This is a genomic window from Flavobacterium ginsenosidimutans (assembly GCF_003254625.1).
Taxonomy (GTDB): Bacteria; Bacteroidota; Bacteroidia; order Flavobacteriales; family Flavobacteriaceae; genus Flavobacterium; species Flavobacterium ginsenosidimutans.
The window spans coordinates 230687-288357 of the sequence record NZ_QJRJ01000078.1 but is presented as its reverse complement, the minus strand read 5'-3'; the positions used below and the strand labels follow the sequence as shown (position 1 = coordinate 288357).

At 33.2% G+C, this 57671-nt stretch carries 38 protein-coding genes (2 of these 38 running past the window's edge); 6 read left to right on the top strand and 32 right to left on the bottom strand.

What is annotated here, in order from left to right; genetic code table 11:
• The 25 genes from DM444_RS14530 to DM444_RS23645 all read right to left on the bottom strand — a co-directional run.
• Positions 1-1456, bottom strand: the 5' portion of a protein-coding gene (locus DM444_RS14530; protein ID WP_111287868.1) for a hypothetical protein. It extends 404 nt beyond the left edge of the window; the window shows 1456 of its 1860 coding nt (coding positions 1-1456); the start codon lies at positions 1454-1456; its stop codon lies off the left edge, out of view.
• Positions 1457-1541: 85 nt separating this feature from the next.
• On the bottom strand, positions 1542-2177 hold the full coding sequence (locus DM444_RS14525; RefSeq protein WP_111287866.1) for a DUF5977 domain-containing protein: 636 nt from the start codon (positions 2175-2177) through the stop codon (positions 1542-1544).
• 4 nt (positions 2178-2181) lie between these two features.
• Entirely contained in the window at positions 2182-3042 is an 861-nt protein-coding gene (locus DM444_RS14520) for a DUF5977 domain-containing protein (protein WP_111287864.1), read from the bottom strand.
• 65 nt (positions 3043-3107) lie between these two features.
• Complete coding sequence (locus tag DM444_RS14515) at positions 3108-3476, bottom strand: tail fiber assembly protein (RefSeq protein ID WP_111287862.1); 369 nt, start codon at positions 3474-3476, stop codon at positions 3108-3110.
• A 24-nt stretch (positions 3477-3500) separates the two neighbouring features.
• The gene (locus tag DM444_RS14510) at positions 3501-4661 is read right to left on the bottom strand and encodes a gp53-like domain-containing protein (RefSeq protein WP_162614978.1); all 1161 of its coding nucleotides are present in this window, start codon (positions 4659-4661) and stop codon (positions 3501-3503) included.
• 87 nt (positions 4662-4748) lie between these two features.
• Complete coding sequence (locus DM444_RS14505) at positions 4749-10577, bottom strand: vWA domain-containing protein (RefSeq protein ID WP_111287858.1); 5829 nt, start codon at positions 10575-10577, stop codon at positions 4749-4751.
• A gap of 14 nt (positions 10578-10591) precedes the next feature.
• Positions 10592-17983 carry a hypothetical protein gene (locus DM444_RS14500; protein WP_111287856.1) on the bottom strand — a complete coding sequence of 2464 codons (7392 nt, stop codon included), beginning with the start codon at positions 17981-17983 and terminating at the stop codon, positions 10592-10594.
• Between the two features lie 433 nt (positions 17984-18416).
• Complete coding sequence (locus DM444_RS14495; protein ID WP_111287854.1) at positions 18417-20147, bottom strand: hypothetical protein; 1731 nt, start codon at positions 20145-20147, stop codon at positions 18417-18419.
• Between the two features lie 517 nt (positions 20148-20664).
• A complete protein-coding gene (locus tag DM444_RS14490; protein ID WP_111287852.1) occupies positions 20665-21159 on the bottom strand; it encodes a hypothetical protein in 495 nt (164 codons plus the stop codon).
• Between the two features lie 15 nt (positions 21160-21174).
• Positions 21175-21711, bottom strand: a complete 537-nt coding sequence (locus tag DM444_RS14485) for a hypothetical protein (RefSeq protein WP_111287850.1) — start codon at positions 21709-21711, stop codon at positions 21175-21177.
• Between the two features lie 135 nt (positions 21712-21846).
• Entirely contained in the window at positions 21847-22401 is a 555-nt protein-coding gene (locus DM444_RS14480; RefSeq protein WP_111287848.1) for an REP-associated tyrosine transposase, read from the bottom strand.
• A gap of 277 nt (positions 22402-22678) precedes the next feature.
• On the bottom strand, positions 22679-23209 hold the full coding sequence (locus tag DM444_RS14475) for a hypothetical protein (protein WP_111287846.1): 531 nt from the start codon (positions 23207-23209) through the stop codon (positions 22679-22681).
• A gap of 35 nt (positions 23210-23244) precedes the next feature.
• Positions 23245-23466 carry a hypothetical protein gene (locus DM444_RS14470; RefSeq protein WP_111287844.1) on the bottom strand — a complete coding sequence of 74 codons (222 nt, stop codon included), beginning with the start codon at positions 23464-23466 and terminating at the stop codon, positions 23245-23247.
• A 157-nt stretch (positions 23467-23623) separates the two neighbouring features.
• Positions 23624-23770, bottom strand: a complete 147-nt coding sequence (locus DM444_RS23655; protein ID WP_162614977.1) for a hypothetical protein — start codon at positions 23768-23770, stop codon at positions 23624-23626.
• A gap of 54 nt (positions 23771-23824) precedes the next feature.
• Positions 23825-24178 carry a hypothetical protein gene (locus DM444_RS14465; protein ID WP_111287842.1) on the bottom strand — a complete coding sequence of 118 codons (354 nt, stop codon included), beginning with the start codon at positions 24176-24178 and terminating at the stop codon, positions 23825-23827.
• Between the two features lie 8 nt (positions 24179-24186).
• The gene (locus DM444_RS14460; protein WP_111287840.1) at positions 24187-27168 is read right to left on the bottom strand and encodes a hypothetical protein; all 2982 of its coding nucleotides are present in this window, start codon (positions 27166-27168) and stop codon (positions 24187-24189) included.
• Complete coding sequence (locus DM444_RS14455) at positions 27168-29363, bottom strand: hypothetical protein (RefSeq protein ID WP_111287838.1); 2196 nt, start codon at positions 29361-29363, stop codon at positions 27168-27170. Before DM444_RS14455 ends, DM444_RS14460 begins: the two co-directional genes overlap by 1 nt.
• 26 nt (positions 29364-29389) lie before the next feature.
• Complete coding sequence (locus DM444_RS14450) at positions 29390-29890, bottom strand: hypothetical protein (protein WP_162614976.1); 501 nt, start codon at positions 29888-29890, stop codon at positions 29390-29392.
• A gap of 28 nt (positions 29891-29918) precedes the next feature.
• Positions 29919-30371 (bottom strand): CHAP domain-containing protein, encoded by a 453-nt coding sequence (locus DM444_RS14445; RefSeq protein WP_111287834.1) that lies wholly within the window; start codon positions 30369-30371, stop codon positions 29919-29921.
• On the bottom strand, positions 30368-30655 hold the full coding sequence (locus tag DM444_RS14440) for a methyl-accepting chemotaxis protein (protein WP_095931269.1): 288 nt from the start codon (positions 30653-30655) through the stop codon (positions 30368-30370). The genes DM444_RS14445 and DM444_RS14440 overlap by 4 nt, the downstream gene beginning before the upstream one ends.
• Before the next feature lie 322 nt (positions 30656-30977).
• A complete protein-coding gene (locus DM444_RS14435) occupies positions 30978-31223 on the bottom strand; it encodes a hypothetical protein (protein ID WP_057119678.1) in 246 nt (81 codons plus the stop codon).
• A 407-nt stretch (positions 31224-31630) separates the two neighbouring features.
• Positions 31631-31831 carry a hypothetical protein gene (locus tag DM444_RS23650; RefSeq protein WP_162614975.1) on the bottom strand — a complete coding sequence of 67 codons (201 nt, stop codon included), beginning with the start codon at positions 31829-31831 and terminating at the stop codon, positions 31631-31633.
• Between the two features lie 122 nt (positions 31832-31953).
• Positions 31954-32670, bottom strand: a complete 717-nt coding sequence (locus DM444_RS14425) for a DUF3164 family protein (RefSeq protein WP_111287830.1) — start codon at positions 32668-32670, stop codon at positions 31954-31956.
• 12 nt (positions 32671-32682) lie between these two features.
• Positions 32683-32958: a hypothetical protein gene (locus DM444_RS14420; RefSeq protein WP_111287828.1), complete on the bottom strand. Its 276-nt coding sequence runs from the start codon at positions 32956-32958 to the stop codon at positions 32683-32685.
• Positions 32951-33088, bottom strand: coding sequence for a hypothetical protein (locus DM444_RS23645; protein ID WP_162614974.1), 138 nt, complete (start codon positions 33086-33088; stop codon positions 32951-32953). Before DM444_RS23645 ends, DM444_RS14420 begins: the two co-directional genes overlap by 8 nt.
• Before the next feature lie 309 nt (positions 33089-33397).
• Here DM444_RS23645 and DM444_RS14415 point away from each other — a divergent pair, with 309 nt between their 5' ends.
• Positions 33398-34081, top strand: a complete 684-nt coding sequence (locus DM444_RS14415) for a S24 family peptidase (protein ID WP_233074110.1) — start codon at positions 33398-33400, stop codon at positions 34079-34081.
• 155 nt (positions 34082-34236) lie between these two features.
• Here DM444_RS14415 and DM444_RS14410 read toward each other — a convergent pair whose 3' ends face one another.
• Together DM444_RS14410 and DM444_RS14405 are read right to left on the bottom strand one after the other, a co-directional pair.
• Positions 34237-35160, bottom strand: coding sequence for a bifunctional helix-turn-helix transcriptional regulator/GNAT family N-acetyltransferase (locus tag DM444_RS14410; RefSeq protein ID WP_111287826.1), 924 nt, complete (start codon positions 35158-35160; stop codon positions 34237-34239).
• Between the two features lie 75 nt (positions 35161-35235).
• Positions 35236-36840: a class I SAM-dependent methyltransferase gene (locus tag DM444_RS14405; protein ID WP_111287824.1), complete on the bottom strand. Its 1605-nt coding sequence runs from the start codon at positions 36838-36840 to the stop codon at positions 35236-35238.
• Positions 36841-37213: 373 nt separating this feature from the next.
• Between DM444_RS14405 and DM444_RS14400 the strand changes: the two genes are divergently transcribed.
• The 5 genes from DM444_RS14400 to DM444_RS14380 all read left to right on the top strand — a co-directional run bounded on the left by DM444_RS14400 (position 37214) and on the right by DM444_RS14380 (position 48581).
• Entirely contained in the window at positions 37214-40273 is a 3060-nt protein-coding gene (locus DM444_RS14400; protein ID WP_111287822.1) for a beta-L-arabinofuranosidase domain-containing protein, read from the top strand.
• Between the two features lie 57 nt (positions 40274-40330).
• Positions 40331-43021 (top strand): DUF5695 domain-containing protein, encoded by a 2691-nt coding sequence (locus DM444_RS14395; RefSeq protein WP_111287820.1) that lies wholly within the window; start codon positions 40331-40333, stop codon positions 43019-43021.
• A gap of 116 nt (positions 43022-43137) precedes the next feature.
• Positions 43138-45303: a family 43 glycosylhydrolase gene (locus DM444_RS14390; protein ID WP_204251688.1), complete on the top strand. Its 2166-nt coding sequence runs from the start codon at positions 43138-43140 to the stop codon at positions 45301-45303.
• Between the two features lie 20 nt (positions 45304-45323).
• The gene (locus DM444_RS14385; RefSeq protein WP_111287816.1) at positions 45324-47282 is read left to right on the top strand and encodes a glycoside hydrolase family 97 protein; all 1959 of its coding nucleotides are present in this window, start codon (positions 45324-45326) and stop codon (positions 47280-47282) included.
• 6 nt (positions 47283-47288) lie between these two features.
• A complete protein-coding gene (locus tag DM444_RS14380) occupies positions 47289-48581 on the top strand; it encodes a DUF6055 domain-containing protein (protein WP_111287814.1) in 1293 nt (430 codons plus the stop codon).
• Positions 48582-48702: 121 nt separating this feature from the next.
• On the opposite strand, the gene DM444_RS14375 is transcribed toward DM444_RS14380, so the two are convergent.
• From DM444_RS14375 to DM444_RS14355, 5 genes are all read right to left on the bottom strand, one after another.
• The gene (locus tag DM444_RS14375; protein ID WP_111287812.1) at positions 48703-51315 is read right to left on the bottom strand and encodes a T9SS type A sorting domain-containing protein; all 2613 of its coding nucleotides are present in this window, start codon (positions 51313-51315) and stop codon (positions 48703-48705) included.
• Between the two features lie 278 nt (positions 51316-51593).
• A complete protein-coding gene (locus DM444_RS14370; RefSeq protein ID WP_111287810.1) occupies positions 51594-52982 on the bottom strand; it encodes an aminopeptidase P family protein in 1389 nt (462 codons plus the stop codon).
• Between the two features lie 27 nt (positions 52983-53009).
• A complete protein-coding gene (locus tag DM444_RS14365) occupies positions 53010-55157 on the bottom strand; it encodes a S9 family peptidase (RefSeq protein WP_111287808.1) in 2148 nt (715 codons plus the stop codon).
• 35 nt (positions 55158-55192) lie between these two features.
• Positions 55193-56863, bottom strand: coding sequence for a M1 family metallopeptidase (locus tag DM444_RS14360; protein WP_111287806.1), 1671 nt, complete (start codon positions 56861-56863; stop codon positions 55193-55195).
• Positions 56864-57026: 163 nt separating this feature from the next.
• Positions 57027-57671, bottom strand: partial view of an AraC family transcriptional regulator gene (locus DM444_RS14355; RefSeq protein WP_111287804.1) — the 3' portion only. Its footprint extends 210 nt past the window's final position; the window shows 645 of its 855 coding nt (coding positions 211-855); its start codon lies off the right edge, out of view; it ends in the stop codon at positions 57027-57029.

The window sequence follows — 57671 nt, the reverse complement described above, 5'->3', positions numbered from 1 at the left end:
GATAAGTAAACGATGGACAAGTGAAAGAAACTCCTGTAACATCTAACATTGAGCTTATGCCATCTGTTATATCTGCATTACCACTATATTTCATTATTTTATAGTAGTGTGCTGTGTCTTGAGCTTCCAATTTTAATGCATAAGTATCTGCATAAACTTCGTAAAATGAAAAACGAACACCAGTTGTATTATCATTTTTTAAACGCATCCCATTTGCCTTACTAGTAAATTTTCTTACTATAACATCACCTTGTCCGCCAAACAGTCTAAGTCCTGAAGTTGTGTTTTCACAATAGAAATTAACTACTTCAATTCTCATATTTTCTGTACTGTACGAACCATTTCCAAAGAATCCAGCAAAACCTGTATGCATCGCATAAACATTTAGATTAAATAATCTTAACCTTAAAAAGACAGTTGGGCGCATTGAGCAGGTACCTGTAGTTAGTTTTATTGTCATAGTTGACAAGGGAGCATCGACTTCAAATATGTTTCCTCCTGAAAGTTCACCGCTTATTTCATTGAACAAGAATACTCCCGGATGTGGTGTCATTATCTTTATTGGACGTAATGGTGTTGCTGGTAATTGTCTAGATGTTGATGAATCTAAATAATATAAGGTCCACATTATACCATCATTTGCTGGTAAAGCAGCATAAGCAGCGGCAGCTGTTTTGAAAGGTTTTGAAGAATCAGTGACAATTCCATTAGAATCATTACCATTAACAGTATCGATAAAAACGGTATAAGGTACTTTAGCACCAGGTAGAGCAATATTACCTATCAAAACCCACTCGTCAGTATCTATTTTTCTTAAAATTCTTGTTTCTCCTTTTACCGAACTTAAAGAAACATTAGAATTAATTGTAATACCTGAGCCACCGATTGTTACAATTCCTGCACCCTTTTGTGTATATTTTATCTCAGTTCCAATTGGTATGGCTACGTTTAAATTAGTTGGTATAGTAACTGTTACGGGATTTGCAGAACTAAAAACAATATGTTTTTTATAGTCATCAATAGTATATGTATATGTTATCCCTCCGACAGTATTTATTTCCAAAACGTAACTTAGCTTGTTATTTTGTAAAATCTTGCCCTGTTCAGCTGTTAAAGCTTTTGTTGAACCACCAGTAATTAAATCATTTACTAGCATTGTACCGAAAGAATTACGGACCGTTTCAATTGCATCAGCTAATTTCTGAAGGCTATTTAAATCAGCATTATCGGAGACTAGTAATTGGTTTATATCATCAATTAAATCTTTTAAAACCTTTCCTTGTCTAGCATCTAAAGCTTTTCCTTCTTGAGTATAATCTAGTCCATTGTAGCTGTCTGCTTTAATATTATTAACATCACTAAATTCAAGCTCACCACTGGAATTTGTAATTAAAATTTTATTTTGCTGATTTGTTTCTAAATCAGCCACTTTTATTCTATTATGATTTGTGCTCATTTTGTGGTATTTTGTTAGTAGTTTTTTGAAGTGATAAATAATCCTTTGGGGATTTTACACCCCAAAAGATTATGAATTATATTTTTTATGAAGATCTACCTGTTACTGTTACAGTATTGCTGTAAGAAGAAATGTATCCATTAGAATTAATTCTAATTTGATATGAGTATGTTACACCATTTGATAATTTATCATAATAAAAGGTATCCGTTGATGTTTGTAAAAGCATTGGAGTCCCACCATTTATACTGCGATATAATTCATAAGTTATAGCCCCAGGATCAATATAATTCGGCCATTGAAGCGTCATGGTCTCACCTCCATAGTAAGCATACCGTAATGTTGGCACAGTTGGATTTGTAGTAGGAGTAATTATGCATGTCCCAACATTATTAGCATATATCTGTGCATTGGCATCTAACCAAGCAATTGCTTGGTTGTTTGCGTCTAATACACTTTCATTTGAGACAAACTGATTTGGGGAGGCGGTAAGTGTGACAGCGCTTCCAGAATATCCGGGGCTACAATTATTTTTGGATACAGTTCTGGTTTGCATGGTATTATAGAAGCGCACCTGAGGTGGACAATCTACTTCATCTTGAAAAGGAGCAATGTAATCAGGATCCGTCTTTACATTCTGTTTTGTTTCTCCTGTTGAAGTGCCATCATCTGTATAATATTGTTCTAATGTTTCATAAAATTTATATCCTGTATTTCCCATATTTTTAATAATTTATTACAATATTTGCAGTTGAGCTGTTGCTAGAATAATTAATGTAGCCAATGTTCGTAGCTTGATCTATAGCTAAATGAGTTCCTTTTACAGAAACATTTTTTGAAAAATTTAGCTGTTGAATTTGCTGTCCATTGCTATTTACAATGTCTTTATCTACTTTTGTCATAGTTCCTCCAAGGTAAGTTGTTATTTCTACATCAATATTTCCAGTGTTTTTAGAACTCCACCAAACACCAGCCATTCTTACTTGGATATCATTTAAACTAGAATAATCTTCTTTTAATTTTTTAAAATTGATAAGACAGGTTTCAGTACCAGTTAAATCCTGTACATCTCCGCCCCACATTACATAAGAATCTTGTGATGAAGTATTTGCAGGAACTTCACTACCAAGTCCGTATCCGACCCATTTATTGTCTAAAGTATCGATACCTGTATTTATAAGACCTGTAAAAGTATCTAAGTCAGCACCTGCGCCAAATGCCCATTTGTATTTAACGATCATGTAATCGAATGGTAATAATGATGTTGATGGTTCTAATACACAAGAAGGGTTTTCTCCTCGCCATGCAGTAGTTCTAATACTGCAAATTCCAGTATTGTTGGCATAAGCTTGTGCATTTGCAGTTAGCCAAGCTTGCGCTTGTTCATCTGCATCGGCGACACTTTCTGTTGAAACGAATTTGTTTGCCGGAGCAGTTAAAGTAACTAGGTTTCCAGCTGTTCCATAGGAGCAATCATTCTTTTTTACGGCTAAAGTCTTTTCAGTATTATAATAAACTGTTGTTCCTTCTGCTGGGCTATATTGATCTATATAAGCAAAAGGCTTATATGTTATATTTTCTTCCATATTTATTTTAATAAAGAATAATTATTTGATTGTATACTCATTTAAAATTCATAAACGAGTATTCGTTACATAGGACTTACTGGCCAAACGATTGTTGCTGTATCTTCTAAATCAGTTAAATCTCTAAGTTCTTGTCTGTAGTTTTTCCAAGCTTCTTTTTTCTCTTCAGAAAGTGGTGAATCTTCGACTTGTGTCCAATCGCTATCCATTAAAAGTGCATTTCTAGTGGTTCTTAAGTTTGCTAAAAGCTCTTCTTTATTTTGAACAAAAGGAGAATAGGTATGTTTGCCTTCAATTACTTTATAATTTTTTGACAATCCCTGCTGCCATTCTTCTTCAGTTAATTCAATATGTGGCTCTGGAATATTTTGATGAATTCCTTCAACATAAAAACCTGTGTAATCTCCGTTTTCGTTATATGTTCCTTTATACATAATTTTTTAAATTTTTATTTTATATTAATATCCAATTGCAAACATATATCCGTAAGTTCCATCAATTACTGCAAAATATGATGTTGATGTAATGGAGTATACATGATTAAAACCTTTGCTTCCTGACGAATTTCTAACGGTAGATAAAACAACGCTTAAAGCACGATTAGGCCATGTTAATGGGAAAGTGTAAGTAGTTGAATTATTTGTTAAATAAGCCCATTGCAATATTAACCCGTTACTGAATTTTTGATAACCTCCATTTCCAAATGCTAGAATACCAAAACCCGCATGTCCAGCATCGTAATCAGAGCCAGGAGAAGTTGATACGGAGCCATCTGCCATTAAAAATTGACTAGAAGTTCCGCCAGTTTTAATAAAGTTTTTACCTTCAACTGTTTCTGTAAAAGTTTTATTTCCGCCAATGGTCTGAGCTGTTGTTAAGTCAACATATTTGGTATTTAGTTCCAAATCAGATAAAGTGACAGTGCTTTTGTACCAATAATCAACTTCAATATTACGATCGCTTATTATAGCAGAGAATGTAATAACACCATTGTTGTAATCTACAGCATAATCTTTGCCAGCACCTTCTCGAAGTAGCTGGCCATTTTTATAGATTCTAATACTATCTTTTACAGGTATTTCTGTTAAAGTGATTTTATCATTATTAAAAGTTAGTTCGTCAAAATTTTCTTTAAAAGGAATAGATAAACTTCCAAGAATCGGATTAGAGCCAGCCTCCTCAGAGTCAGAAGTATTTTTTGACCAGTAATTTATTTCAATATTTCGACCGTTTATTGGAGCCGAAAAAGTAAGTACACCACTATCGTAGTTTACATTATAATCCTCAATTTCCTTTAATAATTGTCCGTTTTTATAGACTTTAGCGCTGTCTGCAATAGGAGCAGGATCTAGTTGAATAGATGATCCTGAAAAGTTATCTTGAAATTCTTTGTAAGGAACGTAACAATTACCTGCAATAATTCCCGCATTTTGAAATGCGGCTTTTAAAAGCGCCGGAGTGATGTAATGCTGATTATCTGCTCCTGTTTCGACCATTTGTAAATCGGCCTTGTCATCGTCTCTATGAACGAAATTGTCAAAAATTTCGACAAAGTCAAGGTGTGACGGAATATCTCCATTGTTGAATTTGTTGTGAAAGTCATTTCTGCTTGTTGCCATTTTATTTAGTTTTATTTCTTTGCTTTTAAATGTTTTAATAGACCTGAAATAAATACCAATGATTTGATTCATTGGTATTTATTAATTTTAAAGAGTTAGGATTTTTTCCTCGCTGCTTAACATGCCAGATGCGTTTTCTGAGATTACTTTAAAATGATGGTAGATTCTGTCGCCGTCTTCATTTTTAATAATCAATTGATCAGTTTTTAATTTAGTCTGCTGAAGGGGTAAGGCAACATTTTCGAGATTTGTTGAAATTTCATGAATTTTCTCCCAATTCCCCTGACCATTCATTTTGTATAAATGATATTTACCATTATAAACTGTTTTCTCCCAGTTAAAAACTACAGGTTTAAAGATTTCACCATTTGTTCCCGTGACAGTTCCAGAAGCTTCCAAAATTGGAGATTCAGGTGAAATATTATCAACAATAACTGTTGCTGTAATTTTTGAAGGCTGTGATGGAGTATAATCAATATTTATAATTGGATTGTCTGTTGTTGATTCTGGATCAGCATACTCAATTTGTTTAGAAACCGTGATTCTGTAGAAAAGGCCATCGCCAAAAGGAACTTCTTCCAAATCTTCAAAATCGTCGTAAACAGTCCATACATTTTCAAAATCAGCAGATAAAGTATCTTCATTAATTACAATTTCTTTAGCCAATTTCATCGTTCTTATCGATTGAGCCTCAAGCATTGTTGCAGCGCGATAAATATTAATTTTTCTGATTTTATACTCTGGCTGATACGCATTTAACTCAATCTGAACAGCGGGTTTAATTCCTAACACCTGATTTTCAAGAATTGGCATAATTCTTTTAATTTCAGGAGTTTTAGGCGGAGTAGAAGCTACTAATTTCACTGGTCCTAAAAGATCACTGAACTCTCCAAAATTCATTTTAATGTCCATTTCGCGAACAGCATAGAAATAGATGTTTTGAGAGTTTCCATCCAGATTGAAATCGGTAAATTGTACTCTGTTTTCGGTTTCGCTTACAACCTTCATCATTGGAGCAATGTCAAAATCAGCGTCAGTTGGTTTTAAAGCATTTCCGTTTTTATCTTTAATGGTCTGTTTTTTATTAACAGGCACATATTTATCATCCTTGATATACTCATAAATTACAGGTACTTCCGTTAATGGAACAAAGGCATTGTGAATAGCTTGTTCAATAAAGTAAACCGCTAACATTGGATACTGAACAGCTTGCGAAATTAGAACCTGATTTAATGATTTAATTGAAGTTATTGTTCGCTCTTGTGTACCTTGCGTTTGATTGTGCCATTTGATAAAATCATTAATTAGTACTATAAACTCTTCATTATCAGGTAATGGAAATTGATATTTTTCTTCAGATTCATTTTTTGGAAAAAAGTCATATTGACCTCTTGTGGCAAGTTCATTAAAATCTAAAAAGTCTGCCCATCGTTTGTTAAAATCAATTTCATCATTTCCACCTAGTTTGTTCAATTCTTCACGAATTGTACTTACCGTTGTTGGTTTGTATAAAACATTCAATAAATCTTCATCATTGGCTCTGTAATGTAATAGACCATAAGGTTTTCGGTCTTCGTTATACTTGGTTGTGAAAGTAAATGTCGAACGATTGTAAAAATCTGGACGTGTTGCATACAAACTGCCACCAATGATCTCTTCAGGTTTTTCAGTTTTCTCAACCTTGACAGCATACATTGGACAAGGAATACTAATTTTTGATTTGTAACCGATAACTGGCTTTGAATATGTGCTGATTCCAAAACTAGAGTAGTGTGTACTTTCATTTTCTCTTGGCTGAATATTTTCTTTTGTAATTCCCGAAACTGGATCTGCGTACAAATAAACTTTGTAACTCGGATAGTAGTTTACACACTGAGAAACATACTCGTTAGGGTAACTTGGCGACTCATTTTCTTCACGAGGACCATCTTCAGCGCCTAAAATTTCATCATAATCCTCAGCCATGGTTTGTGTGGCGTAATTACCAAGTTTAAAATCAGGATCGTCAATATATAAGACTAGATTTCCAGTTGAACCAATGTTTTCGGTTTTATAAACCTTAAACTCTTTTCTCGATTTTACAGGGACAGAATTTCCAGCTTTAAAAGCGGTTTTTGTAAACAATCTCACAATACCATTTGACCATTCCACAGAGTTTTCTTTCTCCGATTTAAATTGCGAATGCTGAGGTAAACTAAAGTTTCTGAAAATAATTTTATATAATCCTAAATGTTTTTTCTCATCTAATGGAATCAGATTGCCTTCTTCATTTACTTTATATTCTCCATTTTCATCCATTTCATACGAATCTTCAAAAAATCTTTCGATTACAGCTTTATTCCAAACCCCTCTTGTTTTTTCGACTTGTAAATTCTCTCCATTTTCATTGGTGTGATCAATAACTTCACGATGAATAGTGTTTAAACTTTCAGGATATTGAACTGTAAAATTAATTTGAGGCTGATGCCAGTTAGAAGCTGTCTGCATATTTTGCACTAGTGTACACAATCTGCTTTCAGGAAGATTAATATTTTGAATCTGTTCAGAATCGATTGTGGCATCTCCATCAGCATGTAGTTTGTCAGTTACTTCTTTTTTAAGTACTTCAATTAGAGCATAATCAAAAACATCATTAGAATTTTCATCTTTTTTAAGTTTAACTTCGATATTTTGAATGATATAATTTTGATCTCCAATAGTTAAAATTCCTCCAGCAAATCTTGTTTTATTTGCATTATCTAATCCAATTTTGACCTGCTGACCACTACTGATAATTTTATACTCTCTTATTTTTACAATTGCAGTAAGGTTATTGGTAGTATCGTTGTCAATAATTTCAATTTCACCATATTCAACTTCAGGAAGTCCGTCTTTATAATACAGTTTAAAATGATCTGCCAATATTTCTTCAGTATCAGGAAAAATAGATTCCGTATCCGTTTCTGCATCTTCAACAGTTATTTCTTTAGGAACAGGATAGCTTAACAATTCCTGAGCGGAGTAATAATCAAACATGATTCTGACTAATGTTTTATCTGCTCCTGTAATCTTGCTTAATAATTGTTGTTCTGATTGAGAAGTAAACAATAAAGGATTTTCTTCTGTAACCAAAAGAGCATTCATATTGCTCGGAGGCATTAGATTATTGGCAGGTTTAATATCAGATTTAATGCTGATTTGACGTCCAGATGCTGCTCTCGAGAAAATATTAATTCCGTATCCTTGATAGATATAGGTGTTTTCTCCAGTTTGTTCCTGAATAGCATTTAAAACTGATTTACCAGGCTCAGGAATATTAATTGGAACAGTTTCATAATTTAATTCCTCCAATTTTCCATTAACACTTTTGTACTCAACATCATGTGATAATTCTGGATTTTTCCATGTTGTTTCAGAAGCAATTTTGTGGTCAATTCCTAAATAAACAGGGAAAGTAAAAGTACTTCCATCATATTCTGATGATGATTTGAAAAAGTCATTTTTTGAATTAGGATTGACAGTATCATAATCCATTACGTCATCCATAAACAAACTCACATATCTTTTTTTTCCGTCAAAACTGTAACCTTCAGGATCTGTAATTTGGGCATTTGAGTTTTCATCTGAACCAGCATTTAATCCAGGAACAATTTTATTTAACTGAACAGGAAGGGGCATACGCTCAGTATTGATAGAAGTTGGAATACTCATCGAAAGATGCTGCATTTCTTTTCCTTCTATGCCATCTTCTAAACTTCCAAAAGTGGTATATTCTGTTAAATAAACATATTCGCCATTGTAAACTTCATCATCAAGATCTAAACAGCCTAAACCTAGCATACGTGCAACGTGATAATCGTTTGCAGCAATGTTTAAAATATCCAGATACGATATTTCGGTTAAATTTTCAGCATATTGCTGTTCTTCTCCATCTTTTGGATCATTGACAGGTATGAGATCGCCAAAATGAATATCTTTTTCTGCCCTTGGATTATCTGATTTACTTAACTCAATATATTCCAGTACAATATCTTTGATGTTTTCATCAGTAATATCATTTGCAACAGTTGGTCTGTTCCATTTTGCTTTATAGTTTTTAATGTTTACATATTCACCATCATTAAATTTTAACCATTTTCCGTGAACAGCATTCAATTTTGGTTCAAGCTGTTCAAAAACTTTAAAATCATCTGTAGCAAGACCATATTTTCCTTTTAAAATCCAGTCTCCTTTAGTATTAGCATTAGTGATGAAATCAAAATAAAACTCAAATTGAATAGTATTTAAAAGGCAATAATTGGCTTTAAATCGTATACTTCTTCCATTTTCAGCAACTAAACGAATCTTATTGTTTAATTGCTCTGAGTTATATGTTTTACGACTGCTAACATTTTTAGAAGCTGTGATTTTGTTTTCGGCAACAGATAAAGTTTCTAATTTTACACTTTTTGAAACATTGGAAGATGAAAAATCTAATTCAGCAGCAAAGAATAAATCTGTTTTGGTTTCAATCTCAATCAAACTATTTCCATAAGCTTGCATAAAAGCAACAGGATTAGTTAATGGATCGATGCCGAGTTTGATTAATTTATATTTCTTATCATCTTTAAAATTAACATAAACAGATCTTTGCGGATTTCCTGTTTTATAAATCCAAAGTGCTTTTTTGTTGTCAACAACATTTGGATTTTGAGTCAAATCTACAGTTTGGCTGATTTTTGTATAAGGTGCTCTGTAGACTTTTACGAAGTCATCAGGTTTGTTAAAGCTTGAATTAGAATTTTCTCCATCGTACAATTCGCCTTTAGGAAGGTGATTATCACCTAACTTACCATTTAGCATCCATCGAAGATGAATTCCTTTTGTACTGTCAATTCCTCTTGAACCTGCTGTGGCAATTTGTAAATAGGCTGACTGCAGATTTGTTTTTTCAGAAGAAATATCAATGATTGAAGATTCTCTGCCGACATTAAAATTAATGCTTATTCCTAAAGGATTAAAAACATTGCTTAGATCAACGAGAGCTGAAAAATGGCCAAGCTCTAGAGCTTTCCCTTCGATTCGAATTGGAACTTCGACTTCAGATTTTCCTGGAATGGTTACCGAATTGTCAAGCTTAAAGATAAGCCCGTTTAGATTTTTTTCTCTATGAATTTTTGTTCCACCACTTAAAGTCAGCGGAACTCGGCTTTTGTTTTTTAGAAACAAAGTTCCACATGGTTTACTAATTCTAACGCCTTTCTTTAATGAAGGATAAACCAAATTGTCATCAATAATGCTTACGCTAGGAAAACAGCCAATTTGTAAATCAGATAAGTTTGTCGCAAGCCTATTTAATTCATATCCTAAAGTACTGAAATCGGGAACTCTTATATAATCTGAATCTAACGCAGAAGTCTGATCATTTTTTAAAATTGGTGTTCTTCCTAAAAAGTTTGTCAGCGGTGTTGTCAGTTCTTCAATAGTATCAAACGAGCTTGTAACTCCGTACACAAAAACTTTTGAGCTAAGATTTAACTCAGTAAACAGATTTTTTAAAAACTCAGAATTATTGACTTGCAGACCGTCAGTAACTACAAAGACAATATCTGGAGTAACAGATAGATTTTTGGCAACATTTAAACCAGAAGCCCAATAATCTGATTGAATGCTTTCATTTCCAAGACCATATAAATCAATCCAATCAATAAAATCCTGATGATTACTAGAAATTTTTTTCTGAATAACGTTATCGAGTCTAACAGCAGTATCGCTGTTAGACATTCCGATTAACGAAAGTGTGATATTACTTTGTGCCTGAGAATTGATAAATGAAGTTAGCCCGTCGCGGATTTGCTGTGCTTCGTTTCCATTGATCGAACCAGATTCGTCGACTACAATTGCTACATAAGTTGCACAGCCCGAGAGCTGGCTTTCCTGAAGATTTATAGAACTCATTTTTTTCTTATTTTTTAAAGATTTGTATTGTATAATGGCAGTATCTGCGTATCAATTGTGTTTGTTAAAGGACTATTTCCTTCGTTATTCCACATTTTGTATTTAAACCTGATTTTCAAGTTTTCTATTCCAGAAATGGTTTTGCTGCTATGCATAATCAAAGCTTGCGAGTAATCCTTTGAATGCAGCACACTATATCCAGATATTGGATTTTCTAATTCATCTAAAACAGAAATAGTATCTTGAATTTCTTCTAAAGGCATTTTTGGAATATTAAATGGCTCTGGATTTCGAACTAAAAGCGCTATTGTTGCTCCCGTATTTGTATCAATAATTCTGTTAACTTCAGTACCCTGTGCAGGATCAAGAGGAGATAGTTTTAAGATTCCTTCAGTCGCACGATCAAACAAATGCTGATATTTTGTTGCCATTGAATCGCTCAATGCATTTGTAGCAGTATCAGTTTTTGGAGCGATTACATAATGCAGCGCATCAATACGTTCCTGATCTAGATTAACATTCACATCATATAAAGCTTCTTTAGTTTTTTCTTCATTCACAAAATAACTCTGAACTTGTTCTTCAAAATCTTTGTAGCGTGAAGTCTGGAATCCAAATTGATGTACAAGGATGTTTTTGCTTTCGCTTGAAATTCCTATTTGCGCACCATCAAAAAAGTTATTGACTAAAACAGTATACAGTTTAGAAGGTTTTAAATTGGTTAAAGTTGTTTTGTATTTTAATGATTTTGGTCTTAAAGGATCTCCTAACTCAAGAGTGCATCGCGTCTTAGAAGGATCTTCAATAAAATTGTTTAACATTCTAACACCCAATGGAATTCTAGGATCATTATCATCAGTCCATTCTTCGCTATTATCTTTTTCTATCGGTTGTGGGTAAGCGATTTCTTCTTCTCCTTCTTCCAATGGTTTTATTGGATATTCAATAAGAAGATCAGTTAGCGGATCTTTGATGAAAAGATTTAGTTTTCCTTGAATCTCAGGTCTTCCAGTTTCGTATGGAGCCCAATCTTTAAACATGTGTGAAGTATAAGTACTCGTAAAGAATAAAGAAATGTCACACTGTTCGTTGCCGTAGAATGAAGGTTTAGATTGTAATAAACTTCCATCTGCATTTGGATAAGAACGATTATAATCCAGATAGCTTCTTAATGATGTCAGCGGAGATTTAGACAATGCTGTCAATTCATTTTTTGCCGGCGGATTTTGAGGATCAATTGCTTCAGGATCCTTAACCGGGAAGTGTCCAATTGGCCCAAGGGTTTTAAAACCATAATAATATTTAAATTCTGTTGGATTCTTTTTATTATCATCAACCGTATCTGTTAAGGTAAAATCTAAACAGTATGTTGTATTTGGTCTCCAAATTGGCTGTACTGCTGTTTCGACAGCACTTTTCATCGCTTGTAACTGCTCAGCTACGGCAGGAATATCCAAAATCGTTTTATTATGATAATACTCTTCTTTGCTAAACCAATCTACTCTCTGAATATAAGTAGTGTAATCAAGTTCTGGATCTTCAGTATTTACTAGACTTGAACAAATAACAGCATCAGTTGTAATTATGTTCGAATTTTTAATGCTTCTTCTAAAATCTAAACCGCTAATTAAATCCATTGTAGTATAATTGACACTTCCGCTTGTTAAAGCAGTTGTCGAAGCAGTTACAGAAATTTGTTCGGCAGGATGTAAAGAACAATTATTAAACGCATCGCTAAACAATGAAAAATAAACGCCTTTTTCTTTTGGTTTGCTAGAAAGCATCAAAATTTCATTTACAGACGGTTCATTTTGGATATGAATGATTGAAGCATCCGTAACATTTGTTTCTCTTTTAATTAATCTTGCTTGGGTTAAAGTCTCATTCAATACAAACAAATAATGTGTATTGTAAGCTACAACCGAATGATCATTTAATGTTTGATTAGATAAATAAATTGCCGAATCAAAAATGTTGTCATTTTTTACTAATGTAAGAGCATTTCCGTCAATTTGCGCCAAAGCAAATTTGCCATTTGATAATTTAACCGAAAGCAATGTTTTATTATTCGCAATTATGGCATCGACAATTTCAACTACTTCAGTTGTAGAAATTGCTTTTGTATCTGTTACTGTAATTACTTTCGATACATTGTTGACATTTAAACGGATAACTTTTTTATCCTTGGTAATCAAACTAAATTCATTCTCATTATGCTGAAGAACTTTGATTACTTCTGAGTTAACTTTAGAACGATAAACCACAGTTCTGTCGCTTCCTTTAATCCAGCTGATTTGAGTTTCATTAGACAATGTATTAATCCAAAGAAGATCATTATTTGCTAATGGCAATATTTTGTTAAATCCTAAAGAATAAGTATTCAAATATTGCGTTCCTAAAATCGGATTTAATTCTTCATCCATTTCAACAATTGCAGTTGCAGCAATAGGAGAGAGGCATCCTACAATAAAATCAAGATCGATTGTTGCTTCTCCAATTCCTTTGCATTGTTCTGCATTCAGAGCTTGAGTTAAAATTAAATTACCATTTACAAGCTGTAGAGAAGTTACAATTCCATTAATTAAACGTTCTCTAATAATAGCACCATCAGAATTGACATGTAATAGAATAGTAGTTTTAGGATTCTCTTTTGGATGGAACGTAATCACATACGAATCATTAAATTTAATTACCTGATCAAAATCGTATAAAGCTCTTCCATTATAGCTATAATAATGAGTAAAAGTCAATGCATTTGGATTGCTTTCAGCATTAGGATTTTCATTACCAGCATCCAATTTCAGATTTGTCAATTCAGTCATTAACGAATTGTATTTGGTAATTTTTATAGGATCTGTTAGTGTAATTTCTGTTTCTCCTGTTCGCTCATCATAAATATTACCAAATAAAGCAGCAATCTCATTTCTAATTTCTCTAATACGTTTTGCATTTGCTGAAACTGGAGTAATTAGAATTTTATCTATCTTTTTCTTTTGCCCATCAATTTCTTCAGTGTATAAGGTTATAGCATTTGAAAATTCTGCTTTCGAATAAGTTTGTTCTGCAGAAAATACGCCCGTCTTAGTTTTGCTAAAACCTACAGGCATGTATGATACTAATTTGTCACCATCATTAAATGTAGCAGTATAAGCTGTAATTTTTACTTCTTTTGCTTGAGTTGTAAGTCTTAATTCTGGATCAATTGCTGATTCAGGGAAAATAATTTCTAATTCGTTTTCATTTTTAAATGATAAAGATCTACTGTATCCAAAATTATTCTGATCAGCAGTAATACTCATAAAATCTCCGCCTTCCATAGTGTAGTTGCCAACAATTAGAGGAAGTTCTCCGACAAGTCTAAAAAACAATCCATTAATTTTATCGGCTTCGTACTGCATTGGCACATAATAGCGTTTCCCAATTTGTTTGTTAAGGAAATCCATGTGCTGTTTCTCAATTTCTGTTGAAGCACAGAACAATTTTGTAGACGTAATTCCCAATTGTTCAGGAACATGCCATCCTGGTTCTGCCGCACTTAAAAATGAGAACGGATTTGTCGCTAATACTCGAATAGAGTCATACTGGTCAATTGCTTTTTGCCAATGTGCCCAAGGTAATTTCTTTAATTCCTCATTTCTTTCAGTATCTTTTACGACTGCTTCAAAAGGATTATAATCTACCCATTCAGAGCCATTCCAAGATTTCAAATTGATCGATTTGATTCCGTATTCATGCTTAACTTGACGTATTGGTCTTCCGGCTTTAGATGTCGCTTCAGGAGGCATTAAATCAGTATAGTTTTTGGCCTCAGCCGTATATCCGCCAACTTTTTTGGCTAATTCAGTACTAGGCACTAATCCTTTAGCCGTTTTAATGTCGATATAAGTATCTAAAGGAATTACTGACGTAATAAACTCAGGTCTTGGCGTACCGTCTGGATAAAGTTTTTTGCTTTCATAATTTTTTTCTCCAGCAGATTTGAAATAATCCAAAGCAAATGCCTGATTGGTTAACATATGAACTCCTTTAACATTTTCTAAAGTTCTATCATCTTCGCCATCTCCAACAGTTCCTTTTGGAAGCGGACTGTAAGGTGTACGGTCAATAATTCGGTTAAGATCCCATTGCAGTTCAACAGAGAATTTTTTACGAACTCTCACAAAACCAATTTTTATTTTTACACTTAAGTCTAGTCTAGCATAAATTAAGAAAGGTTTAAATGATTCGACAGAGAATATGGTATCTAACGCAATTTCTACATTAATGATCCAAAGCTTAATTTGAATTCCTCCACCGGCAGTAATATAACCACCCATTTGAGGACGTTTGAACGATATTTTTCCTCCCATTTCTAGATAAGCCCATAATTTGACTTTGGCTGGTCCAAAACTTTTATCGAGTTTAAAATCTAATCGAGCTCCAGCTTCAATTCCCTGAGCAGAAAGCATAATGAAAGCTTTTGCTTTAAATAAGGTTAAAACTTCAGCTTCGATTGGTTTCTCTTTTGTTCCGAAATTAACATACCAAGGTTTCTGATTTTTAAAGAAAAAACCAGCTTCTAATAATGCAGTGAGTCTAAATATCTGACCACCATCTTTAGGAATACTGAAATCAGCCCCAGCGGCTAGTTCTAAGGAATCATCTCCAAAAGCAACCATGGCAAAGAATGGCGGATTGCTTGGATCATCTTCAATTAATCCTAATCTTGAAGAAATAACATTCAGTCCAGCCTCAATATAAAATAGAGTAGGCAGAGACAATAAAAGCATGGCTCTCAACGACAATACATGCCCACCATCTGCAACTGTTCCAAAAGTGGCTCCAGCTCCAATAGAAAATGGAGAATTGTACTGCATAGAGTCTGGCGGTCCACTGAATTTTTTAATATTGATACCTGGTTTCGGATGTTTGTAATATTTATACCATGAATCGTCTTTTGTTAATCCTACAGCTTCCTTGGTGGCGACATATCTAAACCCTAATAAACCTCTAAAGGCATTAATAGCCAAGAATCCAAGCGGAATAGGAACGGGAAGTTCAATACTTGCGTCAATTAAGAAGGCAGGATATTTAGGCATAAAACGCATGCCGACACTTCCTGAAATTTTTGCTTTTGGCAGTTTTAAGCCAACTTCACCAATAAATTCCTTAGATTTTCCTGGTTCAGGAAGCGAAATCATACCATTGATAATTGCCATAGCCGAAGCTTCTGTAGCAGTTCCTGGAATAATTAAATCGACTTCGATAGTTTGGATTCTTAAAAAAGAATCTTTTGGACCTCCATCTGTAGAGTAATAAAATTTAACTCCTTCGCCACGGGCATCAACTCCAAGCGGATTAATACTGATTGCGCCATCAAATCCCCAGAAATTATATTTACGGCCGTTAATTTGGGTTGAACCAAAGTTGATGTTCGTAACCGCCATTTGAACTGGACCTAAATTGACAGAAAGACTGATTGGAATAGGAATAGATCCTCCCTCAACTTCAATATTTCCATCGCTGTATACACGCAGTTTTTCAACCTCAAATCCTTTTCCTTTTAATAAACTTCCCATTAAAGTTTCTTCAGGAAAAGAAACATAACAAGACGTTCCTAAATAGTAATCTTCATCTTGTTTACCAAGTTCGAAACTGTGGAAATCAATATTTACTAGGTCAAAAAGATTTGCCTGTGGTTTATTATCTTTTGGGAATGAAGCAGTAAGGTTAAAATCTCCATCATCATATAAGTGACCTTCAAGATTAACTTTTAATGGATCTCCATTTTTTTCTTTAAGTTTAGGAATTTCTAATGCGCCTTTGATGTTAGAGCTGGTAACTTTATTTTGTTTGAAAGTAATATCAAATTTATTGAATCCTACTTTGAACCCTTTTTTCTCAGACCCAATAGTTTTCCAAAGCGTATTGTCATAGAGTTCTGCTAGGAAGTTTTGATAATCTTTAGCATCAGTAAAAACATAAATTGTAGAATCATTAATAGTTGTTAACGATAAAGGATAATCAAATGCATACGGTAGATTTTTACTATTCAATTCTTGTAAAAAGACAAGTAAAGACTGGTAATCAGCAATTTCTTTTTTATTGGCCACACCATTTTCGTCCTTTTCGAACATGGTGATTGGGTAATTAAAATTGAATTTGTCGTTGAAATAATTAAAAGTACCATTTGTACTTGGAACTGTTTCCAGATAAATATTTCCAGAAAGTCCGCCAGTACCAATTAACAAATCTGAAGCACCAATTTGTAGTGTTGGAGTTGTGCTTCCTGGAGTTTCAGGAACTTTATTAAACCATTTTGAAGGAAGAGTTACTGAAACAGCACGAGCATAAACTCCAACGAAATCATTTGGGCGTCCGTCAACATCAGCTTCTGAGATATTGGTTTTCTTGCTTAAATCGACTTTTAAAGTGTCTAATTGAAGAAGTAAACCGGTATTGCCAATCATGGCATAATCTGATGGTTTGAGTGATCCTCCCATTTCTAATTGATAGCCAATGCCTTCTTCGGTATCAGCATACAATTGTGCCTGAGCAAATACGAACATCGATTTTTCAGTTCCAGTACCATAATCAGAACCATCAGATTCGACAGGTTTTAAGATGTTTCTTGGAAACTCAATTCCGGCGCTTAAAGCTAAGGTTGCTTTTGCTTTTGGAGTAATAATTCTTTTAATGTGAGCTTCGATTCCATCTGGAGCTACAATGTTGTAGAAATCTTGCAATTTTTGCTTGATTTCGTCTAAACTAAAACCTTCTCTAGCGATATAAGTTCCGAATAATAATAGCGGAATCGATTTTGTAATTACAGTACTATTGTTGATTAGGTCAATAATACCGCCAATGGATTGTTCTACACCAGTTGGAAACTCCAGATCAGTATTTTGAAGCGCATTAATATCTTCTAAAAGCTGTTCGTATTTTGTTTTTCCTTCTTCGGCTTCAACAAAAATATTCATTATATGAGCTACAACTTGTTCTTCGCTGATGCGGAAAACCTGAAGACCCACCGTATAAAAGTCCTCCATAGAAAAGGAGAAACTGCTGGAGCTGAATGTTTTTAAGAAAGCCAGAATTTCCCACTGATATTCTAACGTAATGGGAAATGATGATATAGAAGAATCATTGTCTTTTAGATCTGGATTAAGAACCAAACCTAGACCAAAAGGCAGAGGCAGCGCCAGTTTTTTGCTTGATACAATATCAAGACTATAAAAGGCAGAATCACCACGATATCCTTTTGAATATTGTAAATTTTTGTAATGAATTTTATCAAAAATGGAATTCAAACCATCTTCGACAAACGATAAGAATTCTGGTAAATCGTCTACAGTAATTACCTCGGATAATCTCGGATAATATCTCGCTGTAGGAATTGGAACCGCAGGAATTGGATTAGTTGGCATATTCTAATTTTGTTTTTGACTTTAATTTTGTTCGTATTCAGAATGATTAAATTGTAGTTAGATCAAACCAATCTTGGGGTGTAAATGCATATTTTTTTTTTAGGGATTTTTCTAAGCAGTTTGAACAATTTATTCGCCTAGTATTTTTTCAAAAGACTGTGTTTTTTAAGAGGTTTTTATTCTCTTTTTTTCTTCTGACAGTGTAAAGATGAGCCTAAAAAAGGAGCTTAAAAAAGAGCTGCTTAGTGGTTTAACATGGGTGTTCTGGGGCTTTACAGGGTTGTAAAGAGAGTGGATGATATCAAGATATCACTTTGGGAGACGTGATAAATAAACTATAAAGAACTGTTATTAGAAGTAAAGGAATATTGATTTAAATGTTTTTCTTAAATTGGTTTATTGTAATTATATAATTATCTTAATTGTAGATGTACTATTTTCTAATAAGCTGAAATAAGCTATAATCAGTATTAAAGATTTGATAGGTAGCGTTCGAATTAATATCCAAAGTTGTTAATATTCTAAAAGAAACTAACATATCTTGTTTTAATAGATCATCAATGGCTAATTTTAAATTTTCTGTTCTAGATCGTGACGAAGATTCGCTTGAGTAACTACTTTTAAGACCAGTTATATAAATATGTTTGTCTCTAAATACCTGAACCGCGATTGTAGATTTATGATTTACAGAGAATGGAATTCCTCCATTAGGCAAGTTTGATACTGATTCTTCAAAACTTGAAATAGTATACCAGGTTGATGGTTGTGAAGAATTTGAAATATTAATTTGAAGTTCAATTTTTGCATTGGTTACTTCAGAATGCCAACGACTTTGAACCGCCAAAAGAGATATTTCATAAACATCTTTTTGTAAATTACCATTGTTGAACAGTTTTTGATTGCTAACAATATTTGTTATCGTCGTTTGTTTGCCGATAGAACCATTTCCCCAGATATAAACTGGTAAAGAATTTATATCATAATAGTTGATTATATATTCTGTTATTAAATTACGTCGAATACCTTTTAAACAGTAATATATACCAGCATCGTCACTTTCTATCGCACCATTGACAGGAGTGGTAGTTAATGTTCCCTTAGGTATAATTAAAGGAGGGGTTGCAATTGTTCCGGCGGCAAATGTAACTTTATTAGTAAAATTCCAAGCTCCAGAAATTGTTTGTGTTTGAGACTTAACCCACTGCCACCAATTGAAAAGCTTAGAACGACTTACAACTTTGTTGTCCTCTGCAACTGATGTGGTACTTTGCGTTTCAGAATCACTTGCAATTGATGCTGTGAGTTTTGTATTTTCTAAAGTTTTTCCCATTTCGGCTGTTAGAGCCTTATCTGTTCCTCCTGTAACTAAATTGTTGATTAAAGAGGCATTTATATCATTACCTGAAACATCTATTGTATAAAGTTTCAAGTTCCCATTTTCATCAGTACTTAAAACTTTGTTTGTAGATAATTTTCCATCATTTCTTATTGAAGGGTAGCTTTTTAATTTTATATCTTTTTCAAAACTTACTTGACCTTCAACTGACCATGCATCTTTATAAATTCTAGTCAATGTTCTTGTTTCTCCTTTCATAGAAGTAAGAGACTGATTGCTAATAAAGTTTATTCCTTCGCCAGCAACAGTGACTGTTCCGTTGCCTGTTTGAATAAATCTAACAGTATGTCCTGTTTTAAACTCAACATTTTCTTGAGTAGGAATTATAAAAGTAAATGGAAGATCAGAATTAAATACTATGGTCTCATTTATATCGTTAAGCTGTAAAGTATAGGTAGCATTTGTTGCTTGTGTTATGTTTTGTCCCTTTAATCTAAAATTTTCAAGTACCCAGTCAAATACTGCCTTTACGCTTGGATATTTTGTTTTGCTTGAAGAATCAGTGCTAATGCTTGTTGATTTATTTGAAATGTCTTCCTTGGAAGCAAGATTACTAATGTTGTTATCAATCATATCCTTTAAGACTTTCCCTTGTCTAGCATCTAAAGATTTTCCTTCTGTTGTACAATCTAAGGCATTATAACTTTCGGCTTGAAGATTGTTTACATCACTAAACTCTAATTCACCATTCTGATTTGTTTTTAAAATTTTGTTTGGCTGATTTTTTTCTAAGTCCGCCACTCTGATTCTGTTGTGATTTGTACTCATTTTTAATTAATTTTTACGGGTTTTTAATAATTTACAGGCTTTTAATCGGGCTTATAGGGGATTACCGTAATTCATTCAGATATATGTAGTACTTACAAACAGTTGTTGATTTTGGATGATTGCAAGTAATCCTGAATGTTTAAAAATTGTGTTAGTGGCGTCACAATAGGGTTTTATTTTACAGAGCTGTAAAATAAAGAAATAGGTTTGTGTACTGGCTTCGATATAGCCAATAATAGATTAGGGAAACTTATGGTTTTAAGTTTCCTGAGTTTTTTAAAATGTAATTTTTTGGAGTTTAAGAGATTTGATTTTCTCTTTTGATTTTAAAACAACTCAAAGATTTTTGTCTTTGAGTTGTTGTTTTATTTTACGTTCACGAGTGGGACGATCGTGCCAGCGAAGAGATCAAATCAATCTTTGCGGGCACGGATTGCAAATTCGCGCGATCGTTGCTGAGATAAATCCGCGCGATCGGGATATCGTTGCGGAGCAAATCTGTGCGATCGGGTTAAAATTAATCTTCATAAACTACCATAATTGGAGTATTTTGATTTAAAGATTCCTGTAAAAGTTCTTTTATTTCTACTGCCATATCAATATAGTAATCTATATCCTCAGGGACATATTCATGGTCAACACTTAAATTTGAAGTCCAATTATTTCTATTTCCGTTATTAACTTCAATTTTTAAACTATCGAATCCACCATATTTCTTCCACATACTTAATGATTCATTTTGTAATGAAGGTATAATTTGATTCGTAATAAATTGAATACTTTCTTGAATGTGACTTATATCAAAATGTGCTGGCATATCATCAAAAGAGTTTAAATTACCTATACTAATATGATTGTTTAATCTAAAAACTGTTTCTTTTTCTAATAAAAAATAAAGTTTCGCTCCTAAATTAAAATTTATATTCTTTGCATAAAACAATAAAACATTTAATTCATCTCTTCTAAAATAAGTATCTGTATTTCCAATAATGTATCTAATATCTAATGCCATAATTTTTTTATCGTTTTAATCTGTTATTATTCTGTTGTATAGGCTTTTATATAGTTCCTCTTTTGTCGTATTGAATGTAGAAGGGTTTATTTCTGTAAAATCATTTCTAGAATAAGGAGTTGATTTTAATTTTTGTTTGAAATCTGATAATGACATTGTCTTTGATTTACCAAATTTATCAAGATATTTTATTTCTATAAAAGATATTTGATTCATATCATGTGGTTTAGATACATCTTTCCATACTTTTTTTTCTTGGCCTAAAATGTATAATTTCGCATCATCTATATTTTCAGGTAAATTTCTGAAAAATTCTAATTTTTCTGCATCATCATATCTATTACTCCCTGTACTTTTGAACGTTTTACCAATATCAAGTTTGGCACTATATGGAGTTTTAATTTTGTTTGTGACGTTATCAATTACTATTGCATCAATATCCAAATAAATAGATGGTTTAAAATCCGTACCATTCGTTTTTTTGAATAAAATATCAACACTGTACATTACATCTTCATTTTTCGAAATTAAATTATTTAAGTAAATTCTCATAGGTTTTCCCGATCGCGCAGATTTACTCTCAATCGTTAGCGCGGATTTGCAATCCGTGCCCGCAAAGATTGGACACAATGCAAATCAAAAAAAATCAATTGTTGTTGATGTTTTCTAGAACGGAATAGATTTTTTTCAAAACAGATCTAACAAAACAACATCTAAATCATTCTCTAAGCCTGAATAATTCCTTGCCGAACTAAAATAATAATCTTCAGATGAACTAACAGTTTTATCTTTTACGGGATTGTTATGGATGTAATCTATTTTTTGCTTGATAAATTTATTGCTGTAAATATGTTCTGCATGATAGCCATTTTGCCATACTTTATAAGTCTGGTTCTTTTTTAAATGTTCACATGATTTTTGAAAATATTCCAACATCCATTCTCTTCTGCTTTCAGGTTCATCTATTATAGTCTGTATTATTTTTTTTGATGTAAATTTTTTAAAATCTCTAATAATATCGGATAATACAAAACCATTCGTTCCTTTGCAGAGCAAATGAATATGGCTGCTCATAATACAATAGGCATAAATTTCTAAACCTTTATTCTCCTGACAATACTTTAAAGCACTTATTAGAATGTTTTTCTGATTTAGTCTTGTAAATATATCTATCCATCCTACAGCAGTTACAGTTATAAAATATGCTTCCTCAGTTGTTGTTGCTTTGTATTTTGTCGACACGTTCTTTTTTCCTACAAAAATAAAAAGTATAGTGGAAAGTTTCACTTTTTATTTGTGGGGTTTTGAAGGAATTACTTTGTGGGCACGGATTACAAATCCGCGCGATCGTTGCGGAGGTAAATCTGCGCTATGGTTGCGGAGCTAAATCTATGCGGACATTTTTTCAAAGAGTACTCATCAATCTTTGCGGGCACGGATTGCAAATCCGCGCGATCGGTTTGCAAATCCGCGCTATCGTTGCTGAGGTAAATCTGCACGATCGGGTTGCAAATCCGCGCTATCGGAAAAGTAATTTAAATAATTTAGAAGTTAGACTTAATTTATAAAGATTATGCCCAGGGCCTTCTAAAGAATTCCAAGAAATTATGAAAAACAACAAAACAGCTGGCAAGCTACAAACTAAAATATAGGTTTGTAAATTTAATTTAGGTTTTCCTATTTTTTCGATAAAATCTGCTTCCCAACTTTTGTAATACAGTATAGAGTAAAATCCAGACAAACTGATTGTAAAAGCTCCCAAAATGGAAAGAGGTATTAATCCGATAGTGATGTTTAATAATGGTATAATAATCAAGAAAGAAATTAAGAACACTACAAATAAAGATAACGAAATAATGAATGCTAGTCTATTTTGTTTAGGATAAGTTTTTAGTTTATACTCTAAAATCTTGTTTTTAGCTTCTTCAATTTGTTTATCAAATTTATCTAAACTAATTTCTTGTCGCTCTAAGAACTTTTCAATTTCATAATCATCATAGCCATTATTTATTTTGTCAATGATAACTTCTATAATTCTTTCATTTTCCATTATTATATATTTAAAATTATGATATTAAAGATACTTTAAACTCTAGATCCATCTAATGGAGGAGTTAATAAAAAGTCTCTCCAACCAATTAATATTTCTTTAAATTCTTGTAAAGGAATTATTTCAATAACATTTGCAACATTTTCGTCCATTACTTCAATTCCATTTGGTGTAATAAATGCTACATCATAACCACTGCTAACATCAGGATCTTCTTCTATTGAGATAAAATTACCATTGATAGTAGTGTTTACCATATCAATATATTTATTGAGAACCTCAATATCTCTGATTGATTGATTGATTGATTGATTGATTGAACATGTCCAATACCACCAGTAGCTATTTTGTATATTTCACTGTCAATTATTTTATTGAAAAAATTTATATTTTTATTGTCTAACGAATTCATAATTATAAATTTTTAAAATTTGTATCTAAACTAGGATAAATACTTATTATTTGATTTTTTTCATGTTTTAGAGCTATTTCGATTTCTTTGCCATCACTTGCAAAACCATGATAAATATCTTTGATTGAACCATCATGATCATATTCCATCTAACTATTTATTTGTTACTTCGTTTGTTTTTTGTAGAATTTACAAACCTACTCTTATCCATTCCTAAGAAAATCAACCCAAGCTTGAGTAATATCACGAAAGTGACGCAAAGGAATACTTTGACTAATTATAAAAGATTCTCTATTAGTAAATGTTACAGATAATGCTGATACATCAACAAAATCACCATTTCCCACTGTTAGGTCATTATCTACAGGAAAAGGATTTCCATTTAAATAATGATCAATTAATTGAATGATTTCTGTTTCAATATTGTCTGGATCTCTGAAATAAGTGAAAAACATTTCCAGTTCTCCACCTCCATAGAAAAGTTTTGAATATGAATTTTTGTCTTTGACTTTAATAAAACTTATGTCATATAAGTCTAAAATTTGTGCTATTGTCATAATATATTTTAATTTAAAAAATCATATTGATCTGGAAAAATTGACCATTTTCCATATTTATCCTTAGTAATTATTATTTTTTGACCATCAGTTGCTCTAGATTCAAACCTTAAAGTATTTAACTGTTTTGAGGGTTTACCTATTTTTGTAGAAAAAGCATATGCCATTTCTTCATTAATTCTCTGCTTGTTATATGATGCTGGCCAAAATACACTTTCATCTTTTTTTGCCTTCATATACTTTCTCGAAACTGGTTCGAAGGGATTTTCCCATGATTTATTAGTTGCTGGATCAATTACATCACCCATATGTCTTTCTATTTTTCCTTTAACATAATTTCTGTGATTTTTATTCGGACGGGTTTTAAAATTCCACTTTCCTTCAATATATGGTGGGGCGTCAATTATTTCTATTTGATTATGTAAACCAGTTAATTCTATCCCTGTCGATTTACCTTGTACAGCAATGACTTTTAAATCCCCTTGATGAACATGTTTGAGTAAATCTGAATTATTAGTAATTTGATGGTATCCTTGTAAAAAATCATAATTTCTGTTATTTTTTAAGAATATGATTTCATTTTTCCAAACATCAACCCAAGTATAAAATTCTGCTTGACCATTTACAATTCTTGCATGTCGAAAATTCATTTCTGTCCATTTTGCCTCTTCTTTTAAATTATAAAAATAAGTAAAAAAATCATACTTCTCTTTTTGCGTAAAAGCATTAAATTGGGATAAAATGTTATCATTTGCGTAAGAAGGTAAATTATCTAGTTTTAACTGCATCAAATTTATCAAATCTTCTATATCACAAATAGATTTAATAGCATTCATAGTGTCTGGACTTAACCCGTGACTTTTTCCTAATGTTATCAATTTAGCCTCTTGCTCAACAACATCAGTTGCTGCATTAATAAGCTTTTTCTTCATAATCGGGTCGGTCCCTAGTGATACTATTGTAAGGACATCAAATAGAACACTTACTTTATTTGTAAATTCTTTTACATCAGGATCAGTTGTTGTATTATTAGAATAGTTATTTATAGCAGATAAATTATCTGCTGTAAACTGTACAGTAGTATTTACGCCTTCTACTGCTTTCCAAAACAATACAGTTTCTGAAGCTGTCGCAGTTCCTGTCCAAACAGATCGGGCTTTAGATAAATAGCCAAAATATTTTAAATCATTCAAGGCACCTGCACCTGTTAAGTTTAAAGCAATTTCAGCTACTAAAACAAGGCTAAAATCTAACTTTTTTAACTCGCTGTAGTCTTGCAAATAATATAAGAAGAACACAGGGATATTAGGAAAAGGATCGTTTAAGTTAACACCTGTTTCAGGATCTTCAAAAGTTTCGACTAAATCTAAATCAGGTTTAAAGCCTATAATTGAAATAGGTTGATATAGTTCGTATGTGCCATACAATGACGTATAAGTATTAGTATGAAAATTATTTTCTTTTGAAGAGTTTTCTATCGTGTAAGTTGTCTGCTTTTGATGTATTTTTATTTTTTTTCCCTCAAGCTCACCTAATATGTAATCAACACCTGTTGTTCTCATATATTGATCTGTGGTGCTACTACTAGAAGCATTATAAACTAATAATGCAGGGGAAGTTTCCGGATTATAGTAAGCAGTTAAGGAACTTGAACTACCATTTTCAGTAATTAGTTTCATATAATATGACTCAGGATATATTCCAAAAACATTAGCTGGTAATGTGTAAGATGGATCAGCATATTTTGGATTATACGTTGAAGATTTCCATATTTTATATAACAACAGAATAAATTTTTTCCTGTTGTCAGTAGTTTTTAGAAAGCCAACAACATATTCTAAAGGACCTATCGTATATCTACTAATTCTGTCATCATCAATTTTTGAATATAATATTTCGAAGAGAGTTTGTTTAGTATCAAATGTTTTTGTCTGCTTATAAGCATTTGGTACTTGGTAAATTTGTATTTGCATTAATACGTAAAGTAAATCATTTCTCTCTGCTGCAGTTACCGAATTAAAAGTGAAAGATTCTATTATTTTTAAAGCTAATTGCTCTCCATTATTGCTTTCTGTCAAATATTGGCTAAAACCACTTATGTTTTTTAATAATTCAATTTTATCATTTGTTGGAACAGTAGACAAAGCTTCGGCTGATAAACACCGTGCCAGCCAATAAAATTTTTCTTTGTTGGGAGCTTTTTTAATTAGAATTTGATTAGTATAGAAACCGTTATAGAAATTAGTTAAGTTTCTTAAATAGTCTTCTAAAACCACAACAGTTGGATTTGCAAAAATAGGTTGCGTGCTCCATTCAGATTTTTGACTATTTATATATTGACCAAAATCAGTGTTAGTGTCTAATTCGATTAAATTAAACATTTTTTCTATTGAGTTTATTAGAATACCAATTTTGGCAAATAAAAAAGCCTTTAATTGTTTATCGTTTGTGTCACTAAGTGGAGTTACAAATAATCCAATTTTATGATTATAAAACTGCATGGCAGTATCGCTCAATTGAACATTTACTCCTTCAATAGGATCTGGAACCACTCCGTTTGGAATTTTAATTTGCCAAGTCCCATAATCAACAATTGGAACATTTGGTTGGTATGTCCATTTATATGTTTCAATTTTACAGAAATCAATATATGGTGAAGCAACTTTTAGTTTTTTTACATTTATTTCATCGCCTGCAGTGGCAGGTTTAAAGGTATAGCGATGTTCTTTTAATTGGTAAAGTTTGTTTTTATCAGTAAGGTATTCCAAGAAGAATTGTTCTTCGTAAAACCCACCGACCACATCTTTACTTACTTGACCTACTTGATCTTCTTCTCGAAAATCAGTTACCAATGTCTCTTTGAACTTTTTGGTGACCCCATTTATAACAGTTTCAAACGAATTTAAAAAACCGTATATAGTATATTTTGGATTTATTAAACCAGTTAGTTTAACAACATTTCCAGATTTTAAAATTGCTGCCTGTTCCATTATAAAGATAAATCTAAATCTAACATTAATTCTTTTTTCGGGTTCTCTTTTACATACTCACTATACCCCTTACTAAAATGATATCTCCTATCCAGTGAATAAACAAAAACAGGACTGTCTAGTTGTTCCTTCAATTCGTTGTTGCCTTCAGCATTTTCAGCCACAATCCCAACTCTATATTTTTGATATTTAATATTTTCAGGAGAAACCAATTCATTTCCATCTTCAAAAAGATCAATCAAAAACAGCCGAGGATTTTTCATATCACTAGAAATCAAATCTTTTATAATTTCATTTTCCTCTTTAGTTAATCCTAGGATGATTTTATTGGGTGTAGAGCCATCAAGTGTTTTTAATTCTAGTCCTGTAATAGTTTGTGTACTGTCTGTAAATAGTTTTAAATTGTAGTAATAAGGATCAGGAAGCTGATAGGTTTTACTTTTGGTTACTGCACCACTGGCAGAAGCTGTAGTTTTAGTATCTGGAGTAGTGTTTCCAGTTGCAGAAACAGCATTGTTCATGACGTCTGCCGCTTCTGTAAGATAGGTTACACGTTCAACAAAAGGTTTCTCTTCAATTCCGGTTTCAATGATATCGTTAACCGTTACTGTTTGTGCAATAGAAATTCCCTGCTGTTTTTTATCATAAAACTCATTAATGAGATTCAGTTTTTCAGAAGTCATTCTGGAATAATTTTCGTCAGTGCCTAATTTTAATAAAGGTTTAGTCTTGATTAAACTGAAAACATTGTCGAAAAAGTTGGCTTGTCTGTATAAAATCACCAAATCTCCATTTTCGTCTTGTGTTGTTCCAGCCGTGTACATATTGACTTTTCCCTGATAAATCAAAAGACTTAATGCAGCAATGTTTTCGCCTGCAACAGCTGGAGTAGTTAATTGCACTGTAGAGGTTAATTCACTATAATTTCCTTCTTCATCAGGAGGCAGTCGTAAACCATCTGCATTAATAAAATTGTCTTTTTGTGCATTGGCAACTTTGGCAAGCTGTCCGTAAAAGGCAGTATTGTTATTGTTGTCTGTCGGAAATTGCAGATACAGATCATTGGTAGTAACCGTATTGGCTTGGTTTTGTGTATTAATTAAAACGGGCCATCCAGAATTTCCATACGTAATAGCAGTCATAGGAACTTCATTGGTTGCTGTGTCTTTCAACAATCCTGTTTTTAGGTTTTCAGGACCTTCACCAATTTTATAATTTCCATAAAAATCATAACTGCGAGTACGATCACTTTGAATGTAAACGTACCAATTGTTTTTCGTCCAAAATTTATTAAGCAGCTCATTGAAAATAGCCGTTCCTTTTTTCTCGGTTTGAACTCCAGAAGCAGTTGCTGTAACAACTCCATTTTCAACATGAGAGCCATAAAAAGCAGCAATATCAATAAATTGAATGCTTTGCTCGCGCTGCAATTTTTGTTTAAAAGGCGTATCTCCATTTACTGTAATTTCTGCGAAAGGTTTGCGAGCATATTCTAAATTGAAAGCAAACTCAGTATTGTCAAAATCATATTTGTAATCGCCGTAATTTAGAACAACATCAATTCCGCATTCGCCTTGTGCAAAGTTTCCTAACGATTTTCCAATATCGATTAGGGGTAATTCGAAATCGTCTTTTTCATCAAAAGTATCACCGGCTGCGACAAATTTTGATTCTTTAAAAAAGAAGTCAGAAAGGGGGATTAATAAAGTTCCATCATTATCGTCATCCTCTTTTTCTTTTTCATAGCCAATAAACTTAGCGGTGAAAGGGGGAACAGGAATAGGCGTGACTGTTTCGCCCTCTTTTTTTACACGTCCTTCATGAAAAGCTTTAAAATCGTCGTTTATCTTATTAATAAAGTCAGAAGTTGAACTGCTTTTTGTAATAATTAATGGCTCGGAATCAGTTGTAAAAAAATCACTTTTCTGTAAACCTCTGTAAACAAAATATTTGATATTCAACCCAGGAAATGGCTGTTTGTAAGGACGAAGAATTAGATTCACTTTATTAGGATTACCAGTTTGAGGCTGAACCAAAACAACTCCTTTGCAAATCGAAAAGGTTTTTTTGGGTGCGTCTAAAGAAAATCTAGAAGTCAGGTTGAAAACAGTTTCAGATTGAGGTCCAAAGCCCTGACCTGACAACTGCGCGGGAAAACCTCCCGACTCTATAAAAAAATGGGATTTTGCGGACATATTTTAAGTGTTATTTATAAAAGTTTTTATTTAAACCATTCAGGTTTATAGATGCTGTAGATGAATCTTCCAAGTAAAAAGAGGAGAATAAGAAGTAGCAATCTCCCAAGCCAAATCTGTACTTTTTGCCAAAAAGTGAGATAGTTGGTAAACTCAGTAATCGTAATCGTTTTTTCTTGGACATCTTTAACCTGTTTCGATTTCCAATGCGCGTAGAGTTCCTGTTCTTTCAGGTTGCAGTCTACTTGAAGTTTATTGTTATCAAGTCGAACCTTTGGGCTTTTTAATCTACGCCCTGGTTCGGCCTGAATAACATTTTTAAGAACTACTTTTCCGTTAAGGCATTCTAATAATGCATTGTAAGAACTGCTGTCTTTAGCAATTTTAAAAACTGTATCGTGTAAAGTTTCGGTAATGGTAATGGTCTGGGTTTTGTTTTCATTTTGCACAGGTTTCGAACTTCGGCAGGAAATCATAATCAGGATAATGAAAAGAGAGAAAACAAGACATTTTAGTTTTTTAGTCATAATTAAATTGGGTTTATAAGTTTTGGTTTTAGAGTCGTAAAAAGCCTTTAATGCTTTTGATATCGCGTTTTCTTCTGGCTACTTTATAGCCTTCTCGACCTCCAGAATCGTTGGTGTTTCCTTCAATGGTATAAATTGTATTTCCGGCAATCTTTTCGACAAATCCAGCGTGACCAGTACCGTTATTAAAATCCATAATGAAAACATCTCCAGGCTGAGGTGTTTTTTTTACCAAAAGAGGTCTCGAATTGTATTGATCTAAAACACCTCCCGTTTTCTTCAAAGGATTTTTTTCGTTAATCTGAAGAGAAGCTTTCTGTGCGCACCAGTAAATAAAAGCCATGCACCAGGCGTATCCTTTACCAAGTCCGACGCTTCTTAAATAAATTTCTACTTCGGGGCCTGCGTTACTATTTCTTGGCATTTCTTCGACACCAATCTGTGCCGTAGCAATTTCGATAGTTTTTTGAGCTAGTGTCATGAGCTTTTTCCGTTTAATTGTTTAAATTTTTGTAATTCGTCAACCAATTGCTGGTTGATCAGCATGAGTTCTTTGTGCTGTATTTCCATTTTTTTTATGGTTTCTGTGGCAGCGGTAAGCCGTGCGGTAATGTCGTCCAGAAGATCACGGTAATATTTTACTGCGCTTACGGCATTGTCGAGTTCGGCTGCGCGGTCTTCTGCGAGTGATTTTCGCATAGAGAAAAACCAAGTAATAAAAGCGGCAAAAAATGCGGTTAGAGTGGGGTATAAAAACTGCTCCATTGAATGTGTTTAAAGTTGAATGTTGGGTTTAAAAATGATTTGTTCAAAAAACAACTTTAGCGTTGTTTTAGAGAGGAAGCTTAACTAGATTTTTTTCTAGTTTTTGAGCGCGGTTGTTTCCTTTTGAGATTGCAAAGATTGGGTGAAAAAAGCCCTAAAAAAAATGATTGCAAGGTCTGCGAACATTTGTATTCTAGGGCTTTACAGAGTTGTAAGGAAAGCGAACAGAAGTCGTTTTAGATGAAGTAAATGGCTCATCTTTGCATCACAAAAAGGATGCTTTTGAAGATAAAAAAAGAATGATTTTTTTCTTTTATATGTATTAAGAAGACCTTTCCTGATTGCTCATAAGTTCTTCAATTTTTTTTAGTTCAGATGTGATAGGTGTACAGAGAATTTCATACAAAGTAGTTCTCGAAATTGGATATACTGGGTAGACGTATTTACGCCACACAACAGTAGTTGGAATATCTTCCGTTTTGTGCTTTTGATACAGTTCTTTAATGAGTTTGTAACGCATTAATTTATTTTTTTGAATTCCGAGACTTCTGTTTGAAGATATAGGCATGAGAGATAATATTTTGAATGATAGAAAAAAAGAATTTTAAGAAGAACGAAGTTTGAAAAAGAGTTAATAGTTTGAATTATAAAGACATCATATTTAAGACAGCCAAACCATTTGATCATATTTAATAAATGGTTTTTACTTCCCGATGCCATTTTTATATTGAACCTCGTTCTGAGGTTGTATTTGTTAAAGATTTATTTAACAATTTAGGTCAGCAAACCCCGCATGACAATCCTGTTTCCAAAACCTTTTTAGGTTTGGATTCCAATAGAAAGAATGAGTTTTGGCTGTTTATTATAAGGGCAGAAATCGCCCGTTTATCGGTTCCTGATTCTCTTCATAAAGAAGAAGAAACAGGAACCATTTTTATTTACCTGCTTTTTTCGGCTGCAGGTTTGGAGGTCGTTTTAGCCTTTATAAGTGGCTGTTGTGTGTTTTTTGAATCTCGGATTTTGAATCAAAATACTTTCATACCGATTAAAAGCCAGACGTTCTTTTTTGGATAAGTCGTTACTGCAATTCCAATTTCCGAGTCTGTCTTTAAAGATAGTGTGTTCGTTTACTTTGTAGCTTTCATGATCTGTAATTGGCTTTATTTTTACGCTCATTCAGGTATTGTTTAAAAGTTGTTTTTAATTTGAAATAAAACCATTCTCTAAATAAAAGGATGGGTTTTAAATTGGTTAGAATTAACAGAATCGTTAATAACAGTGATAAATAAATGTCGTGATTAAGCTGCATGATTTTGTTCGTTTTGCTGATTAAAGAAATCAAAAGCATATCCTTGTAAAAAATCTACAGAAGACATCGATAGCGGAATATTGGTTCTTACACCATTTTCATCAATTCGGCAAGCTTCAATAAACCAGCTTGAACGTACAGGTTTAAAAGCCGAAGCAATAATCTCTACACCATCTGTAAACTCTTCATTATTAAATTCTTTTGTCAGTTTTTGAAGTTCCAAAACTCTAGAACCTTTTAGATTTCCTTTGGCATCTTTTTTTAATAAATTGAAAACAATTTTGACTAACGAAGCAGTTTCTTTACTAGTAGAAAGAGAAGAAATATAATTCTGCACTTTTTCGATTCCAATAGTTACGGTATCATCCCAACCTTCGTTAATGCGGTATCCAATCGTAATTTCTTCTTTGTCATTAGAAAAAGTGTGTGACATTTGTTTTTCTTTAAATCCGTAAACTTGATTTTTTAAGTCCAGAATAGTTTCAAACAGTCTAAAAGTTTCCGTTTTTGCATTCTGCATCATTTCAGAAGTTTCCTGTAATCTAGAAAGTGCTTTTGGAATCGTTTCTGCTACTAGTTTTTTATAAGCATCTCTTTCTTCATTCTTCTTGTTTTCAACTCGCTGGAGCGCTTCTTTTAATTGTTGGGCAGAAAATTGAGTTAAGTCCATAACAGGTTTAAAATTGTTTGCAGTTGTAGTGTTCATAATAATTGGCTTTTAGTAAATTAATATTTCTTCTTTAAATGGATCTGCATAATAAGGTTTGAAATTATGGTGTAAAGCAAGTTTCGAAACCTCGTTTATTTTACTTTCAATATTTGACGGAACAGGACGAGGAGAGGCAGTTTCATCATCCAGTATATGCATCCATTGAAAACGTTCCTGATTGATGCAGATTCTTTCTCCGGCTGTAAAAGTTTTGCTTCTTTCTGAACAATATTGTAGTGCCAGATATAATAATGCGATACGTTCTTCGATTTGTGTTTTATTCATAATTTTTCTCTAATTGATTTTTTAATTTTTTAATGTCAGATTCGATTAAACTTCTTTCAGGACTATTTGGATTTTCAATAAGCCAATTTTCCAGTTCCCGAATTTTTTCTTTGATTTGATTTGTTCCCATTTTAATTTGGATTAAAGATTTAATGATATTTTATTGTTTTCAGATTCTTTAAGAAGGGCTGTTTTTAAATCGTAGTATTTTCCATTCTTTTTGTCTTTTAGGGTAGTATTTTTCTTTTTGTGAATATTTGTTGTTTTAGTCTTTGTAAATCAATTGTTTGTGTGTTATTTAAAATTGTTTGATTTTATCTTTGCTCAATATTTTCTGGCTTAACCTATTGTTTTTCAATTTTATTTTTCTTTACTTTGCAAATATAATGTAAAATAATACATTAAAACAAATTTTTAACGTAAAATAATACATCTTTTTATGGGGTCAACGGAAAGAGTGCGGGAATATCTTGATTATAAAGGGATTACTAAGTATAAGTTTTGTAATGATCTAGGGTTTTCTAATAAATTTTTAGACAATAGCAGTAATATGGGAACAGATAAGGCATGTAAAATATTACACTATTATCCAGACCTAAGTTCAGAGTGGCTGTTAACAGGAAACGGACCTATGATTAAAGAAGAAAATACTAGTGTTATGGTTATGAATAGTGATAGAAAAACAGTCGATTCGCTTCATGCAAATCAAGAAATACCTTTATATGATTTAGAGGCGGTTGCGGGTTTAAGAGAGCTCTTTAGCAGTGGAGAACCGCAAAGAATTTTGGATACAATAAAAATTCCAAATCTTCCAAAATGCGATGGAGCAATTTCTGTAACAGGAGATAGTATGTATCCTTTATTGAAATCGGGAGACATTATTCTTTATAAGGAAACAGAATTTGAAAATATCTTTTTTGGCGAAATGTATCTTCTAAGTGTTAAACTGAATGACTGGGAAGAATACATCACTGTAAAATACGTTCAGAAATCTGATCAAGGGCAAGATTATGTGAAATTAGTAAGTCAGAATTCGCATCATCAGCCAAAAGATATTCATGTGTCAAAAATATCAGCATTGGCTCTTATAAAAGCTAGTATTCGTATTAATACTATGATGTAAATTGTTTTAATAAATCTCAGACTTATTTTTAAATAAAAAGAGGATTATGAAAAATGCTTTAGCTAAACTTTTGAAGTTTTGGCTAAAGCATTTTCATATTTTTAAATCTATTCTTATTTGGTAGGAACGTGTGAGACTGCATCAAAGATGTAATTCTATTTGAAAAGTTTCAAATCATAACGCTCCTCATAAAACGTTTTTCCCCATTCCTGAACTTCTTCAGATTTTGTAAGTTCGAATCCCATCATTTTATACATTTGAAGCGCTTTGTCTTGTAAACTTGTGGTAAGCAGAAAAACGTTTTTAAATTTCTTTTCTCTGCAAAAATCAATGGCATCGGTTAAGAGTTTTTTACCAATTCCGAGACCTCTAAAAGCGGGATCTAGAAGAAACCATCTTAATTGCGCTTCTTCATTAGGTTGATGCACAATTGCAACGCATCCCACAATTTTGTTATTGTATTCTGCCATCCAGATTCGGTCTTTTTCTGGGGAATATTTTTCTAAGAAATCGTAAAAAGTCTTGATCACGTATTTCTCAAAATCATTTGAAAAATTCGATTCGTTTCCGTAGATAAATCCGTGTAAATAAATAATGTAGCCAATATCGCCAGGAGTAATATTATGACGATAAGTAATATCTTCTCGAGCTATCTTATTTTCTGTAAGCAGATTTCTAACAGTATTCATCGAATCGACTAAAATTTCTTTTTCAGAATTGTTTAGTTTTTCAATTTTACCTTCGATCTTGTTTTCAGATTTAGCATTTAAAATACTTAATAATTCATTTCCAGAATCGGTCAGTTTGATGTTAAAAGCGCGTTTATCTTCTGCGGAAGCGACTTTTACAATTAAGTTTTCTTTTAAAAAACGTTTTAAAATTCGGCTTAAATATCCTTTGTCTAGATTTAAAATTTCGGTGATTTTCTGAGCGGTTATTATTTTGCTTTCGCTGATTTCATATAGAATTCGTATTTCGGTTAAAGAATATTCGCTGTCTAAATAATGCTGACTTAAGATATCTAAATGCGCCGTATAAAATCTATTAAAACTTCTAATTTTTGAAGTTGTGGTATTCATGGTTTGAAATATTGTATTGTTGAGATACAAATATATAAAATTAGTTGCTTTTGTCAACTAATAATATTTCAAAAATTATTTCCCCTTCAACAAATTAATACTTACTGTTGCAGTATCAGCATCGGGAAATCGCTTGAAAATAGATTGATCTGGGAATAATCCCGCTTCTGCTGCAATAGCATTAAAAACATCAATTTCAACAATAAACTGATCAGAAAAACCGTGAGTAGCATCGTAAGCTGTTGCTGGAGTTTTGCCTAAATTACTGGCAGTAAGTTTTGGATCTATGGTATGAAGTTCGATTAAAAGCAAGCCAAATTTACGCACATACGGCGACCATTTTTGTAAATGTTCCAAAAGATTGTCTTCAACCAGATTATTGCTAATTCTTTTTCCTCTGTAAGCAAATGCACCAGTTGAGGTGCTGACTCTCTTTTCGTTAGCATTTTTCGGCTCTTGCCAAATTCTATTATGATCTAAAAAAGTCCTTACATTCAAAAGATCTTTTAGGTCAATATTATAATTTTCTTTCAGATCATTAGCAAGTAAATCAGGACGGCCAATATCTCCCCAAATTACTTTTGCCCAAATATCTGCGTTTATAAGATTAGCTCTGGTTACTTTCAAAGCCGTCTGATTGTAATCAGCGCCAACTAAAAATAAAGGGTATTCATCGAGCATTTTTCCTCTTAAAGTCTGTCTGTCGATTACTTCAAAAATATGCTGGAGGAAAGCGCCATTTCCACATCCCATATCGAGAATTCCTTTTGGCTGTTCTTCAATAGGAAGATTAAAAAGTTTTATGAGAATTTCATCCACAACTTTAAAATAAGTGTCGTGAGCGCCGCCGCTTCCCCAAACATTCATTTCACGATCGACATGAATTTCGTTTTCACCTTCAGTGGTTTGCAATACATTTGGATTGCCAAAAATTAATTCTTCGATTTTAGCAAATGTTGGCAAATAAGAAACCGTAACGCCATAAGCACTCGCTCTTTTGGCAAAAAACAAACCAGCTTCGGTAAATTGATAATTTCCTTTTTTTTCCAGAAACCAGCCTAGATGCACAAAAAAGTCTAATATTTTTTTAAAATTTTCTGGTGATTTATGAAACTCTTCGGGACTGAAAGAAGTTTCCATAAAATATTTATGAAACATTCCGTTCATCGCCAAACGCACAATAGTTGGCCCAATCAGGTAACCTTCAATATGTTTTAAAATCTGTTCCTGAATACTATTTTTCAAAGGATCGGTCGAAGGTTCAAGTCCGTATCTCTTTTTATATTTTTCAAAAATCGCATTGAGCTTTTCAAATGGCGTATCTTCAAACAAACGCGGATGAAAATGTATAGACAATTGCAGTAATGTAACGACATCTTCGTACAGATGAAACAGTGAAAAAGCGGTTTCGGTTTTCTCGTTTATAGCAATTGTAATTATCTGTGTTTTATTATCAACATTATAATCTAAAAAGCCTTGAGAAGCCAAAATTCTTAAAGCTATATTTAGATAGCCTTCATTGGCATGAAAAACAGTTGTAAGCTCAGATAATTGCGTTTGCTTTTTGTCTAAAATAAATTCTAATACAGATTTATTTTTAAGTGCTATTGCTACAGGAGCAGTAACCAAGCCATCAAGATGTCTGAAAATGGAACTTAAGAGTTGTGATTTATCGGTCATAATGAAAAAATGAAGGTTAGTTAAAAATAGTGATTTTTTTTCTTACTTGACAGCCAAATTTCGATAAGAGGTCTAAATAATTGACAATGAAGTTTACGCGTCTTTATAAGTGTGTAGATGTTTGAATTATTCTATAAAACTGTTAAAATGTTTAATTTAAGATAATATAGTATTGGGTTAGGATAAAATATAGTTGGATTAATTTGCTTATTGCTTATAATTTTACAATTGTTAAAATATTCGATTTGCTGAGGATTATTGGCTATTTTTGATAAATGTACATTTTACACAATTAAAAAAGCTTTATTGATTACTGACATTTTTTTGATTGCGAGTTGAGAATTAAAAGACGAAATATTAAATTTTTTTAAATATGAAATTATCTAGACTATTACTATTTGCAATGTTGAGTTTTAGCTCCATAAATACAGCAACTTTATGGGCGCAAGGCGGTGATCAGATTTTGGATGGTATTGGTGAAACTGAATTGATTGCCCGTTATGTGTTTGACGGCGATGTAAAAGATTGGTCTAGAAATAATCTGCATGGTAATGTGTCAGGTTTAAAAATGAAATTCGAAAATGATTCCCAGTTCGGAAAAGTGCTTTCTTTGACGGGAGATAGTAACTCCTATTTGACAATTCCAGGCAATGCATTTGCAGGGGAAGAATCGCTGAGTATTTCGGGATGGATATATTTACTTTCTGATCAGCGAAATCAGCATTTTTTTGATTTTGGAAAAAATAATAAAACGCATTTTTTTGTAGCTCCGACAGGAAACAAGGAAAAAAACAATTTGCAAACTGAAATTACAACTTCAGCAGGAGAGAAATACAAAACCGATGGGCCAATTTTAGAACTTAACAAGTGGGTTCATTTAGTAGTTGTAATTGATATTCCTTCCAAATCTTTAAACACCTATGTAAATGGAGTTTTAACAGGTTCTGCTAAGAATGTAAAATTAAAATTAGATCAGTTGTTTGAGCCTAATTCGGGTAAAAATAACACCTTGAATATAGGTAAATCAATTTTGCCTGATGATCCGTATTTAAAGGCAAAATTGCATGATTTTAGAGTTTATCGAGTTCCTTTAACTGAAAAACAGATTGATAAAATCTATTATAATTCTTTGAAAAAAGAAGAAGCGGAAGAAGAGGAACCAGAACAGCCAACAGGCGATTTGCCAAAGTTTCCTGCGACAACTCCTCAGTTGTATAATGAATTTCTAATGAATGTTTCAGATATAAAAGTTCAGACTGTAATTGGCGATCTTCCTCGTTTACCTCGCACTTTAAAAGGCGAATATAATAACGGAATTGAAGGGCCTGAGGTTAAAGTAATCTGGCCAGCGCCAACAGATAATAGTTCGGTTCTAAAAGCGGGACAATATACCGTGACAGGAACGGTTTCAGGTACTGATTTAAAACCGAAAGCAATTGTTACAGTACAAGCGGCCAAAGAAGCGAAGACACCAGAACTTAAGTTGAAAACATTCAATTTAGATGAGGTAACATTAAACTCAGATTCTCATGGACATGACACAAAATTTATTGAAAATAGAGAGAAATTTATAAAAACTCTTGCTGAAACAAATCCTGATTCTTTCTTGTATATGTTTAGAAATGCATTTGGACAAAAACAGCCAGAAAACGCAGAAGCATTAGGAGTTTGGGATACTCAAGACACAAAATTACGTGGCCATGCAACAGGCCATTATTTAACGGCGATTGCACAGGCTTATGCAAGTACAGGATATGATAATGCTTTACATGAAAATTTTTCTAAAAAAATGGATTATTTGGTCAATACTCTTTATGAGTTGGCGCAAATGTCTGGAAAACCTCGTGAAGCTGGAGGATCAAGTGTTTCAGATCCGACCGCAGTTCCTTTTGGTCCAGGCAAAACAGAATATGATTCTGATTTAAGTACAGAAGGCATTCGCACTGATTACTGGAATTGGGGAAAAGGTTTTATAAGTGCTTATCCGCCAGATCAATTTATAATGTTGGAAAAAGGAGCAAATTATGGCGGACAGAAAACTCAAATTTGGGCGCCATATTATACTTTGCATAAAATTCTTGCTGGTTTATTAGATGTTTATGAAGTAAGCGGTAATGAAAAAGCGCTCGAAATATCCAAAGGAATGGGAGATTGGGTATATGCAAGAATGAAAAAATTGCCTAATGAAACGCTTATCAGTATGTGGAACAGATATATTGCTGGCGAATTTGGAGGAATGAATGAAGTGATGGCGCGTCTTTACAGAATAACTAATGAAAAGCGTTATCTAGAAGTTGCTCAACTGTTTGATAACATTAAAGTATTTTATGGAGATGCAAAACATTCAAACGGATTAGCTAAAAATGTAGATACATTTCGCGGTTTACATGCCAATCAGCATATTCCTCAAATTGTGGGCGCACTTGAAATGTACCGTGATTCTAAAACTCCTGAATATTATCGCATTGCTGATAATTTCTGGTACAAAACTACCAACGATTACATGTACAGTATTGGTGGTGTTGCTGGAGCAAGTAATCCTGCAAATGCAGAATGTTTTATCAGTCAGCCTTCAACAATTTATGAAAACGGATTTTCTGCTGGGGGACAAAATGAAACTTGTGCAACTTATAATATGCTGAAATTGACTAGCGATTTGTTTCTTTTTGATCAGCGTGCTGAATTTATGGATTATTATGAACGAGGTTTGTACAATCATATTCTCGCTTCGGTGGCAGAAAAAACACCTGCAAATACGTATCATGTTCCGTTGCGACCTGGATCTATAAAACAATTTGGTAATCCAAAAATGGACGGTTTTACTTGCTGTAACGGAACGGCTTTGGAAAGCAGTACTAAATTGCAAAATTCAATTTATTTTAAAAGTATTGACAATCAGGCTTTATATGTTAATCTTTATGTTCCTTCAACAGTAAAATGGAAAGAAAAAAATGTAACAATAGAGCAGACAACTTCTTTCCCAAATGAAGATCATACGCAATTAACGATCAAAGGAGACGGAAAGTTTGATTTAAATGTACGTGTACCGCACTGGGCAACGAAAGGATTTTTTGTAAAAATAAACGGCAAGGACGAAAAAGTAAAAGCAGTTCCGGGAAGCTATCTTACTTTAAGCCGTAAATGGAAAAACGGAGATAAGATTGAACTTCGTATGCCATTTCAATTTCATTTAGATCCTGTAATGGATCAGCAGAACATTGCAAGTTTATTTTATGGGCCAATATTGTTGGCAGCTCAAGAATCGGAACCACTTAAAGAATGGCGTAAAATAACATTGGATGCTAAAGATTTGAACCAATCTATAAAAGGTGATACAGAAAAATTAGAGTTTGTTGTTGATGGAGTACAATTTAAACCATTTTACAATACCTATGGGCGTCATTCGGTTTATCTGGATGTTACTTTAAAATAAGTCAGCACAAAGCATAAAACAAAAGCAAAAAACAAATTAAACTAGCATAAAACAAAGATGGGAAATAAAAAATACAGACTTGGTTTATTATTATTTTTGGGATGTACGATAAGTATTCAGGCTCAAGATTATTGGAGTAGAATTGAACAAAAGAAACCTTCTTTGGGTATTGCCGAAGTTTATCAAAAAATAAATACGCCTGCTTTTCAATTAAAATTGGTAAAAGCATCGCAGACAGTTGCAGGTTTAAGGCCAATTAAAAATTTGAATTTTGATTTTACGCCTAGTGACCGACTTGAAATCAGAGACAAGGACGGACTTTATCATCTTGGAGATATTAATTTAAGAATTAAAGAAGGAAACGGCGATTGGCAAAGCTATTCAACAGCTGCTAAACGTGAAGCGGTTACGCCTTTACAAACTTCTGAAAAAGTTTTAGCTGCAGCAGATTTAGCCAATACTTTACCAAGTAATATTCCGGTAACAATTAAGCGTTTTTATGAAATTGATGGCGGCGAATTAGTAATGCGATTTGAGATTACTAATAAATCAGCTAATAATATTGAGATTGGAGCATTAGGAATTCCGATGGTTTTCAACAACATTTTAGAAGGAAAATCATTGAATGAAACGCACGCTCAAAATGTATTTTTTGATCCTTATATCGGAATGGATGCGGGATATTTAGAAGTAAAAAGATTAAGCGGAGAAGGACCTGCATTATTAGTTCTTCCAAAAGAAAATATGGCTTTTGAAGCGTATCGTCCTTTATTGGATGATCCAACTCCACGAAGCATTGTTTTTGAAGGTTTTCACGAATGGATGGTCTACAGTAAAGCTTACGCCGAAAATGAATGGAAAAATGCACAGCAATGGAATGCACCAACTTCATTAGTATTAAAACCAAAAGAATCTAAAAGTTTTGCCTTAAAATTGGTGCTTTCTGAAGGAATTGAAGACATACAAAACACGCTTGTAAAAGAAGAACTTCCTGTTGCGACAAGTATTCCGGGATATGTGCTTCCTCAAGATGTTAAATCAAAATTGTTTTTGAATTATAAAAATGAAGTAAGCTCATTTGAAATTGAACCAAAAGGAGCGCTTCAAATAAAAGAAGATGGCAGAACGCCAAAAGGATTAAAGAAATATATCGTTCATGGCATTAAATGGGGACGTGCCAGATTGACCATCAATTATAAAAATGGCATAAAACAAACCATCAATTATAAAATTATTAAACCTGAAAATGAAGTTATTAAAGATTTTGGACATTTCTTGACTACAGAACAATGGTTCGATCAGCCAGATCCAATTTTCAAAAGAAATCCTTCGGTAATTAGTTATGATTACGAAACCAAAAAACAACTGACTCAAGACAGCAGAGCTTGGGTAGCGGGTTTAAGTGATGAAGGCGGAGCAGGAGGATGGCTGGCTGCAATTATGAAACAGCATATTCAGCCTGATAAAGAAGAAATTAAAAAATTAGAACAATTTGTAGATAAAACACTTTGGGGAAACATTCAATATAGTGATGGAAAAAATAAATACGGGGTTAAAAAAAGCGTTTTTTATTATGAACCAGATTCTCTGCCAAAAGGAACTTACAGCAAAGATGTAGATTATAGTTCATGGGCAGCGTGGAAACATAAAGAAGCAAACGATCCTGGAAGATCTTATAACTATCCTCACGTTGCCGCAGCATATTGGACATTGTATCGATTAGCGAGATACAATAAAGATTTAGTAGTAGATAAACCTTGGGATTGGTATTTAAAACAAGCTTATTATACCTCAATCGCAATGACTGAATTGGCTCCTTATTATGCACAATTTGGTCAAATGGAAGGTTCGGTATTTCTACTGATTTTAGAAGATTTAAAAAATGAAAATCTTACGGATTTGGCTTCCAATTTAGAATCAAAAATGAAAGAAAGAGCCAATCATTGGAAAGCGCTTGATTATCCTTTTGGAAGCGAAATGCCTTGGGATTCAACAGGTCAGGAAGAAGTTTATATGTGGTCGGATTATTTTGGTTATGATGAAAAAGCTGATGTAACATTAAATGCAATCTTGGCTTATATGCCAACAATGCCTCACTGGGCGTACAATGGTAATGCGCGCAGATATTGGGATTTCTTATACGGAGGAAAATTATCGAGAGTAGAACGTCAGATTCATCATTACGGATCTTCTTTAAATGCTATTCCAGTTTTGAGGCAATACAGAAAAAAATCAGATGACTTATATTTATTGAAAGTAGGTTATGGCGGACTTTTAGGAGGAATTTCGAACATTACCGAAGACGGATTTGGTTCTGCAGCTTTTCACTCTTATCCAACAGAATTAAGAATCGATTATTTGTCTGGAGATTACGGTTCTGGTTTTTATGGTTATGCTGTAAATACCGCTACGTATATTACAAAAGATAGCGATTTAGGCTGGTTAGCTTTTGGTGGGAATAGTACAGTAAAAGGCGATTTGGTACAAGTAAAATTAACTACTGCGGCAAAATCGAAAGTATTTATTGCACCAAAACAATTGTGGTTAACATTAGATGCAGGAACTTTTGATACAGTGACTTATAATACAAAAACAGATGAAGTTGAAATCACTTTAAGCAGTCAGAACGAATTTACTCCAAATGCTTATTTGAGAATTAATAAAGATATTCAGCTTCCTTATTCTAAGGTTAGAGGAGCTTATGAAATTCCGCTTCAAAAGAAAACAATTCAAATAAAAATTAAATAATTTTTGCTTTAAACTAAGATTGGTTTTGAACAGGGGCAATTAGTAGTGGAATTGCCCTTGTTCTTTTTTTACTAATCTGAACAGCTCAGTTATATTAAAATAATACTATTAGAATCATGAAAAAGAACATATTATTTATCTTCCTTTTACTGTTCTTTATGATAAGCGGTTTTGCGCAGGAAAAAGTAAATGTAAACTTATTAAATGCTGGAAATCCAATTTTGCCAGGGTATTACGCAGATCCAACTATTAAAAAATTTGGCGATATTTATTATATTTATGCTACCACAGATAATGAAATGTTGGCATCTGGAGCTCCAACCGTTTGGTATAGCAAGGATTTAAAGAACTGGTACAATTACACTATGGAAATTCCGTCTTTTACAGCAAAACCAATCACCAATTTTTGGGCGCCTGATATTGTTGTTGGAAATGATGGTAAATATTATTTGTATTTTGGAAACTGTGAAATTGGCTGTAATATTTACGGTTATGTTTCGGATACTCCGATAGGACCTTGGAAAAAATTAAATCAAAATGATGAACCCGTAATTTCAAATGGATATCCAAGAGAAGGTTTTCCATCCTTAGACGCACAATTTTTTAGAGATTCTGATGGGAAAATATACGGTTATTGGGGAACTTGGGTGCATTATAATGGCGGATATGCCGTAGGAGAATTAAATAATTCTACGATGAAAGATATGATGAATTCCAAAAACATTCCGTTAAGTCAGACTCCAGAACCTTTTGAAGCCGCGTACATGATGAAAAAAGGGAACAAATATATTTTGATGTATTCTGGAGCTTCTTGTCATGACGAAACTTATAATGTGAGATATTCATATTCAGATTCTCCTTATGGACCGTTTAAAGAAGGACTTAATAATCCGATTTTGAGTACAAATGAAGACAAAACAACACACGGACCAGGACATCATTCGGTATTAGAAGACGGAAAAGATTATTATATAGTCTATCACAAACACGATTATCCAATGACTCGAGGAGGCTTGGCTAGACAAGTCTGTATTGATAAAATGATTTTTGAAAACGATTCGACAATCAAAAAAGTAATTCCAACTTCAGTAGGTATTGGAAAAATGGTAAAAACAAATGTGCCTGAAAACTTAGTACTTAATGCCAAAGCAACGGCATCTTCTTATTATCATTTACAATCGTTAGAATACGATTATCAATACAAACCTGATTTTGCAATAGATGATAATAATGCAACAATGTGGAAAGCTGGCAGTAATGCGCTACCGCAAGATTTAACGATCGATTTAGGAAGCGTAAAAGAAATTAAAAGGGTAATGACCCAATTTGAGTTTGCAAGCTATTATTATCAATATACATTAGAATATTCTAAAGACGGGAAAAATTGGCATTTGTATGCTGATAAATCAAAAAATCGCACTTCTGGAAGTCCAATGATTGATGATAATAATGTGACGGCTCGTTTCTTAAAACTAAAAATTTTAGGTACAGAAAAAACAGGACTTTATGCGGCAATTTGGAACATAAAAGTGTACAGCGAATTATTTGAACTTCCTCTAAAATTAGAAAATAAAAAATCTAATGTAGAACTTGCAGCTGTAAGTTCGCATAAAATGCTGATAGATCTTGATGTCACGAATGAAAAAAACAATACTTCGTTTAGCAGTTTGCCAAATAAAGGTTCGTTAGGAGGTTCGTTTACAAAAACTGGCGATGTCAAAATCTTTTTGGATAAAGAAGATAAAATTAAAGCTCTTAATTTTGTAAATGGCGCTTTGATTTTGGATAAGCCCGTTCCTAAAAGTTTGGCTTGGAATGGTTCTTATTCTGTTGCAGTCTGGGTAAAAAATCCAGAAGTTGCCAAAGAAGGAGAATTTTTGGCCTCATGGTGTGATCGTTCCGAATATAATTTGGCAAATTCTTATAATGCACTGGCTTATAATAGCAGTCATTATGGTGCCGCACCGCATTTAGATGGCCATTTTGATATGAAATACAATAAAGTTCCAGAACCAAATAAATGGCATCATATCGTTTTGACGTTTGATGGTGTTGTGGAAAAAATTTATGTAGACGGCGTACTCGATAATGCTCAAAATATGATGCTGTCATCGGCGATAAAAAATGCTAAAATTATAATTGGTGCTTCAGATATTGGAGAGAATTATTCTGGTTTTATGGCATCTTTTAAAATGTATGATTACGGATTGAATAAAGATGAGGTGCTAAATTTAATGAAACAAACTGCGCCTAAAGCAACTAAAGAACCTTCTAAAAAATAGTTTAAATAAAGCATTCGAAAATGAAAAAAAGAGTACTGATTTTATGTGGCTTATTGTTATGCGCGTACCAAGCTTCTTCGCAAACTTATGAAGTTAAATCTCCAAATGGACATATTCAGATAAAAGTGAATAATTCCGATAAAATTTCTTGGTCGGCATCATTAAATGGAAATTTGATTATAGAAAATGCAGAAGCGGGAATGGACTTTTCGTCAAAAACAAATTTTGGATTGAATCCGAAAGTTAAAAAACAGACGGTAAAAAGTGTGTCTCAAAACATACATGCCATAGTGCCAATTAAAGAAAGCGAAATAAAAGATGAATACACGGAACTTTCGATTACTTATCAGGGAAATTACAAGCTTAATTTTCGCGCTTATAATGACGGAGTAGCATATCAGTTTATAGATGAGGCCAAAGAAAAGCGAAATGTAATTTCTGAAAAAGTTTCTTTATCATTTCCGAAAGACTCTCGTTCTCTATTTCCTCAGGAAGAATCGATGTATTCTCACAATGAGCGATTGTATTTGGATAAATCTTTAAATGAGATTGCGCCTAAGGATTTTTGCAGTCTTCCAGTTTTGTTTACGACACCTAACGCCAAAGTTTTATTTACCGAAACAGCACTTCATGATTATCCAGGATTATTTTTAAAAGGTAACGGAAACACAACTTTAAATGCAATATTTCCTAAATATGTTTTAGAAGCTGTCGATAAGGGCGGAAAATCAGATCGGGTACAAACTATTGCGAAAGAAGCAGATTATATTGCCAAAACAAACGGAAGCAGAGCTTTTCCGTGGCGTGTATTTATGATTAGTGATGACGATCGCACTTTTATAGAAAGTAATTTGTCTTACCAACTGGCAGAGCCAAATGTGCTTAAAAATACCGATTGGATCAAACCCGGAAAAGTAGCTTGGGATTGGTATAATGATAATAATATTTATGGCGTTGATTTCAAAGCGGGTTTAAATACAGCAACTTATAAATATTTTATAGATTTTGCTGCAGCGAATAAAATTGAATATGTAATTCTTGACGAAGGCTGGACAAAATCGACTACTGAAATTCTTGATTTTAATCCTGCAATGGATGTCAAAGAATTGATTCGATATGGAAAAGAAAAAGGGGTCGGCATAATTCTTTGGGTACTTTGGAAACCATTGGATCAGAATCTATTACCAATCTTAGAAGCCTATAAAAGCTGGGGAGCAAAAGGAATAAAAATTGACTACATGCAGCGCAACGACCAGTATATGGTCAATTCTTATGAGCAAATTGCCAGAGAATGTGCCAAATTGGAATTATTAGTAGATTTTCACGGCGCATTTAAGCCTTCTGGTTTACACCGAAAGTATCCAAATGTATTAAACTATGAAGGGGTTAGAGGGAATGAAAACAATAAATGGAGCGAAGACATTACGCCAGAGCATACCGTAACGATTCCGTTTATTAGAATGGCAGCAGGCCCAATGGATTTTACACCAGGCTCGATGATTAACAAACAGCCTAAAAATTTTGCCATAAGTTTTAATAATCCGATGACAATGGGAACGCGCGCGCATCAGGTGGCGATGTATGTTGTTTATGAAGCGCCGTTGCAAATGATGTGTGAATCACCGTCAACTTACTACAAAGAACAAGAAACAGTTGATTTTATTACTCAAATTCCAACAGTTTGGGACAAAACAGTTGTGCTTCATGGTTCTGTTGGAAATTATATTGTAGTAGCAAGAAAAAAAGACGATAAGTGGTTTATTGGAGGCATGACAGATGCAGATGCTAGAGAATTGCCTATTGATCTTTCTTTTTTAGGTGAAGGAAATTTTTCGATGGAAGTATTTTCAGATGGAATTAACGCTGAAGCATTTGCGCAAGATTATAAAAAAGAAGTTTTAGAGGTTACTAAAAATACAAAAGTAACGGCTAAAATGGCATCTGGAGGAGGTTGGTCTGCGATTATTACGAAAAAATAATAGCGAATGAATAACGCCATGAAAATCGCTACGCTTCTTTTTTTATCATTTGTTGGAGTAATAAATGCACAAAAAGTAGTCTCAGCGAAGAAAAGATATATTCCAGCTAAAATTTGGTCTGTTCCAGATCATAATAATTATGATTCACCTGATAACGATTACAGTTACAGCCGAATGATAGAGTCGGATAATATAGTGATGTTCTGGCATAAAGAATATGGTGATGATCCGACTTTAAACACTGATATTAAAAAACGTTTCGATCCCAAAAAAGCAATGGAAGAATGTGAACGATTTTATCAGTTTTACGTAAATGATTTAAAATTGGTTCAAAAAGGACACTCAGTAAGTGATCAATATAAATTACTAATATTTGTTTTTGGAGGAAACGAAAATACTGCTTTTGGAGGTGGAGAAGAGGATAAAGTTGGTATTTTATGGACTCCAGCCGTTCGAATAAATAAAGTTCCTTATGGGGCATTAGCGCATGAAATTGGTCATTCCTTTCAGTATATGAGCCATGCCGACAGCAAAACGGGACCATCTGGACCTGTTATGGAAATGTCGGCTCAATATATGCTCTGGCAGGTTTATCCTGAATGGATGACTTTTGAAAATTATCATCTTCAAGATTTTTTAAAAGGAACACATTACGCTTTTCTGCATCCTGCAAATATGTATCATTCTCCTTATGTTTTAGAATATTGGTCAGAAAAACACGGCATTGATTTTTGGGGAAGACTCAGCCGATCAACTAAAGAAGGAGAAGATGTAGTAATGACTTATAAGAGAATTAATAATATTTCGCAGGAACAATTTAATGATGAAATATTTGATGCTTCTCGAAAATTTATTACTTGGGATTTAAAAAGAATAGATGAGGTTGCAAAACCATATCGAAATTTGCATCTTTCGAAATTGAATGAAATTGAAGAAAATTGGTATCAAATAGATTCTACAAATTGTCCTCAGGATTATGGTTATAACGGAATAAAACTAAACGTTCCAGCAGCAGGAACAAAAGTTAAACTGAAATTTAAAGGTTTGGCTGAAACCAAAGAAGCAGGCTGGCGCTACGGATTTGTAGCCTCATTAAAAGATGGCAGTAGAGTTTACAGCACAGTTTTTAAGAAAAGTGAAGATGAAGTTGAATTTAAAATTCCTAAAAACACAGAGTATTTATGGTTAGTGGTTAGCGGAAGTCCGAAAGAACATGAAAAACATTCTTGGGAAAATGAGAAAGAAGTTTATAGAAGTTTTCCATATAAGGTGCATTTCGAAAACACAAAACTATTTTAGTTATTTAATTTGATTAAAAAAAAGCTTTATAAATTTATAAAGCTTTTTTTGTTTTATGAAAACTGCACCTTTCATTTGAAAGATGCAGTACATTTTTAATTAAATATGTTTAGCTAAATTGCTACTTTACAATAATCTTTTTGGTCTGTTTAAAATTTTGAGATTGAATGGTTACAAAATAAATACCTCTTGATAAATTACCCGTATGGTATTGTTCTTCAAGATTGTAGTTTTTATTTTCAAATACTACTTGACCATTAATGTTGGTTATTTTTAAATTGTAAGTTTCAGTATTTTCATTTGAGACTTTAATGTTAAGCAAAGAAGCATTATTAGTTGGATTTGGATAAACCAAAAAGTTAGGAGTTGAATTTGAAAAATCGGTAACCGCAAGATTTTCAGTTATAATCGCTTTCCAATCCCACCAATTTTTATCTACACTAGCTGTACTTGTAGCTCCGTCTTCCAATTTAATTCTGTAATTGAATTTAGCTTTACGGGTAGTTTCGCCTTCAAAAACATAATCTGAATTACAAATTACAGCGAATATAACGCCATTTGCGGGAACGCCTTGAGAAAAAGAAATTGTACAGTCGCCTGCATAAACAGGCTGTGTATAAACCGTTTTTCCTTCTTTGGTGCGGTAGCATAATTGAATCGACATATTTTCTCCTAAAGGCTCAAAAAATACAGTAGCTTGATTTCCTTCAACATGAATCGGAATAAAATTTGCGCCAGACCAGCCAGGCAGTGTCTTTTCGTTTGGAATTAAATATCCGTTTTCGTCTGTAGTTGTTATTGCATAAGGTGTTGCTTTCCATTTTTCTACATTGATAAGAGCTGGTTGTTCAGGCCCTAATTCGCGTCCCATATTATTTCGATACAGATTTAAAATAGGCTGTTCAAATTTTCCAAAATCGGACAATGCTAATCTTGCTCTGTATTCCTGAATCAATTTGCGTGTTTTGGTATCTCCTAAACCATTCACAACACCATTACCGTTTGCAATACCTTCTAAAACACGTCCTTCGCAATAATTCCAAACCCACGGTAAACTTTTTTCATCTACAATTTCTCCTAAAAACGTTGGAAATACAGAACTGTACTGAACTCCTCCAATAATATCTCGAGTTAATCTTAAAGTTACTCCTTCTGAATTTTGAACTCCAGAATCGACACCTTCAGCAGAAGGCCCTCCAAAGGAACCATCTTGAAGCCATCCGCTATAACATTCGATAGGAATAAAAGGCGCGATAACAGAACCTGCACTTAACCATCCTAAATCAACATTACTATAATCTGTACTTCCAGTTTTTTTGATATCCAAAACGGTTTGCAGCCAAACATTTGAACCTTCATGAAACCAAGCTGCTTTTCTGCATCCAGGCAAAGAGGCATAAATAGCGTGTATTCCTTCGTGAACACAAGCACCAGTTTGATATTGTGCATCTGGAAAAGTAGTATTAGGATCGAAACTCGCAACAGGATAATAAGACAAAAGAACCATTGGCCAGCTTTCTCCATCTGGAGTGCCAACGCCGCTCTGCCATCCTCCTAAATCTGTATTTGAAGCGGTATCGGTACACAAACCAGAACCATATAAATACACAGAACTGCGATATCCTGCTCGATACAATTTGTCTGGCGGCCAGCCCATATTATCTCTTAGAAAAGTAAAATCGCTATCTAAACGTTTTAATAATAAATCTACAGCTGTATCTGTAACCAAAGGGTTTGCATTTGGGCCAGCAACAAAAGTCCACGATCCTACACTTGTAGATTTAGCTACATTACAGCCATTATAGTTTGGATAGTCTTCTTCTAAATTTTTTGTAGGTTTTGGAAAATCAGGATAATCTGCTTTAAAATCGTAATGAAGAGTAGTGTCATAACTTGGCCATATACTGAAGTCACTATTGTTTTCTTTTACAGTTAGAAAAAAAGATAGTGTGCTTTCGGTACCGCAATCATTGATGTAGGTAAAACGATAAGTTCCAGAATTTTCTACTAGTAAATTGGAGAGCGTAATGTTTTGGTTACTCGACACAAAATTATTTGGACCAGTCCATTTCATTTTGCCTCCTGTTGCATTGTTTGCAATTGAGGTTAAAAACTGTACACTTTCGGTTGGAGAAACAACGGCATAATTTTGAGCTTTTTCGCTTCCGTTATTTATTTTGGTAGTTGCTGTCAATCCTGTGGGATCGCATTGAGTTGTTTCTACGCCAAAAACTTGGAATTCAACTACTCCGGTTGCAGTAGTACTTTTGAAATAAACCCTTAATTTCTTAGCTTTAAAATTTAAATTTCCAACAGAATTAAATTGGTTTAAAGCTAATCCGACCGAACCAGCATTAATCCAATCAAGTCCGTCCCAATACATAATGTAGGCATCTGTAGGTTGAGCAATTCCTCCAAAATCTGTAAACCAATATAAGGAAACAGTATTTATTTGATGGGCAAAATCCCAATCGTATTCTATCCAATTGTAGGTGTTGTAGGCTGCTTCACCATCCCAATTTCCATAAATAGGATTTGTTCGATCATCAGAACTAATGGGTGTAAAACCATCATTTACCGCACTTAGACTTTCCCAAGGCGAAACATGAGAGGTGCTTACTTTTGTAGAACTCAGCATTGCTAAATTTGTCTGAGCATTTAAATTTTCTGCGAAGAGCACAAAGAGTCCAAGAAGCAGAAAAGATAAAAATCGGGGTAATTTTTTTTCTTTCATAAGGATAAGTTTTGGTTGTTAATTGTTTAAAAAAAATCATGCGCTTCTTTACTGTCGAAGTGCGATTTTAAATAAGTCTGACTGGTTAAAAAGAATTTCCACTCTTTAAACACTAAGTTAAGACTAGTCTTATTAAAATCATATGTACTTAATTATCTGATAATTAGTAAAAGTTAACCAGTATTTACTTTTCGATAAACTTCAAAAAAAAGCCGTCTCATAATTTGAGACGGCTTTTTTGATTTTAGGTGAATGTTATAAAGCGCTATTTCATAGGTTTAAAATGCTCTTAATGCTTCAATATCTTCTGCTGTTTTGGCAAGTGGTTTTCCTAATAGTTTATAAGAATCCTTTGTAATAAGAAAATCTTCTTCTATACGAATTCCTCCAAAATTTCTATAAGCTTGAACTTTATCATAATTGATAAATTCACTGTATTTTTTTTCTGCTTGCCATTGATCGATTAATTCTGGTATAAAATAAATTCCAGGTTCTACGGTCAAGACAAATCCTTCTTCGAGTTCTTTTGCCAGACGCAGTGATTTTAATCCAAATTCGGTGCTCTTTTTTAAAGTATCGGTATATCCTACATATTGTTCGCCAATATTTTCCATGTCATGAACATCCATTCCCATCATATGGCCTAAACCACATTGAAAAAATAGGGTATGGGCACCTGCGGCTACGGCTTCATCCAAATCGCCTTTTACTAAACCAAGAGATTTCAATCCAGTTAAAATTTCTTTACATGCCGTAAGATGCGAATCTTTAAAGAAAGTTCCTGGTTTTAGAGTGGCTATTGCGGCTTCTTCGGCTTTTAAAACAATATTATAAATTTCTTTCTGCTGAGAAGTAAAAGTATTGGAAACTGGAAAAGTCCTTGTCATATCTCCAGCATAATGCATATTTGTTTCAGCACCGCAATCGCATAAAACCATTTGCCCATTTTGTAAAACATTGCTGCCAGCATGATTGTGTAAATATTGTCCATTTATAGTTAGAATTGTTGGAAATGCAAGATGACCGCCTTTACTGATCGCTGTGCCTTCTACTTGCCCCGCAATTTCATATTCGGTCATTCCTGGGCGTGCGATTTGTATTGCTTTTAAATGCATTGCAGCCGTTATATCTATCGCTTTTTCAATCTCAATCAGTTCTTCATTTGTTTTATAAGAACGCTGTGCAATTATCGCTTTTGACAATTCAATTGAAGCTTTTTTTGCTATTTCGTTAGGGTGAATATCCAACAGAGAGCTTAATTTTAAAGTAATTGCGGCACGATAAGGAGGAAGAAAATGAATAGCACGTTTTTGCTGTAATGCATTTTTAAGTATGCCTTCTACAAAAGATAAAGGCTGTACGGCTGTAATTCCTGATTTTTCTGCAAAAACATTTAACGAATCTTGTGGCCCAACCCAAACGGTTTGTTCAATCGTGAGATTATCGCCAAATAGTATTTCAAGATCCGAATCAATATCGATTACTAAAAATAAAGAAGGAAGATCTATTCCTGTATAATATAAAAAACTGCTGTCTTGTCTAAAATGATAGATATTATCTCTATAGTTCATTCCGACTTCTTCATTTCCAGGTAAAATAATAATGCCTGAACCAATTGCTTTTTTTAAGATTTGTCTTCTATTTATATAAGTTTCTCTGCTAAACATATTTTGATATTGTATTTAAATCTGATATTATATTCCTCCGCCAGGGCAGTGTTCTTTTAAGTATTGTGTAAATAATTGAGACAAGTGTTCTGAAGTTCCTTCACCCTCATCGATGCTATGTGTACGATTTGGATAGCTCATCATTTGAAATTGCTTCCCATTTTTTACTAATTCGTTAACAAGCATTTCAGCTCCTTGATAATGTACGTTGTCATCGCCAGTTCCATGAACAAGCAATAAATTACCTTGAAGTTTATTTGCATAGGTAATAGGAGAGCCTTTTATAAAAGGTTCTTTGTTTTCTTGAGGCAGTCCCATATAACGTTCCTGATAGATGTTGTCATATAAAAGCTGATTAGGCACAGCAGCAATAGCAATTCCTGTTTTGTAAATTTCCGGATATTGAAATAAAAGATTCAGTGTAGTAGAGCCGCCGCCGCTCCATCCCCAGACCGCAATTCGGTTTTGATCTACAAAAGGCCATTTTAGAATTTCTTTAGCAGCCATTGCCTGATCTCGAACATTTATAATTCCGATGTTTTGGTAAATAGATTTTCGCCAAGCGGCACCTTTTGGAACTGGAGTTCCTCGACCATCCAAACTGATCTGAATGTATCCATCTGCAGCAATATCGCCATTATATAAAAAAGTGCCAGCATAACCAGCCGCATCTTTTACAGTTGCGCCTGCAGGTTCTGTGTAAACATAAAATAGAACAGGATATTTTTTTGTTTCATCAAATGGAGTTGGTTTTATCATCCATCCGTCGAGAGTTATGTTGTCAGCCGTTGTAATCTGAATCATTTCGACATTGTTGCTTAACTCAGTATTTTGATCTATTTTTTTAATTACTTTTTGATTAGAAAGTTCTACCCATTCTGATTTTCTTTCGTTTTTATGATTAGAAAATTTATGTTGAGCATATTTTGCATCGGGAGATAATTGATAATTGTGCGTGCCAATTTCATTAACAGGAGATACTTTTACTAGTTTTCCTTTTCCGTTTAAAAGTGTTTTGTATAAATATTGCTGTGTAGCATTTTCAGGTGAAGCTAAAAAGTAAACAAAACCACTTTTTTCGTCAACAGCTTTAATTTCTATAATATCATATTTTCCGTTGCTAACTAAAGACTCTTTTCCATTTTTACTGATTCTGTATAAATGTCTCCAGCCATCTTTTTCAGACAATGATAGAAATTCTTTTCCGCTATTGATCCATTTCCAGCCTTCATCTTCAGTTGGTAATATGTCAATCCAAGAATTATTTTTTTCAGAATAAATTTGATTTGCTTCGCCATTTTTTGGATTGCACAAAAAGAGTTTGGCCTCATTTTGTTTGCGATTTAACTGTTCAACCAAAATCGAAGAACCATCAGGAGTCCATTGCATTAAAGGAATATAATGTTGCTTAGAATCGCCTGGAACGTTCATCCAAGTGGTTTGAAGTGAAGCAATATTGACAACTCCAACTTTACATGCTGACGGATCTTGCCCTGCTTTTGGATATTCTACAGGAATTGTATAAGAGTAGATAGAATCTGTATTATTGATCATTAAGAAATTTTTGATTTTAGTTGCATCAATTTGCCAAAATGCAATGCTTTTTCCATCTGGACTCCAGCGAAAACCATCTCTGCAATTAAATTCCTCTTCGTAAGCCCAGTCAAAAGTTCCGTTTATTAATCGGTCAGTTCCATCAGTAGTCAACGCAGTTGCTTTTCCAGAATTAAGATCTTCAACATACAAATTGTGATTGCTTACATAAGCAATTGAACTGTTGTCTGGTGATAGTTTAGCAAACATTAAAGACGATTCTGGCCTGCTTTTTCCAATCTGATGCAATTCATTGGTTTCTAGGTTTAAAATCCAATAATCGCCACGTGTTTCTAGTCTCCAGACTTTTTTCGAATTAGTATAAATCAAAACTAATTTTTCGTTTTTACTGAACTCAAAATCTTTGATATCTAAAGCTTTATTGCTTCCTTTTGCTGTAAGCTGTTTTGTGTCAACAATTTTGGTTGGAGTAAAATTGGGTAATTCATATTGTATTATTTCTCCTTTTTCTATTGTGTAATAACTTTTGTTATTATTGGCCCATTTTAAATTTTGGGCGTTAGTGGTTAGAAAAAAAAGAGGTGCAATTAAAAAGAAAAAAAGAGAAATTGTTTTTTTCATAGTATCGAAATATACTTTAGTTAATAATTGAGATTTTATTTTATGTTGGTTTCCAAAATTGGATTTATATAATACATTTTTGTAATAGAAGCTACATCAAATAAAGACACTTGATCTTTTGATAAAGCAATATTCTGCCATTGATCTGACGGTATTATTTTGATTTTTTCGTTATTACTTTTTAATGTCAGAGGCAAATTAAAACCGCTTATGCAATTTGTATAGCGGTAGAAAACTTTGGTTTTATCTGTATTAAAATAGAATTCAAAATTAGGAATTTGTGTTGTTTTAAGATATTGTTCGAAAACTTTATCGTAGCTAAAATTAAGCTTTTTTGAGATATAATTTTCAATCTGTTTTGAGTCAACCGTTTGATGATAAAATTCTTTTCCTAATCCCCTCATTACTTCTCGAAATAAAGTATCATTATCCACTCCATGACGAATGGCGTGGAGCATATTACCCGCTTTTGGGTACATATCTCCGCTTCCTTGCGCATTGACATTGTAATCGGGGATTATTGGTCTGTCATTTTGTACTCCTTTACGAGTTCCTGCATTGTATTCATCACCAGCTTGTTTTCCAAAAATATAATCCACAAAAAGAGTTTCGCTATAATTCGTAAATCCCTCGTGAACCCACATATCAGCCAAATCATTTGTTGTAATGTTATTGCCAAACCATTCATGTCCGCTTTCATGAATAATAATAAAATCCCATTTCATTCCCCATCCAGTTCCAGAGCCATCATTGCCACGATATCCTGGTTTATAATGATTTCCGTAGGAAACCGCACTTTGATGCTCCATTCCAGTATGTGAAGTTTCTATTAACTGATAACCATCTTCGTAAAATGGATAAGGTCCCATCCAATATTCAAACGCATCTAACATATTATGAACTTCTTTCGGCATATATTTTTTGGACTTTTCTAAATTATAATCCAAAACCCAATAATTTAGATCCAAATTGCCTTTTTCGCCTTTATAAGTTTCACTGAAATTGACATATTTACCAATGTACGGAATAATGCAATAATTACTAATCGGATTTACAACGGCCCATTTATAAGAGGTTGTTCCATCATTATTTTTCTTCTTAAACTGTAATCTTCCGTTGGCAATTGCTGTTAAAGAATCAGGAACAATCATCGTTAAACTGGCACCATTATTAGGTTCGTCGCTTTGGTGATCTTTGCACGGATACCAAACAGATGCGCCCAAACCTTGACAAGCTACTGTCATCCACGGACGGCCTAAGGAATCTTTAGTCCAAATCCATCCTCCGTCCCAAGGCGCTTTTATTGCTTCATGGACTTTTCCGTGATAGAAAATATCAACTTTGTTACTTGTTTTAATTTTAGATTTAGGGGTTTTAATATACCAAACACCATTTTCTTTGGCAAAGCTTAATTTTTTTCCAGATTGAATTACACTGTCAATAACCAAAGGGTTTTGTAAATCGATCTGCATTTTGGTATTGCTTTTTTCTTTAACTGTCTTGTAAGTTATAGTATTGCTGCCGGATATTAATTTGTTGTTGTAATCAGGTTTTACAACTATATCATAACGCAACGCATCCCACCATTGTCTTTCGGGAGTCAAACTGCCACGTAAAGTGTCTGATAGCGTGTATATTTTTGTTTTTTGAGCAGAAGAAATGAATGTAAAACACAAAAAAACAAGAGTGAAATAGTTCTTAATCATGGCATTTTAAATTTGAAATGTTTAAAAAATTAGCTGAGCTAAAAATCTTTTTCATTAAAGAAAAAGAGTGTAGGTTTTCAAAAGTATGCACATTTAGACGATTAAAGCTAGGCTTTTATTATCAAGATATAATAGAATATTACTTAAAATGGCCGAAAATATATTATGATTTAATGAGTGAATTTTTAAACTCAAAAGGCGTTTTCTTTTTGATCTCTTTAAATTTTCTGTTGAAATTTGAAATGTTATTAAATCCGCTTAATTCCGAAATTTCTATGATCGATAATTCCTTGTTTTTTATAAGAAGTTTTGCAGCGTGTTCAATTCTTATTTCAATCAAAAATTGGAAAAAAGTCTTTTTAGTACGTGTTTTAAAATATTTGCAGAAAGCATTTTTGGTCATGTTTGCAATCTGAGCAATTTCGTCCAGAGTGATATTTTTTTGATAATGAGTCATAACAAAATCAAAAACCATTTGCATTCGTTTTCCTTCGGCGTCAGTAAAAGGTTTGTTGAAAACATAATTAGAAAGATGTTTTTTGTCTGATTGGCTAAAGGCTTTTAGCATAGACATCAGAAGAATAAAGCGATCATATTTATCAGCTTCTTTAAATTTTTTAAACTTTCTTATAATAGATGGTTTTGCATCTCTAATTTGTATTCCATTTTTAATGGCAGTAAAAAAAGGCTCTACTATATTTAATTCTGGTAAATTGAAAAAGTCTTTTCCAAAACCATTTTCGGTAAAAAAGACGGTAAGCATGACAGACATTCCTCTACTTTCAGAAATATCACTTTTAAAAACATG

What these genes read in the sequence shown, in the direction of transcription:
- DM444_RS14425 (WP_111287830.1), bottom strand. Translation starts at nt 32,670, where the DNA reads ATGAACACTACAACTGCAAACAATTTTAAACCTGTTATGGACTTAACT.
- DM444_RS14490 (WP_111287852.1), bottom strand. Translation starts at nt 21,159, where the DNA reads ATGGCATTAGATATTAGATACATTATTGGAAATACAGATACTTATTTT.
- DM444_RS14390 (WP_204251688.1), top strand. Translation starts at nt 43,138, where the DNA reads ATGAAAAAGAACATATTATTTATCTTCCTTTTACTGTTCTTTATGATA.
- DM444_RS14520 (WP_111287864.1), bottom strand. Translation starts at nt 3,042, where the DNA reads ATGGAAGAAAATATAACATATAAGCCTTTTGCTTATATAGATCAATAT.
- DM444_RS14400 (WP_111287822.1), top strand. Translation starts at nt 37,214, where the DNA reads ATGAAATTATCTAGACTATTACTATTTGCAATGTTGAGTTTTAGCTCC.
- DM444_RS14440 (WP_095931269.1), bottom strand. Translation starts at nt 30,655, where the DNA reads ATGGAGCAGTTTTTATACCCCACTCTAACCGCATTTTTTGCCGCTTTT.
- DM444_RS14465 (WP_111287842.1), bottom strand. Translation starts at nt 24,178, where the DNA reads ATGACAATAGCACAAATTTTAGACTTATATGACATAAGTTTTATTAAA.
- DM444_RS14510 (WP_162614978.1), bottom strand. Translation starts at nt 4,661, where the DNA reads ATGGCAACAAGCAGAAATGACTTTCACAACAAATTCAACAATGGAGAT.
- DM444_RS23645 (WP_162614974.1), bottom strand. Translation starts at nt 33,088, where the DNA reads ATGGGAACAAATCAAATCAAAGAAAAAATTCGGGAACTGGAAAATTGG.
- DM444_RS14445 (WP_111287834.1), bottom strand. Translation starts at nt 30,371, where the DNA reads ATGACACTAGCTCAAAAAACTATCGAAATTGCTACGGCACAGATTGGT.
- DM444_RS14370 (WP_111287810.1), bottom strand. Translation starts at nt 52,982, where the DNA reads ATGTTTAGCAGAGAAACTTATATAAATAGAAGACAAATCTTAAAAAAA.
- DM444_RS14415 (WP_233074110.1), top strand. Translation starts at nt 33,398, where the DNA reads ATGGGGTCAACGGAAAGAGTGCGGGAATATCTTGATTATAAAGGGATT.
- DM444_RS14410 (WP_111287826.1), bottom strand. Translation starts at nt 35,160, where the DNA reads ATGAATACCACAACTTCAAAAATTAGAAGTTTTAATAGATTTTATACG.
- DM444_RS14365 (WP_111287808.1), bottom strand. Translation starts at nt 55,157, where the DNA reads ATGAAAAAAACAATTTCTCTTTTTTTCTTTTTAATTGCACCTCTTTTT.
- DM444_RS14505 (WP_111287858.1), bottom strand. Translation starts at nt 10,577, where the DNA reads ATGAGTTCTATAAATCTTCAGGAAAGCCAGCTCTCGGGCTGTGCAACT.
- DM444_RS14435 (WP_057119678.1), bottom strand. Translation starts at nt 31,223, where the DNA reads ATGCCTATATCTTCAAACAGAAGTCTCGGAATTCAAAAAAATAAATTA.
- DM444_RS14475 (WP_111287846.1), bottom strand. Translation starts at nt 23,209, where the DNA reads ATGGAAAATGAAAGAATTATAGAAGTTATCATTGACAAAATAAATAAT.
- DM444_RS23650 (WP_162614975.1), bottom strand. Translation starts at nt 31,831, where the DNA reads ATGAGCGTAAAAATAAAGCCAATTACAGATCATGAAAGCTACAAAGTA.
- DM444_RS14470 (WP_111287844.1), bottom strand. Translation starts at nt 23,466, where the DNA reads ATGGTAAACACTACTATCAATGGTAATTTTATCTCAATAGAAGAAGAT.
- DM444_RS14495 (WP_111287854.1), bottom strand. Translation starts at nt 20,147, where the DNA reads ATGAGTACAAATCACAACAGAATCAGAGTGGCGGACTTAGAAAAAAAT.
- DM444_RS14375 (WP_111287812.1), bottom strand. Translation starts at nt 51,315, where the DNA reads ATGAAAGAAAAAAAATTACCCCGATTTTTATCTTTTCTGCTTCTTGGA.
- DM444_RS14515 (WP_111287862.1), bottom strand. Translation starts at nt 3,476, where the DNA reads ATGTATAAAGGAACATATAACGAAAACGGAGATTACACAGGTTTTTAT.
- DM444_RS14450 (WP_162614976.1), bottom strand. Translation starts at nt 29,890, where the DNA reads ATGACTAAAAAACTAAAATGTCTTGTTTTCTCTCTTTTCATTATCCTG.
- DM444_RS14420 (WP_111287828.1), bottom strand. Translation starts at nt 32,958, where the DNA reads ATGAATAAAACACAAATCGAAGAACGTATCGCATTATTATATCTGGCA.
- DM444_RS14385 (WP_111287816.1), top strand. Translation starts at nt 45,324, where the DNA reads ATGAAAAAAAGAGTACTGATTTTATGTGGCTTATTGTTATGCGCGTAC.
- DM444_RS14380 (WP_111287814.1), top strand. Translation starts at nt 47,289, where the DNA reads ATGAATAACGCCATGAAAATCGCTACGCTTCTTTTTTTATCATTTGTT.
- DM444_RS14500 (WP_111287856.1), bottom strand. Translation starts at nt 17,983, where the DNA reads ATGCCAACTAATCCAATTCCTGCGGTTCCAATTCCTACAGCGAGATAT.
- DM444_RS14395 (WP_111287820.1), top strand. Translation starts at nt 40,331, where the DNA reads ATGGGAAATAAAAAATACAGACTTGGTTTATTATTATTTTTGGGATGT.
- DM444_RS23655 (WP_162614977.1), bottom strand. Translation starts at nt 23,770, where the DNA reads ATGGAATATGATCATGATGGTTCAATCAAAGATATTTATCATGGTTTT.
- DM444_RS14460 (WP_111287840.1), bottom strand. Translation starts at nt 27,168, where the DNA reads ATGGAACAGGCAGCAATTTTAAAATCTGGAAATGTTGTTAAACTAACT.
- DM444_RS14485 (WP_111287850.1), bottom strand. Translation starts at nt 21,711, where the DNA reads ATGAGAATTTACTTAAATAATTTAATTTCGAAAAATGAAGATGTAATG.
- DM444_RS14360 (WP_111287806.1), bottom strand. Translation starts at nt 56,863, where the DNA reads ATGATTAAGAACTATTTCACTCTTGTTTTTTTGTGTTTTACATTCATT.
- DM444_RS14455 (WP_111287838.1), bottom strand. Translation starts at nt 29,363, where the DNA reads ATGTCCGCAAAATCCCATTTTTTTATAGAGTCGGGAGGTTTTCCCGCG.
- DM444_RS14525 (WP_111287866.1), bottom strand. Translation starts at nt 2,177, where the DNA reads ATGGGAAATACAGGATATAAATTTTATGAAACATTAGAACAATATTAT.
- DM444_RS14405 (WP_111287824.1), bottom strand. Translation starts at nt 36,840, where the DNA reads ATGACCGATAAATCACAACTCTTAAGTTCCATTTTCAGACATCTTGAT.